The sequence below is a fragment of the Stenotrophomonas sp. CFBP8980 genome (assembly GCF_034046095.1).
Classification (GTDB): Bacteria; Pseudomonadota; Gammaproteobacteria; order Xanthomonadales; family Xanthomonadaceae; genus Stenotrophomonas; species Stenotrophomonas lacuserhaii.
On record NZ_JAXCXF010000001.1, the window covers coordinates 1,089,778 to 1,143,937 of the forward strand.

General features: G+C 67.0%; 58 protein-coding genes and 1 pseudogene (1 of these 59 cut by a window edge). 17 read left to right on the plus strand and 42 right to left on the minus strand.

The window, feature by feature from the left end; genetic code table 11:
• Positions 1 to 148 precede the first annotated feature (148 nt).
• From rapZ to SOM47_RS04825, 10 genes are all read right to left on the minus strand, one after another.
• A complete protein-coding gene (gene rapZ / locus SOM47_RS04780; RefSeq protein ID WP_042614637.1) occupies positions 149 to 1,030 on the minus strand; it encodes an RNase adapter RapZ in 882 nt (293 codons plus the stop codon).
• Between the two features lie 93 nt (positions 1,031 to 1,123).
• Entirely contained in the window at positions 1,124 to 2,074 is a 951-nt protein-coding gene (gene hprK / locus SOM47_RS04785; RefSeq protein ID WP_042614638.1) for an HPr(Ser) kinase/phosphatase, read from the minus strand.
• Entirely contained in the window at positions 2,071 to 2,523 is a 453-nt protein-coding gene (locus SOM47_RS04790) for a PTS sugar transporter subunit IIA (protein ID WP_042614639.1), read from the minus strand. Before SOM47_RS04790 ends, hprK begins: the two co-directional genes overlap by 4 nt.
• Before the next feature lie 21 nt (positions 2,524 to 2,544).
• Positions 2,545 to 2,877 (minus strand): ribosome hibernation-promoting factor, HPF/YfiA family, encoded by a 333-nt coding sequence (gene hpf, locus SOM47_RS04795; RefSeq protein ID WP_042614640.1) that lies wholly within the window; start codon positions 2,875 to 2,877, stop codon positions 2,545 to 2,547.
• A 54-nt stretch (positions 2,878 to 2,931) separates the two neighbouring features.
• Positions 2,932 to 4,377 carry an RNA polymerase factor sigma-54 gene (locus SOM47_RS04800; RefSeq protein WP_320504911.1) on the minus strand — a complete coding sequence of 482 codons (1,446 nt, stop codon included), beginning with the start codon at positions 4,375 to 4,377 and terminating at the stop codon, positions 2,932 to 2,934.
• A 40-nt stretch (positions 4,378 to 4,417) separates the two neighbouring features.
• Positions 4,418 to 5,137, minus strand: a complete 720-nt coding sequence (gene lptB / locus SOM47_RS04805; protein ID WP_042614642.1) for an LPS export ABC transporter ATP-binding protein — start codon at positions 5,135 to 5,137, stop codon at positions 4,418 to 4,420.
• Positions 5,137 to 5,646, minus strand: a complete 510-nt coding sequence (lptA, locus tag SOM47_RS04810) for a lipopolysaccharide transport periplasmic protein LptA (protein ID WP_042614643.1) — start codon at positions 5,644 to 5,646, stop codon at positions 5,137 to 5,139. The genes lptB and lptA overlap by 1 nt, the downstream gene beginning before the upstream one ends.
• Positions 5,647 to 5,714: 68 nt before the next feature.
• The gene (gene lptC, locus SOM47_RS04815) at positions 5,715 to 6,275 is read right to left on the minus strand and encodes an LPS export ABC transporter periplasmic protein LptC (protein ID WP_042614644.1); all 561 of its coding nucleotides are present in this window, start codon (positions 6,273 to 6,275) and stop codon (positions 5,715 to 5,717) included.
• A complete protein-coding gene (locus SOM47_RS04820) occupies positions 6,272 to 6,820 on the minus strand; it encodes a KdsC family phosphatase (RefSeq protein ID WP_042614645.1) in 549 nt (182 codons plus the stop codon). Before SOM47_RS04820 ends, lptC begins: the two co-directional genes overlap by 4 nt.
• Positions 6,821 to 6,881: 61 nt before the next feature.
• Positions 6,882 to 7,907, minus strand: a complete 1,026-nt coding sequence (locus SOM47_RS04825) for a KpsF/GutQ family sugar-phosphate isomerase (protein WP_320504912.1) — start codon at positions 7,905 to 7,907, stop codon at positions 6,882 to 6,884.
• Positions 7,908 to 7,960: 53 nt separating this feature from the next.
• Between SOM47_RS04825 and SOM47_RS04830 the strand changes: the two genes are divergently transcribed.
• From SOM47_RS04830 to SOM47_RS04840, 3 genes are read left to right on the plus strand one after another with little or no spacing between them, the layout of a single operon-like run.
• Positions 7,961 to 8,191 (plus strand): BolA family protein, encoded by a 231-nt coding sequence (locus SOM47_RS04830; protein WP_005408396.1) that lies wholly within the window; start codon positions 7,961 to 7,963, stop codon positions 8,189 to 8,191.
• Between the two features lie 21 nt (positions 8,192 to 8,212).
• A complete protein-coding gene (murA, locus tag SOM47_RS04835; RefSeq protein ID WP_320504913.1) occupies positions 8,213 to 9,484 on the plus strand; it encodes a UDP-N-acetylglucosamine 1-carboxyvinyltransferase in 1,272 nt (423 codons plus the stop codon).
• Positions 9,481 to 9,780 (plus strand): hypothetical protein, encoded by a 300-nt coding sequence (locus SOM47_RS04840; RefSeq protein ID WP_042614648.1) that lies wholly within the window; start codon positions 9,481 to 9,483, stop codon positions 9,778 to 9,780. The genes murA and SOM47_RS04840 overlap by 4 nt, the downstream gene beginning before the upstream one ends.
• 152 nt (positions 9,781 to 9,932) lie before the next feature.
• Here SOM47_RS04840 and SOM47_RS04845 read toward each other — a convergent pair whose 3' ends face one another.
• The 5 genes from SOM47_RS04845 to purM all read right to left on the minus strand — a co-directional run bounded on the left by SOM47_RS04845 (position 9,933) and on the right by purM (position 13,779).
• A complete protein-coding gene (locus SOM47_RS04845) occupies positions 9,933 to 10,616 on the minus strand; it encodes a DUF3108 domain-containing protein (RefSeq protein WP_042614649.1) in 684 nt (227 codons plus the stop codon).
• A 2-nt stretch (positions 10,617 to 10,618) separates the two neighbouring features.
• Complete coding sequence (locus SOM47_RS04850; protein WP_042614661.1) at positions 10,619 to 11,416, minus strand: DUF3108 domain-containing protein; 798 nt, start codon at positions 11,414 to 11,416, stop codon at positions 10,619 to 10,621.
• A gap of 66 nt (positions 11,417 to 11,482) precedes the next feature.
• Positions 11,483 to 12,145 carry a phosphoribosylglycinamide formyltransferase gene (gene purN / locus SOM47_RS04855; RefSeq protein ID WP_042614650.1) on the minus strand — a complete coding sequence of 221 codons (663 nt, stop codon included), beginning with the start codon at positions 12,143 to 12,145 and terminating at the stop codon, positions 11,483 to 11,485.
• A complete protein-coding gene (locus SOM47_RS04860; RefSeq protein WP_152620682.1) occupies positions 12,142 to 12,579 on the minus strand; it encodes a hypothetical protein in 438 nt (145 codons plus the stop codon). The genes purN and SOM47_RS04860 overlap by 4 nt, the downstream gene beginning before the upstream one ends.
• Positions 12,580 to 12,717: 138 nt before the next feature.
• The gene (purM, locus tag SOM47_RS04865) at positions 12,718 to 13,779 is read right to left on the minus strand and encodes a phosphoribosylformylglycinamidine cyclo-ligase (RefSeq protein WP_042614651.1); all 1,062 of its coding nucleotides are present in this window, start codon (positions 13,777 to 13,779) and stop codon (positions 12,718 to 12,720) included.
• Between the two features lie 98 nt (positions 13,780 to 13,877).
• Between purM and SOM47_RS04870 the strand changes: the two genes are divergently transcribed.
• The 3 genes from SOM47_RS04870 to hda are packed head-to-tail and all read left to right on the plus strand — an operon-like array spanning position 13,878 to position 16,890.
• Positions 13,878 to 15,014: a DUF2066 domain-containing protein gene (locus SOM47_RS04870; protein ID WP_192083063.1), complete on the plus strand. Its 1,137-nt coding sequence runs from the start codon at positions 13,878 to 13,880 to the stop codon at positions 15,012 to 15,014.
• A complete protein-coding gene (locus SOM47_RS04875; RefSeq protein WP_042614653.1) occupies positions 15,011 to 16,183 on the plus strand; it encodes an AI-2E family transporter in 1,173 nt (390 codons plus the stop codon). Before SOM47_RS04870 ends, SOM47_RS04875 begins: the two co-directional genes overlap by 4 nt.
• A complete protein-coding gene (gene hda / locus SOM47_RS04880) occupies positions 16,180 to 16,890 on the plus strand; it encodes a DnaA regulatory inactivator Hda (RefSeq protein ID WP_042614654.1) in 711 nt (236 codons plus the stop codon). Before SOM47_RS04875 ends, hda begins: the two co-directional genes overlap by 4 nt.
• Positions 16,891 to 17,294: 404 nt before the next feature.
• Here hda and murU read toward each other — a convergent pair whose 3' ends face one another.
• From murU to SOM47_RS04900, 4 genes are all read right to left on the minus strand, one after another.
• Positions 17,295 to 18,008, minus strand: coding sequence for an N-acetylmuramate alpha-1-phosphate uridylyltransferase MurU (gene murU, locus SOM47_RS04885; RefSeq protein ID WP_192083064.1), 714 nt, complete (start codon positions 18,006 to 18,008; stop codon positions 17,295 to 17,297).
• On the minus strand, positions 18,005 to 19,027 hold the full coding sequence (locus SOM47_RS04890) for an aminoglycoside phosphotransferase family protein (RefSeq protein ID WP_320504914.1): 1,023 nt from the start codon (positions 19,025 to 19,027) through the stop codon (positions 18,005 to 18,007). Before SOM47_RS04890 ends, murU begins: the two co-directional genes overlap by 4 nt.
• A gap of 51 nt (positions 19,028 to 19,078) precedes the next feature.
• Entirely contained in the window at positions 19,079 to 19,351 is a 273-nt protein-coding gene (locus tag SOM47_RS04895; RefSeq protein ID WP_042615132.1) for a GlsB/YeaQ/YmgE family stress response membrane protein, read from the minus strand.
• A 69-nt stretch (positions 19,352 to 19,420) separates the two neighbouring features.
• A complete protein-coding gene (locus SOM47_RS04900) occupies positions 19,421 to 20,914 on the minus strand; it encodes a M20 family metallopeptidase (protein ID WP_101100809.1) in 1,494 nt (497 codons plus the stop codon).
• Between the two features lie 262 nt (positions 20,915 to 21,176).
• Here SOM47_RS04900 and SOM47_RS04905 point away from each other — a divergent pair, with 262 nt between their 5' ends.
• The 4 genes from SOM47_RS04905 to SOM47_RS04920 all read left to right on the plus strand — a co-directional run bounded on the left by SOM47_RS04905 (position 21,177) and on the right by SOM47_RS04920 (position 24,303).
• On the plus strand, positions 21,177 to 21,503 hold the full coding sequence (locus SOM47_RS04905) for a ComEA family DNA-binding protein (RefSeq protein ID WP_414715754.1): 327 nt from the start codon (positions 21,177 to 21,179) through the stop codon (positions 21,501 to 21,503).
• Positions 21,504 to 21,829: 326 nt separating this feature from the next.
• Positions 21,830 to 22,903: a L,D-transpeptidase gene (locus SOM47_RS04910; protein WP_320504915.1), complete on the plus strand. Its 1,074-nt coding sequence runs from the start codon at positions 21,830 to 21,832 to the stop codon at positions 22,901 to 22,903.
• A 30-nt stretch (positions 22,904 to 22,933) separates the two neighbouring features.
• Complete coding sequence (locus tag SOM47_RS04915; protein ID WP_320504916.1) at positions 22,934 to 23,647, plus strand: murein L,D-transpeptidase catalytic domain family protein; 714 nt, start codon at positions 22,934 to 22,936, stop codon at positions 23,645 to 23,647.
• Between the two features lie 47 nt (positions 23,648 to 23,694).
• Positions 23,695 to 24,303 (plus strand): HutD/Ves family protein, encoded by a 609-nt coding sequence (locus tag SOM47_RS04920; RefSeq protein ID WP_320504917.1) that lies wholly within the window; start codon positions 23,695 to 23,697, stop codon positions 24,301 to 24,303.
• A gap of 8 nt (positions 24,304 to 24,311) precedes the next feature.
• On the opposite strand, the gene SOM47_RS04925 is transcribed toward SOM47_RS04920, so the two are convergent.
• The 10 genes from SOM47_RS04925 to SOM47_RS04970 form a co-directional block, all read right to left on the minus strand.
• Positions 24,312 to 25,925 carry a sulfite reductase subunit alpha gene (locus SOM47_RS04925; RefSeq protein WP_320504918.1) on the minus strand — a complete coding sequence of 538 codons (1,614 nt, stop codon included), beginning with the start codon at positions 25,923 to 25,925 and terminating at the stop codon, positions 24,312 to 24,314.
• A complete protein-coding gene (locus SOM47_RS04930) occupies positions 25,922 to 26,881 on the minus strand; it encodes an FAD:protein FMN transferase (protein ID WP_042615126.1) in 960 nt (319 codons plus the stop codon). The genes SOM47_RS04925 and SOM47_RS04930 overlap by 4 nt, the downstream gene beginning before the upstream one ends.
• 56 nt (positions 26,882 to 26,937) lie before the next feature.
• Positions 26,938 to 27,741 carry a DUF4198 domain-containing protein gene (locus tag SOM47_RS04935; protein WP_320504919.1) on the minus strand — a complete coding sequence of 268 codons (804 nt, stop codon included), beginning with the start codon at positions 27,739 to 27,741 and terminating at the stop codon, positions 26,938 to 26,940.
• Between the two features lie 49 nt (positions 27,742 to 27,790).
• On the minus strand, positions 27,791 to 28,309 hold the full coding sequence (locus SOM47_RS04940; RefSeq protein ID WP_192083071.1) for a DUF2271 domain-containing protein: 519 nt from the start codon (positions 28,307 to 28,309) through the stop codon (positions 27,791 to 27,793).
• Between the two features lie 29 nt (positions 28,310 to 28,338).
• On the minus strand, positions 28,339 to 28,953 hold the full coding sequence (locus tag SOM47_RS04945) for a PepSY-associated TM helix domain-containing protein (protein ID WP_414715755.1): 615 nt from the start codon (positions 28,951 to 28,953) through the stop codon (positions 28,339 to 28,341).
• Between the two features lie 158 nt (positions 28,954 to 29,111).
• Positions 29,112 to 31,493, minus strand: a complete 2,382-nt coding sequence (locus tag SOM47_RS04950) for a TonB-dependent receptor domain-containing protein (RefSeq protein WP_320504920.1) — start codon at positions 31,491 to 31,493, stop codon at positions 29,112 to 29,114.
• 149 nt (positions 31,494 to 31,642) lie between these two features.
• The gene (locus tag SOM47_RS04955; protein WP_320504921.1) at positions 31,643 to 32,089 is read right to left on the minus strand and encodes a hypothetical protein; all 447 of its coding nucleotides are present in this window, start codon (positions 32,087 to 32,089) and stop codon (positions 31,643 to 31,645) included.
• A 126-nt stretch (positions 32,090 to 32,215) separates the two neighbouring features.
• Positions 32,216 to 32,893, minus strand: a complete 678-nt coding sequence (locus tag SOM47_RS04960) for a Fe2+-dependent dioxygenase (RefSeq protein WP_042615120.1) — start codon at positions 32,891 to 32,893, stop codon at positions 32,216 to 32,218.
• A 58-nt stretch (positions 32,894 to 32,951) separates the two neighbouring features.
• Complete coding sequence (locus SOM47_RS04965; RefSeq protein ID WP_042615119.1) at positions 32,952 to 35,276, minus strand: catecholate siderophore receptor Fiu; 2,325 nt, start codon at positions 35,274 to 35,276, stop codon at positions 32,952 to 32,954.
• Between the two features lie 115 nt (positions 35,277 to 35,391).
• The gene (locus tag SOM47_RS04970) at positions 35,392 to 35,574 is read right to left on the minus strand and encodes a hypothetical protein (protein ID WP_320504922.1); all 183 of its coding nucleotides are present in this window, start codon (positions 35,572 to 35,574) and stop codon (positions 35,392 to 35,394) included.
• Between the two features lie 517 nt (positions 35,575 to 36,091).
• Between SOM47_RS04970 and SOM47_RS04975 the strand changes: the two genes are divergently transcribed.
• A complete protein-coding gene (locus SOM47_RS04975) occupies positions 36,092 to 37,090 on the plus strand; it encodes a hypothetical protein (RefSeq protein ID WP_320504923.1) in 999 nt (332 codons plus the stop codon).
• Here SOM47_RS04975 and SOM47_RS04980 read toward each other — a convergent pair.
• Positions 37,087 to 37,419, minus strand: a complete 333-nt coding sequence (locus SOM47_RS04980; protein ID WP_042615118.1) for a non-heme iron oxygenase ferredoxin subunit — start codon at positions 37,417 to 37,419, stop codon at positions 37,087 to 37,089. The two genes, SOM47_RS04975 and SOM47_RS04980, sit on opposite strands and share 4 nt — an antisense overlap.
• The gene (locus SOM47_RS04985) at positions 37,416 to 37,955 is read right to left on the minus strand and encodes a GNAT family N-acetyltransferase (RefSeq protein ID WP_320504924.1); all 540 of its coding nucleotides are present in this window, start codon (positions 37,953 to 37,955) and stop codon (positions 37,416 to 37,418) included. The genes SOM47_RS04980 and SOM47_RS04985 overlap by 4 nt, the downstream gene beginning before the upstream one ends.
• A 188-nt stretch (positions 37,956 to 38,143) precedes the next feature.
• On the opposite strand from SOM47_RS04985, the pseudogene SOM47_RS04990 reads away from it, so the two are divergent.
• Positions 38,144 to 38,497, plus strand: a pseudogene (locus tag SOM47_RS04990) (transposase); the annotation flags it as partial.
• A gap of 348 nt (positions 38,498 to 38,845) precedes the next feature.
• Here SOM47_RS04990 and SOM47_RS04995 read toward each other — a convergent pair.
• The 5 genes from SOM47_RS04995 to SOM47_RS05015 form a co-directional block, all read right to left on the minus strand.
• Positions 38,846 to 40,102 (minus strand): cysteine desulfurase, encoded by a 1,257-nt coding sequence (locus SOM47_RS04995; protein WP_320504925.1) that lies wholly within the window; start codon positions 40,100 to 40,102, stop codon positions 38,846 to 38,848.
• Positions 40,099 to 41,361 carry a Fe-S cluster assembly protein SufD gene (sufD, locus tag SOM47_RS05000; protein WP_320504926.1) on the minus strand — a complete coding sequence of 421 codons (1,263 nt, stop codon included), beginning with the start codon at positions 41,359 to 41,361 and terminating at the stop codon, positions 40,099 to 40,101. Before sufD ends, SOM47_RS04995 begins: the two co-directional genes overlap by 4 nt.
• The gene (sufC, locus tag SOM47_RS05005; protein ID WP_192083080.1) at positions 41,361 to 42,125 is read right to left on the minus strand and encodes a Fe-S cluster assembly ATPase SufC; all 765 of its coding nucleotides are present in this window, start codon (positions 42,123 to 42,125) and stop codon (positions 41,361 to 41,363) included. The genes sufD and sufC overlap by 1 nt, the downstream gene beginning before the upstream one ends.
• A gap of 82 nt (positions 42,126 to 42,207) precedes the next feature.
• On the minus strand, positions 42,208 to 43,683 hold the full coding sequence (sufB, locus tag SOM47_RS05010) for a Fe-S cluster assembly protein SufB (protein ID WP_042615234.1): 1,476 nt from the start codon (positions 43,681 to 43,683) through the stop codon (positions 42,208 to 42,210).
• A 15-nt stretch (positions 43,684 to 43,698) separates the two neighbouring features.
• A complete protein-coding gene (locus SOM47_RS05015) occupies positions 43,699 to 44,154 on the minus strand; it encodes an SUF system Fe-S cluster assembly regulator (protein ID WP_042615235.1) in 456 nt (151 codons plus the stop codon).
• 195 nt (positions 44,155 to 44,349) lie between these two features.
• On the opposite strand from SOM47_RS05015, the gene SOM47_RS05020 reads away from it, so the two are divergent.
• Both SOM47_RS05020 and SOM47_RS05025 read left to right on the plus strand, forming a co-directional pair.
• Positions 44,350 to 44,817, plus strand: a complete 468-nt coding sequence (locus tag SOM47_RS05020; RefSeq protein ID WP_320504927.1) for an SET domain-containing protein — start codon at positions 44,350 to 44,352, stop codon at positions 44,815 to 44,817.
• A gap of 87 nt (positions 44,818 to 44,904) precedes the next feature.
• Complete coding sequence (locus tag SOM47_RS05025; RefSeq protein ID WP_042615237.1) at positions 44,905 to 45,447, plus strand: type 1 glutamine amidotransferase domain-containing protein; 543 nt, start codon at positions 44,905 to 44,907, stop codon at positions 45,445 to 45,447.
• Between the two features lie 64 nt (positions 45,448 to 45,511).
• Here the strand turns inward: SOM47_RS05025 and SOM47_RS05030 are convergent, their stop codons facing one another.
• From SOM47_RS05030 to SOM47_RS05045, 4 genes are all read right to left on the minus strand, one after another.
• Positions 45,512 to 46,108, minus strand: a complete 597-nt coding sequence (locus tag SOM47_RS05030) for a YceB family lipoprotein (protein ID WP_042615238.1) — start codon at positions 46,106 to 46,108, stop codon at positions 45,512 to 45,514.
• A gap of 77 nt (positions 46,109 to 46,185) precedes the next feature.
• Positions 46,186 to 46,713 (minus strand): hypothetical protein, encoded by a 528-nt coding sequence (locus tag SOM47_RS05035; protein WP_042615239.1) that lies wholly within the window; start codon positions 46,711 to 46,713, stop codon positions 46,186 to 46,188.
• A 286-nt stretch (positions 46,714 to 46,999) separates the two neighbouring features.
• Entirely contained in the window at positions 47,000 to 47,308 is a 309-nt protein-coding gene (locus SOM47_RS05040; protein ID WP_042612717.1) for a DUF3861 family protein, read from the minus strand.
• Between the two features lie 265 nt (positions 47,309 to 47,573).
• Entirely contained in the window at positions 47,574 to 47,972 is a 399-nt protein-coding gene (locus SOM47_RS05045; protein ID WP_042612716.1) for an HU family DNA-binding protein, read from the minus strand.
• A gap of 350 nt (positions 47,973 to 48,322) precedes the next feature.
• On the opposite strand from SOM47_RS05045, the gene SOM47_RS05050 reads away from it, so the two are divergent.
• Entirely contained in the window at positions 48,323 to 48,754 is a 432-nt protein-coding gene (locus SOM47_RS05050; protein ID WP_042612715.1) for an OsmC family protein, read from the plus strand.
• Between the two features lie 45 nt (positions 48,755 to 48,799).
• Here SOM47_RS05050 and SOM47_RS05055 read toward each other — a convergent pair whose 3' ends face one another.
• Positions 48,800 to 49,675: a PhzF family protein gene (locus tag SOM47_RS05055; protein ID WP_042612714.1), complete on the minus strand. Its 876-nt coding sequence runs from the start codon at positions 49,673 to 49,675 to the stop codon at positions 48,800 to 48,802.
• A 29-nt stretch (positions 49,676 to 49,704) separates the two neighbouring features.
• Complete coding sequence (locus SOM47_RS05060; protein WP_042612713.1) at positions 49,705 to 50,577, minus strand: PhzF family protein; 873 nt, start codon at positions 50,575 to 50,577, stop codon at positions 49,705 to 49,707.
• A 75-nt stretch (positions 50,578 to 50,652) separates the two neighbouring features.
• Between SOM47_RS05060 and SOM47_RS05065 the strand changes: the two genes are divergently transcribed.
• A complete protein-coding gene (locus tag SOM47_RS05065; RefSeq protein WP_042612712.1) occupies positions 50,653 to 53,247 on the plus strand; it encodes a bifunctional aspartate kinase/diaminopimelate decarboxylase in 2,595 nt (864 codons plus the stop codon).
• A 98-nt stretch (positions 53,248 to 53,345) separates the two neighbouring features.
• Positions 53,346 to 54,160: the 5' portion of a UDP-N-acetyl-alpha-D-muramoyl-L-alanyl-L-glutamate epimerase gene (gene murL / locus SOM47_RS05070; protein ID WP_042612711.1), read on the plus strand. It continues 538 nt past the right edge of the window; the window shows 815 of its 1,353 coding nt (coding positions 1–815); it begins with the start codon at positions 53,346 to 53,348; its stop codon lies off the right edge, out of view.

Consider the following 54,160-nt stretch of genomic DNA (forward strand, 5'->3'; position numbering starts at 1 on the left):
AACAGGTCGGCATGACGCTGCGATAGCGGGCGCAGAGCCCTTCAGTGTTCCGTATTCATAAAAAAGGGGACGGAGGGGATTAAGTCGTTATTGGCGTGCAGTAGCCAATAACGACTTAATCCCCTCCGTCCCCTTTTTTCCCCTTTTTTCAGTCGAGTTCGCGGTGGTAGGTCGCGACGTCCTTCCAGCCCTGTTCGCGGGCATGCCGGGCCAGGCGTTCGGCCAGGAAGACCGAGCGGTGCTTGCCGCCGGTGCAGCCGAACGCCACGGTGACGTAGCTGCGGGTGTCGTTGCCCAGCTTGGGCAGCCAGGTATCCAGGAAATCGGTCAGCTGGCCGACGTAGCGCTGCACCTCCGGCTGCGCTTCCAGGTAATCGCGCACGCCGCCTTCGCGGCCGCTCAGCGGGCGCAGTTCCGGGTCCCAGTGCGGGTTGGGCAGCACCCGGGCGTCGAACACGAAGTCGGCCTCGGCCGGTACGCCGCGCTTGTAGGCGAACGATTCGAACAGCAGCGACAGCGGCGTGGTGTGGCCCAGCGTGTACTCGGTGACGATGCGGCGGCGCAGCTGGTGCACGTTCAACGTACTGGTATCGATGATCGCATCGGCCGCGCGGCGCAGCGGTGCGGTCAGTTCGCGCTCCCGGGCGATCGCTTCGGGAAGGGACAGGCCGAGCTGGCTCAGCGGGTGGCGTCGGCGGGTATCGGCATAGCGCTTGAGCACCGTTTCGTCGCTCGCTTCGAAGAACAGCAGCTGCGCGCGCACCCCCGCTTCATCGGCCAGTTGCCGCCATTGTTCGAGCTGGCCCAGGTCGCTCTGGCCGCGCACGTCGATGCCCACCGCCAGCCGCCGCGGGGCACTGCCGGGTGCGCCCAGCACGCCGCGTACGAACGCCGGCAGCAGGTCGATCGGCAGGTTGTCCGAGCAGTAGTAGTCCTGGTCCTCGAAGGTCTTCAAGGCCACGGACTTTCCGGAGCCGGACAGGCCACTGATGATGATCAGGGTCGGGGCGGACGGGGCAGGGCGGTTCATGGCGGACTCTTTGTTGGGGGCTGGTGGTTGACGGCCAGCGGCCGTCACTACCTGATGCTGGTGGTTGACGGCCAGCGGCCGTCACTACCGGGCTTACGGGGTGCGGCGTTCGAGCAGGTTGCTGTGGCGGGCGATGAACATGGCGGCCGGATCGATTCCCTTGGTGCGCAGGATATGCAGGCGGGTAGCCGCTTCGGTCAGCACCGAGAGGTTGCGGCCGGGCATCACCGGCAGGGTGATCAGCGGCACGTCCAGGTCCAGTACGTGGCGGGTGCCGGAGTCGCCGGTCAGGCGTTCGTATCCGTAAGCGCTGGGTTCGGTCATCGGCTTGGTCAGGTGGACGATCAGCCGAAGGTACTTGTTCTTCTTTACCGCTGTGTCACCGAACATCTCGCGCACGTTCAATACGCCCAGGCCGCGCACTTCCAGCAGGTCCTGCAGCAGCTCCGGGCAGGTGCCATCGAGCACGTCCGGGGCGATCTGGGTGAACTCCGGTGCATCGTCGGCGACCAGCCGATGGCCGCGGCTGAGCAGTTCCAGCGCCAGTTCGCTCTTGCCCGAACCGGCTTCGCCGGTGATCAGCACGCCGATGGAGTAGATCTCCATGAACACGCCATGCAGGATCACCCGCGGCGCCAGCGTGCGCGCCAGGTGGTAGGACAGGTGGTTGAGCAGTTCGTGGCCGCGCTTGGGCGAAAGCCACAGCGGCGTGTTCGACTCATCAGCGGCCGCGCGCAGGTCTTCGGGGCAGGGCTGGTTGCGGGTGATGACCAGCGCCAGCGGGTGCGACTGCATGATCTTTTCGATGGTTTCCCATCGGTGGCGGGAATCCAGCGAATCCAGCCAGGTCAGTTCCTCGGTGCCGAGTATCTGTACTTTGTTGGGGTAGATGGCGTTGAGGTAACCGGCCAGCGAAGGACGCCGGGATACCGTATTGCCGGCTTCAAGTTCGCGTTTTTCGCCTTTCTGCCCGGCCACCCAGCGCAGGGCGAGGCGGTCGCGTTGCTGGTCGAACAGCTCGCGTGCGGTGATGCTGGTATTCATGCGGCACTCGCCGGTGGCGGAAGATCGATGATGGCGCGCAGCGCGGCGGCATCGGGTGCATCGCGCAACGCCTGGCGGATGCCCGGCTCGGAGAACAGCTCGGCCAGTTCGGACAGCAGCATCAGGTGCTGGTGGGTGTAATGGGACGGCACGGCAATGGCGAACACCAGATCGACCGGCTCGTCCCCACCGAAGTCCACTGGTTGGAGCAGTTTCAGCAGGGCGCCGCGCGGACGTTCGAGCGCCGGTGCGCGGCCGTGCGGGATGGCGATGCCGTGACCGATGGCGGTACTGCCGAGTGCTTCGCGCTCGCACAGGTTGCGGTGAATCTGTTCGGTGTTGGCCTGGCGGCAGGCCAGCAGCTGGGCCGCTGCCAGCAGCACACTCTCGCGGTCGGCAGCCGCGCAGACCTGGGTCTGCACGGCGGCCATCAGATCGGTCAGGGGCATATCAGGGGGAACGTGAAGTCATCAGACTTCATTGTCGCTCAACGGCAGGGGGACGTGCTGCTGTTTCTTCTGCTGCTTCTTTTCCTTCTCCGAAGTCAGCAGCCGGTCGACCTTGTCGGCCAGGATGTCGATCGCCGCGTACATGGTCTGGCCACTGGCCTCGGCATGCAGGGTCTGGCCGGGGATGTTCACGGTGGCATCGACGTGGTGTTCGTTCTTCTGCAGCTTCAGCGTGACCCGAGTTTCGCAGTGTTCGCCGACGAAGTGCTTACCGGGCCGGGCGAGCTTGTCCGCCACGTACTTTTCCAGGGCCGGGGTGACTTCGACGTCTTTGCCAAACGTTTCAATGCGCATCGGGTTTCTCCTTTTGGATTTGCCAATGAACCTCTCCGCCGGGCGCGGTGTGCGTCAGGCGATCCGGACTCTTTCGTGCGAGGCGGAAATGTTCATGGCTTCACGATACTTCGCCACGGTCCGGCGCGCTACCGGTATGCCCGATGTCTTGAGCAGGTCAGCCAGCTTGGCGTCAGAAAGCGGCTTGCGCGGATTTTCGTCGTCGATCAGCCGGCGGATCATCGACTGGATGGCGGTGCTGGAGGCTTCGCCGCCGCCTTCGGTGTCGATGCCCGAGGCGAAGAAGGCGCGCAGCGGGATGGTGCCGCGCGGGGTGCGCACGTGCTTGCGGGCGATGGCGCGCGACACCGTGGACTCGTGCAGGCCCAGCTCGCCGGCAATCTCACGCAGGGTCAGCGGACGCAGCGCCTGCGCGCCGAACTCCAGGAACCCAGCCTGCTGCTGCAGCAGGCTGTTCACCACCCGCAGCAGGGTTTCACCGCGTGCTTCCAGGCCTTTCAACAGCCAGCGCGCTTCCTGCAGCTGGGTCTTCAGGTAGCCCGCATCGGCTTCGCCGCAGCGGCGGATCATGCTTTCGTAGCCGCGGTGGATGATCACCTTCGGCCCGGCGTGGCCAGCCAGCGCGGCCCGCCAGACGCCGGCCTGGCGCCAGATCACCACGTCCGGTACCACGTAGGTGTCCTGGCTGACCGGGGCGATCTGGGTGCCGGGGCGAGGGTCCAGCGACCGCAGCAGGGCCACGGCCGCTTCCACGTCGGCGACCGGGTGCTTGAGCTCCTGGGCGATGCCGGCCACGCCACTGCGTGGCAGCCGCTCCAGCGGGCCGTCGGTGATCTGCCGGGCCAGCGCCAGCGCCGGGGTGTCGGCCGGAAGCACGTCCAGCTGCAGGCGCAGGCATTCACCCAGATCGCGTGCGCCCACGCCGACCGGGTCGAAGCGCTGGATCTGGTGCAGCACGGTCAGGATTTCATCGTCGCCGGCGTGGATGGCCGGCAGCAGTGTTTCGGCAATGCCGGAGAGGGGCTCGCGCAGGTAGCCGTCGTCTTCGATCGCATCGATCAACGCGGCGCCGATGTTGCGGTCACGCGATGACAGATGCGACAGATGCAGTTGCCACAGCAGGTGGTCGGCCAGGGTCTCGGTCTCGGCGACGCGCTCGGCGGCGCTGCCCAGGTCGTCATCGTCGAAGGAGCCGCCGCTGCCGGCACCGCCACTCCAGTCCACTTCGGCCGGGGCCCAGTCATCATCGCCGGCGCTGGTGCCGGCCGGCGCGTCGCTGTCGCGCACCTGCTGGTCGGGGGAGGGCTGTTCGGTGGGCTGGTCGCTGCCGGGCACCGGTTCGGCGTTCTCCGCCCAGTCCAGCAGTGGGTTGGTTTCCACCGCCTCGGCGATTTCCACGTCCAGTTCGGTGGTGGACATCTGCAGCAGCCGGATGGCCTGGCGCAGCTGTGGCGTCATGACCAGGTGCTGCCCCAGCGATGTCTGCAACCGCGTCTTCATGCCACCGCCCAACGTAAAAGGAAGGGTCCGGCGGCCGCCTTCACAGCTTGAAGGAATCTCCCAGGTAGACACGACGGACGTCTGCGTTTTCCAGCAGGTCCGCAGGCGCGCCCTGGGCCAGCACCGTACCTTCAGCGAGGATATACGCCCGGTCGCAGATTCCCAAGGTTTCGCGCACGTTGTGGTCGGTGATCAACACGCCGATGCCGCGCTGCTTGAGGTGGGTGACGATGCGCTGGATCTCGCCGACCGAGATCGGATCGACGCCGGCGAACGGTTCGTCGAGCAGGATCAGGCGCGGCCGTGCAGCAAGCGCACGGGCGATTTCGCAGCGGCGACGCTCGCCACCGGACAGGCTGGCGCCCTGCTGTTCGGCGACATGGCCCAGCTGCAGTTCGTCCAGCAGGCCGGCCAGTTCGCGCTCGCGGCCGGCACGGTCCAGATCATCACGCAGTTCCAGCACCAGCCGGATGTTGTCGGCCACGGTGAGCTTGCGGAACACCGACGGTTCCTGCGGCAGGTAGCCCACGCCCTGCTTGGCGCGGGTGTACATCGGGTCGCTGGTGATGTCCTTGCCGTCCAGCACGATGCTGCCGGCATCGGCGGCCACCAGGCCGACGATCATGTAGAAACAGGTGGTCTTGCCGGCACCGTTCGGGCCCAGCAGGCCGACCACTTCACCGGCCTCCAGGGTCAGGCCGAAGTCCTTGACCACTTCGCGCTGCTTGTAACTTTTGCGCAGGCCCTTGGCGATGAGCATTACTTGCTGCTCCCGGCGGCCGGCGCCTTGTTCTTGGGCTGGATGACGGTGCGCACGCGGCTGCCGTCGCCACCACTGTTCATTTCACCGCTGCGGGTGTTGTAGACCATGCGCTGGCCTGCGTTGGTACCGCGCGCGCTGGTGACCTTGTAATTGCCGGTCAGGGTGATGATCTCGCTGGTGATGTCGTAGTCGATGCGGTCGGCGGTGGCATCCATCCAGGTGCCATCGTCCATCTGCTGGCGCATGGTGGCCTGCTTGCCGGTGAAGATCGCCCGCACCGCTTCGCCGCCCTTGATCTGGATCTCGGCATTGGCTGCACGTAGGTCCAGCGAACCCTGGGTGATGACCACGCCGCCGGACATCAGCGTCTTGCCGTCACCGGTGAGGGTGCCGGTCTGCGCGCCGGCATCGATGTTCATCGGTTCGTTGCGGTCGGTGGATTTCGCGCTGGCCAGCAGCGGCAACATCAGGCTGAGCGCACAAAGGGCTGCAAGGTGGATTTTCATCGTGTCCGTTTCTGCCGGAGGGTGGCCTGGTCACGCCAGGCGGAAAAGGGAAGCAGCATGCCGCAGGGTCATCGCCGGGGCAGGTAGCGGCCCTTGGACTGGCTGAGGAAATGATACGTGTTGTTCTCGGAATCCAGCTCGAACCCGACGCCGCTCTGTTCCATGCCCGGGCGGGTCATGGTCACCAGCGCATCGGTACGGGCCCGGTTTTCCTTGGGGAAAACATTCAGATGGGTGGTTCGGAACGTGGTCGGCGGGGTGTTGCCCACGGTCGGGCTGTCACCGGCGACGTTGCCGCGCAGGCGCATTTCATCTCCCTTGGCACTGACCCAGCCGGTTTCCGAACGCATCGTCCAGTGGTTGCCGTCCTGCCCGGGCATCTCAAACACCGGGGTGGCGATGGTGAGGGTCTGGTCGGCACGCAGGCGCTCCAGCCGCGGCGCGCGCAACGTGGTCGATTCCTTGCCTTCATCGTCCAGCATGACAATCTGGAAGTCGTGCAGCACGTAGTCCACGCTGCCATCGTCGACGATGGCCTGCGGCCCCTTGTCGCGGTTACGCAGCAGCGACCAGCCGCTGAGGATTGCCACAACCAGCAGGGTCGCGCCAATGGCGGTGCGCCAGTTCATGCGCCGAACCCTGCAAGCACGGCGTCGACGCGGCCCTGCGCGGCCAGCAGGACGTCGCAAAGCTCGCGCGCGGCACCGCGGCCACCCTCGGCGCGGGTCTGCCAGTGCACGCGTTCGGCGATCCACGGATGCGCGTTGGCCGGGGCCACGGCCAATCCCACATGGCACAGCGGGCCCAGGTCGGGCAGGTCATCGCCCATGAACGCCACCTGGTCCAGGGTGATGCCGTGCTGCACGCACAGGGCCTGCACGCTGGCCAGCTTGTCGCCGACCGCGATCTGGGTGTCGATTCCCAGGTCCGCGCCGCGCTTCAACGCCGACTGGCTGTTGCGCGCGGTGATGAGCACGGGGTGGATGCCGTGCTTCTGCAGCAGTTTCAATCCCAGGCCGTCCTGCACGAAATATGCCTTGCTCTCGTTGCCTTCACGGTCGTAGTAAAGCTGACCATCGGTGAGCGTGCCGTCCACGTCGAAACACGCCAGGCGGATGCGCGCCGCGGCGGCATGCAGGTGGGCAGGGAAGGCAGGCAGGGGGGACCAGGGCATTGGGTTGCAGGTATCCGGGTTGTCGTGCGGTAAGGGATGAATGGGGACGGGGTGGGTTCGGTTAAACCACCCGCGCCCGCAACAGGTCATGAATGTTCAGCGCGCCGACCGCGCGTCCGGCGTCGTCGACCACCACCAGGCCATTGATTTTATGGGTTTCCATCAGCCTCGCCGCTTCCACGGCGAGCTGGTCGGCGCCGATGGTACGCGGGCTGCGGGTCATCACCTCGGCGATCTTCGCGCTGCGTACGTCCAGTTCGCTGTCCAGCGCCCGGCGCAGGTCACCATCGGTGAACAGGCCGATCAGCACCCCGTCGGCGTTGACCACGGCGGTCATGCCGAGGCGCTTGCGGCTCATCTCCACCAGGGCTTCGCTGAGGCTGGCGCCGGCATCCACGCGCGGCAGGTCATCGCCGCTGTGCATGACATCGGTGATGTGCAGCAGCAGGCGGCGGCCGAGGCTGCCGGCCGGGTGCGAGCGGGCGAAGTCGTCGGCGGTGAAGCCGCGTGCATCCAGCAACGCCACCGCCAGCGCATCGCCCATCGCCAGCGAGGCGGTGGTGCTGGAGGTCGGCGCCAGCGCCAGCGGGCAGGCTTCGGCGGGCACGCTGACGTCCAGGTGGACATCGGCGGCGCGGGCCAGGCTGGACTGCGGCTTGCCGGTCATGGAAATCAGCAGGTTGCCCTGGCGCTTGAGCACCGGCAGCAGCATCAGCAGCTCGTCGGACTCACCGGAGTAGGACAGCGCCAGCACCACGTCGGCTTCGGTGATCATGCCCAGGTCACCGTGGCCGGCCTCGCCCGGGTGCACGTAGAACGCCGGGGTGCCGGTGGAGGCCAGGGTCGCGGCGATCTTGCGCGCGATGTGCCCGGACTTGCCCATCCCGGTGGCCACCACCCGCCCGCGGCTGGACAGGATGTGCTGGCATGCCTGCTGGAACGCTTCGCCCAGCCCGGCAGCGACCGCGTCCAGGGCTTCGCGTTCAATCTGGAACACGCGCTTGCCGCTGGCCACCAGCGCGGCCGGGTCGGCGGAAAGGCGGGCCGGCAGGCCGGCAGCAGGGAAGGGCAGGGTGGGATCAGCCATGCGAGCGCCACGCAGCAGAGTAGAATGTGCGGACATTTTATTAGGAAAGCCCGTTGGACGCCGACACCATCCGCAATCTGATCGAAACCGGCCTGCCGGGCGCCCGCGCCGACGTGCAGGGCGACGATGGCGTGCACTTCGAAGCGACCGTGGTCTGCGAAGCCTTCGCCGGCAAGATGCCGCTGGCCCGCCACCGCATGGTGTATGCCACCCTCGGCGATCTGATGGGCGGCGCTATCCATGCGCTGGCGCTGAAGACCGTGACCCCGGCCGAAGCCGGCTGAACCTGGAAAAGACCCTGATACATGGCCAAGATCGTTGTGACCGGCGGCAATGCGCTGCACGGTGAAGTAAGCATCTCCGGCGCCAAGAACGCCGTCCTGCCCATCCTGTGCGCGACCCTGCTGGCCGATGCGCCGGTGGAAATCACCAACGTGCCGCACCTGCACGACGTGGTCACCACGGTGAAGCTGCTGGGCGAACTGGGTGCCAAGGTGACCATCGACCAGGGCACGCTGTCGCGCGGCAGCGCGATCGTGGTCGACCCGCGTCCGGTCAACCAGCACGTTGCGCCCTACGAACTGGTGCGCACCATGCGCGCGTCCATCCTGGTGCTGGGCCCGCTGCTGGCCCGCTTCGGCGAAGCCGAAGTGTCGCTGCCCGGCGGCTGCGCGATCGGTTCGCGCCCGGTGGACCAGCACATCAAGGGCCTGCAGGCGCTGGGTGCCGAGATCGTCGTGGAGAACGGCTTCATCAAGGCCAGCGCCAAGCGCCTGAAGGGCGGTCACTTCACCTTCGACATGGTCAGCGTGACCGGCACCGAGAACGTGCTGATGGCCGCCGTGCTGGCTGAGGGCACCACCGTGCTGGACAACTGCGCGATGGAACCGGAAGTCACCGACCTGGCGCATTGCCTGATCGCGCTGGGCGCGAAGATCGAAGGCCTGGGCACCGCCCGGCTGGTGGTCGAAGGCGTGCCGCGGCTCGGCGGCGGCCGTCATGAAGTGCTGCCGGACCGCATCGAAACCGGCACCTTCCTGGTCGCTGCGGCGATGACCGGTGGCAGCGTCACGGTGAACCGAGCGCGCCCGGACACCATGGAAGCGGTGCTGTCCAAGCTGATCGAGGCCGGTGCGAGCATCAGCACCACCGCAGACACCATCACCCTGGACATGCACGGCAAGCGGCCGAAGGCGGTCAACCTGACCACCGCGCCGTACCCGGCGTTCCCGACCGACATGCAGGCGCAGTTCATGGCGCTCAACTGCGTGGCCGATGGCGTGGGCGTGATCAACGAAACGATCTTCGAGAACCGTTTCATGCACGTCAACGAACTGCTGCGCGTGGGCGCGGACATCCAGGTGGAAGGCCACACGGCCATCGTGCGCGGTGCCGAACGCCTGAGCGGCGCGCCGGTGATGGCGACCGACCTGCGTGCGTCGGCGTCGCTGATCCTGGCTGGCCTGATGGCCGATGGCGATACCACCATCGACCGCATCTACCACCTGGACCGTGGCTACGAGAACATCGAAGAAAAGCTGTCCGCGCTCGGTGCCACCATCAGGCGCGTGCAATGATCCTGCGCGGGAAGTTCACCCGCCGCCGCAAGGCGCTGCTGGCGCTGGTGCTGCTGATGCTGGCGTACCTGGGCTATGCCTGGTTCGCCGACATCGCCATCACCAAGGGCGTGGAACAGAAGGACATGGACTGGAACGGCGATGGCACGGTCACCCGTGACGAGATCATCCAGGCCTTCCACGCGGTGGGCGCGACCGATACCAAGGATGGCAACCGCGAGTGCCGCACCTTCGTGTGGCGCAGCACCGGCGAGCAGATCCGCGTGGACTGCCGCACGGTGTTCCAGGCCGAATAAGGTAGTGACGGCCGCTGGCCGTCAGCGCGGTGAAGGACGGCCAGCGGCCGTCCCTACCGATGCGTCAGCCACCTGGCAGGACGGCCAGCGGCCGTCCCTACCGATGCGTCAACCACCTGGCAGGACGGCCAGCGACCGTCCCTACCGTTACCTCAGTTCAAGCCCTTGATGGTCAGGTCCAGCGCGTCCTTGCCGCTTTCGCGCTGCAGCAGGCGCGCCGGCACCGGGAACTCCGGCACGATCCAGGCGATCAGTTCCTTGTTGCCATCCACGCGCGACACCTTGGTCGCTTCGTAGCTCTTGCCGGCCACCGTCACCGCTTCCTTGCCGACCACGCGGTAGCTCATCGGCTTGATGCGGCCTTCGTCCACCATGCGGTAGTTCAGCGGCCTGCCGGCGGCCAGGTCGCGCGCGATCGCCAGGTTGATCAGCAGCGCATCCATGTCGCCGGCTTTCAGCGCCACCGGTCCTGCACGGTCCGGCTTGATGTCGCCGGTCCAGGTGGCCTGGTTGCTGGTCCAGTTGTAGTTGGCCTGCACGTTGCGCTTCTTGACCAGCAGAACGGAGCTGTCCTGGCTGCTCAGCGGACGCAGGCGGCCGTTGGCTTCCTCGAACACGGTGCTCTGGCTCAGGTCGGCCAGCTGGTTTTTCACCTTCAGGCTGTAACGCCATTTGCCGGTGCCTTCGCTGGCCAGGGTCATCGTGCCGTTGGCCTGCATGCCCATGTAGCTGGCGAGGTAATCGGCCTTGAACGGCTGCAGTGCCATCGCTGGCAGGCTGGCTACCGACAGGGCGGCAGCGGCGATCCAGGTCAGCGGGCGTTGGAACGTGGTCATGCTCAGACTCCTTGGTATTCGATGAGGCGCAGGTCGATGTAGTCCTGGCCATCTTTGCGTTGCAGGATACGCACCGGCGTTGGTACGCCGTTGGCGATCCACAGGATGGTTTCGTCGTTGCCACCATTTGTGCGCGCCACGCGCAGCGCGTCGTAGGACAGCTCGCCCACCTGCACGCTTTCGGTGGCGCTGGCGGACTGGTAATCGTGCTGGCGCACGCGGCCCACGTCGACATACCGGTAATGCATCGCGCTGCCGGGACGGGCGTCGCGCATGATCGCCAGGTTCAACAGCAGCGCACTCTGGTCACCGGCCTGCAGCGGAATCGGCTGCGTGCGTTCTTTCTTCAGATCGCCGGTCCAGCGTGCGGTACCGGCCTGCCAGTCATAGGTGCCGGTAACTTTCTTGCCGAGGAACAGGCCCTTGCGCACGGTGCTCTGGCTCAACGGCACGTACTGGCCGCCATGGTTCTCGAAGACAGTGCTCTGTTCCAGGTTCAGGCCCAGCACGCTGGCGAAGCCGCGGCGGCCGACCACCTGCATGTCCACCCGCCACTGCGTGCCACCGGCATGGGTGACGCGCATGGTGGCGTCGCCTGCTTCCTTACCCTTGTAAAAGGCCTGGTAGGTGGCGGTGAACGGTTCCAGGGCGGGCGGTTCCCAGGCCAGCGCGGGCAGCGCGGGCACGGCCGGCGCGGCGGGTGCGGGCTCCGGTGCCTGCTGCGCAGCCGAAGGCAGCGCCGCCAGGCAGAACAGGGCGGACAGCAACAGCGCGGGACGGAGCAGCGTCGTGTTCTTCATACCAGCCAGCAACGTAAGAGAAGGGAAGCATGCCAGCGCTTGGGTCAGCAGCGCGTGTTCAGCAACTCAGGCAGGTTGCAGCATGCGCGCCGAATCTAGGACCAGCGGGCTGAAAAGGGGGTGACCGTCGAGCTGGAGCTGAGCGTTCTGTTCAGTTACGCGGCCGCTGGCCAGCAGCTGCAGGCTTGCGATCAGCAGCGGATGCTCCACGGCCAGTACCCGCGCGGCCAGCGTTTCCGGCGAATCACCGGGGAGTACGTCAACGCGCGCCTGCGCCAGCACGGTGCCGGCATCCAGCTCGGGCACCACGAAGTGGACGCTGGCCCCGTGCTGCGTATCTCCGGCTTCCAGCGCCCGCGCATGCGTGTGCAGGCCCTTGTACAGGGGCAGCAGGGAAGGGTGGATGTTGACCAGCTTGCCATCGAAGCGGGCCACGAACGCCTCGCCCAGGATGCGCATGTAGCCGGCGCAGACGATCCAGTCGGGCGCGCTGGCGGCGATCGCGTCGCCCAGCGCGGCCTCGTAGGCGGCACGGTCGGCAAAGTCGCGCGGCGCTGCTGCCCAGCGCTGCGCAGCCGGTACGCGCTGTAGGGCCTGCGCCTCGCGGCGGTCGGAAAACACCCCCACCACCTCGGCCTGCAATTCTCCCTGCGCGATGGCATCCAGGATCGCCTGCAGGTTGCTGCCGCGCCCGGAGGCAAGCACCGCGATGCGTGTGCTTGCGGTCATGCCGTGACCTTGCGCGCGCCGTCCGGGAAGCTGGCGACGACTTCCGGGCGCAGCAGCGCCCACAGCGCGTAGACGGTCAGCGCGATGCCCAGGGCACCGGTCAGGCAGGCCAGCCCCGCCACGACCAGGCACAGCCGGTGCTGGCGACGCGCTCCCAGGCAGCGGGCGGCCTGCAGGCTCAATCCGCCCAGCACGACGTACACCCCCGAAGCGATGCCCATCACGATGAACAGCAGCCACGGGGCGGCGTCAGGACCACTGCCGGGCGGCTCGCTGACATAGCCGGCCAAGGTGACCAGCAGCAGGAAAGCGGCGAGGAGGAGTTCGAACCCCCCCAGCACATAGAACAGGATCTTCAGCGTGTGCAGGTGCGAATCGACCTGCATCGAGGTCCAACCGCGCGGGGCGTGCAGGGGGGGAGGCGTGGCGGACATGGAGGTCTCGTTGATGGCCTTGCAGGCGCCGGGTAACACCCGGCATCGGTAGCGCCGAGCCATGCTCGGCGGAATGTCTGGACGCTCCCGCTGCGCTCGCCGAGCATGGCTCGGCGCTACCGGCGCGGAATCCGGGGATCAGCCGATGTGGACGCGCTCGGCGCCTTCCGCGGCCGGCACGACCTTGCCGATGGTCCAGTGCTGCAGGCCCTGTGCGCCGGCGGCCTCGGCCACGGCGGCGACCTGGTCGGCGGCGACGATCAGCACGAAGCCGATGCCGCAGTTGAAGGTGCGCCACATTTCGGCATCGGCCACCGCGCCTTCGCGCTGCAGCCACTGGAACACCGGCGGCAGGGTCCAGCTGCGGGCGTCGATGTCCAGGCCCAGGCCGTCGGGCACCACGCGGATGATGTTTTCCGTCAGGCCACCGCCGGTGACGTGGGCCATGCCGTGGATCGCCTCGCCGTGGGTCTTGAGCAGGGCCAGGATCGGCTTCACGTACAGGCGGGTCGGCGCCATCAGCGCATCGACCAGCTTCACGCCGTCGTCTAGCAGCAGATCGGCCGGCTGCCCAGCGCGGTCGTAGATGCGGCGCACCAGCGAATAGCCGTTCGAATGCGGGCCGGAGGAGGCGATGCCGATCAGCACGTCGCCTTCGGCAACGCTGGCGCCATCCTTCAGTTCGCTTTTTTCCACGCCGGCCACGGTGAAGCCGGCCAGGTCGTACTCCCCCGGGGCATACATGTCGGGCATTTCAGCGGTCTCACCGCCGATCAGCGCGCAGCCGGCCTCGGTGCAGCCGTTGGCGATGCCGCCCACGACCGCCGCGGCGGTGTCGATGTCCAGCTTGCCGGTGGCGAAATAATCCAGGAAGAACAGCGGCTCGGCGCCCTGGACCAGCACGTCGTTCACGCACATGGCGACCAGGTCGATGCCGATGGTGTCGTGGCGGCCCAGCTGCTGGGCCAGTTTCAGCTTGGTGCCGACGCCGTCGGTACCGGACACCAGCACCGGCTCGCGGTACTTGTTGGACAGGTCGAACAGGGCACCGAAGCCGCCCAGTCCGCCCATTACCTCAGGGCGGAAGCTGCGCTTGACCAGCGGCTTGATGCGCTCGACCAGTTCGTTGCCGGCATCGATGTCGACACCCGCGTCACGGTAGGTGAGGGGCGTAGGGGCGGAGGACGGGCTGTTGGTCACGGGCGTCGGCGCTGGCAAGGGTGAGACGGCGATTTTAACAGGCCACGTTGGCGCAAAGACCCTATTCGGGCAACAATCTCCCCGGATACGTCGAGCCAATGGAAGTCCAGATGCCCCGCAGCCCCCTCAGGACCACGTTCCTCATCATGCTCCTCGCGGCGTGCCTGCCCTTTGCCGCCCTGGCCCAGAGCGGCCCGCGCACCGAAGGGGACGTGGCCACCGCCAGCGGCGCCTACGAGGCCGAGGTCCCGGTCCGGGGCCAGAGCGACGCCGATCGCAACGGCGGCTTGTCGCGCGCGCTGGCCGAGGTGCTGGGCAAATTGTCCGGCGACCGCAACATCACCGCCCGTCCGGGCGTGGTGCAGGCCTTGCGCAATGCGAAGGATTACGTGCAGAGCTACGACTACAAGCAGGACCAGAGCACCAGCGCCAGTGGTGCGCCGAACTTCCGCACCCTGTTGGTCGCCCGTTTCCGCGAAGACGACGTGGATGCGATGGTCGCCGCGCTGGGCCTGCCGGTGTGGCCGCAGCCGCGCCCGAAGCCGGTGCTGTGGCTGGCCATCGACGATGGCAGCGGCCCGCGGCTGGTGACCGTGCAGCAGGCCAACGCGGTGCGCCCGGTACTGGCGCGGGCGGTGGAACGCGGCTTCAAGCTGGGCCTGCCGACCGGCAGTACCGCCGAACAGGCGCTGGTAGGTGCGATCTGGCGCCAGGACACCGCTGCGGTGGCGCGGGCGTCGGCCCGTTACGCCCCGCCGATGCAGCTGATCGGCAAGCTCTCGCGCGCGGATGGCGGCTGGACGGCGGACTGGGTGTTCGTCGACAACGGCCGCGAACTGAACAAATGGACCACCAAGGATGCCAACGCCATGCGCGCGATGGCCGGCGGTGCCGACGGCGCGGCCGACGCGCTGGTGCGCCGTTATGCCAAGCCCGGCGCGGCAACCGGCCAGGCCGGCACCTACCGCATCGTGGTGACCGGGATCGACAGCGCCGACGACTACATGCGCCTGGCCGCCGGCCTGCGCGAGGTGCCGGTGGTGCGCAACATCATCCCGCTGCGCGCAGTGGGCAACCGGCTGGAACTGAGCCTTGAAATGACCACCGGCCTTGCCGGGTTGAACCGCATGCTGGGCGAGGACGGCGTGCTGGTGCCGGTCGCGCCGGTGGCGATCACCCTAGACGGTGATGAACAGAATCCGGCCCCGGCCAGCAACGAGTATCGCCTGCGATGATCCACACTCCAGAGGCGGAAATCGCCCTGTTCCTGCGCCGCGTCAAGTTCGTCGCGGTCGCGCTGCTGATCGGCTGGGTGGTCTGGCTGCTGGCGCCCATCCTGACCCCGTTTGTGCTGGCGCTGGCGCTGGCCTGGCTGGGCGATCCGCTGGTGGACCGGATCGAGGCGACCGGGCGTTCGCGCAACACCGGCGTGATCCTAGTGTTCGTGGCGATGGTGCTGGTGATCACCGCGCTGCTGTTGATCCTGGTGCCGATGATCGAGCGCCAGATCAGTACTTTGATCGCTTCCGCGCCGCAGGCCCAGGCCTGGCTGATGGAGAAGGGCATTCCCTGGTTCGAACAGAAGACCGGCCTGGAAGTGATGCAGTGGCTGGATTCGGACCGGGTGATGGAGTACATCCGCAGCCACTGGCAGCAGGCCGGCGGGGTGGCCAAGCAGTTCTTCGGCTATGTGCAGCGTTCCGGCTTTGCGATGGTGACCTGGGTGGTCAACCTGCTGCTGCTGCCGATCCTGGCGTTCTACTTCCTGCGTGACTGGGACCTGCTGGTGGAGCGCGTGCGTTCGGTCATCCCGCGCAACCACGTGGGCACCATCACCCAGCTGGCGCGCGAGTCCAACGATGTGCTCGGCGCGTTCATCCGTGGCCAGTTCCTGGTGATGATCGCGCTGGGCGTGATCTACGCCGGTGGCCTGACGATGGTCGGCCTGAACCTGGGCCTGTTGATCGGCATCATCGCCGGGCTGATCAGTTTCATTCCCTACCTGGGTGCCACCACCGGCATCCTGATGGCGGTGATCGCTGCACTGGTGCAGTCGCAGGGCTTCGACCTGAAGCTGCTGCTGCTGGTCGGCGTGGTGTTCACCGTGGGCCAGCTGCTGGAAAGCTACGTGCTGACCCCGCGCATCGTCGGCGACAAGATCGGCCTGCATCCGGTGGCGGTGATCTTCGCGGTGATGGCCGGTGGCCAGCTGTTCGGTTTCCTCGGCATGCTGCTGGCGTTGCCGGTGGCGGCAGTCAGCAACGTGCTGCTGCGCTATGCCCACCAGCGCTACCGCGAAAGCGAGCTGTATGCCGGTGAGAAACCGTCGATCGTGCTCGATTCGTACATCGACAAGCAGGTCATCATCGTCGACGGCGCGCCGAAGGGGCCGGAACCGAAGTGAGCGCAGTACCGCAGCTGCCGCTGGCCCTGCATTACCCGCAGGACGAGCGACTGGAAACCTTCATCGGCGCACCGGATGGTGCGCTGGCGCAGCTGCGTGCGATTGCCGTGGGCGCCAGCCCGGACTGGGTGTACCTGGAAGGCGCGGCCGGCACCGGCAAGACCCACCAGGCCCTTGCGATGTGTTCCAACGCCGAACAGGCCGGGCGCACCCCGACCTATGTGCCGCTGAGCGCGGTGGTGGGGCGGGTGCGTGCGGTGCTGGAAGGGCTGGAGCAGCGCGATCTGGTGGTGCTGGATGGGCTGGACGCGGTGGCCGGTGGGCGCGATGACGAGGTAGCGCTGTTCGATTTCCACAATCGTGCGCGCGCTGCCGGTACGGCGGTGATGTACACCGCGCAGGCGGCGCCGGCGGAGCTGGGCCTGGTGTTGCCGGACCTGCGTTCACGGTTGGGGCAGTGCGTGCGCGTGGTGCTGCAGGCGCTGGACGAAGAGGGGCGTGCGGCGGTGCTGCGTGACCGCGCGTTGCGCCGTGGTCTGTCCATCGACGAAGCCTCCATCGAATGGCTGCTGTCCCACTCCGGCCGCGAGCTGGGTGGGCTGATCACGCTGATGGACTGGCTGGACCGCGAATCGCTGGCGGCCAAGCGGCGGATCACCGTGCCGTTCCTGCGCCAGGTACTGGAAGACGGCCGACCGCGTTATTGAGTGGTGGTGGGTGCCGGGCTTGCAGCCCGGCGGCCCGCTTTGAAGCAAAGGCAACAGCCTGCAGGGCTGTGTGTTGGCGGGGCGGGGTGGCTGTGCAGGACACGCCGTGAATCCGTCCATGGAGGCTCGCTTTTCGCATCCATGCGAAAAGACGGTCCTGCACAGCCACCCCGCCCCACCTTCGACAGGTCCACGGTAGCCATGGCGCTACCGCTTTTCATTTTTCATTACGCGGGTGGCGGCCACCGGAACCTGTCAGGGGGCGGGCGGGGAGGCTGTGCGGGGCCTTGAGCGGCAGGAGCCGCGAAGAGCTACATGGACGTACTTGCGCGTGCCCCGCACAGCCTCCCCGCCCGACCCGCTCAACGCTGTGGCTTCAAACAGCAGCCACCCGCGAGGGGGTCTCAACCGTTCGACCGACCCAGCTCCAGGTCCAGCAATCGCAGCCGATCCACCGTCCCCACATCGGTCCAACGTCCGCGATGATGCTGCCCCGTGACCGATCCCTGCGCCATGAAGTGCTTCTGCAGCGGCACCACGCTGAACCGTGGCGGCGTGCGTTCGCTTCCCGCTGCGGTGCCGATCACCTGCCGCCAGTTGGCGACGATCGAGGGCCGGTACACGCCGATGCCCGCATAGGTCAGGCAGGCCCCTGCGCGGTCGTGGTGCAGCAGGCCTGCGGCATCCAGGCGGTAATCGCCCTGCGGGTGCTGGGCCGGGTTGTCCACCATCACCAGGTGCGCCTGCCCGGCCGGCTCGCGCGGCAAGGTGGCGAAATCGAAGTCCGTCCAGATATCGCCGTTGACCACCAGGAACGGGGCATCACCGAGCACGGGCAGGGCATTGAGGATGCCGCCGCCGGTTTCCAGCGGGGTGTCGCCTTCGTTGACGAAATGCAGCTGCACGCCCCACTGGCGGCCATCGCCCAGGGTCGGTGCGAAGGCTTCGGCGAGCCAGGAAATATTGACCACCACATCGCGCACGCCAAGCGCGGCCAGCCGCTCCAGGTGCGACACGATCAACGGTTTGCCGGCCACAGGCAGCAACGGTTTGGGGGTGTGCAGGGTGAGCGGGCGCATCCGCTCGCCGAGGCCGGCGGCGAAGATCAGCGCCTTCATCGGGCCAGCACCGGTTCGCCCTGGGCGGCCATCGCCGGCTTGATCCGCGCATCAAGCAGGTGCCGCAGCCCGGCCAGCTCCGGATAGCGCGGCAGTACTTCATCCAGGTAGGCGATGAAGCGCGGCGCATCGTCCAGGTAATGGCCCTTGCCATCGCGGTAGCGCAGGCGGCTGAAGATGCCCAGGCACTTCAGGTGGCGCTGGATGCCCAGCCAGTCGGCATCGCGCAGGAAAACCGCAAGCACCGGCACCGGCAGGCCGGCCGCCAGCGCGCGCTGGTGGTAGCGCGCCAGCCAGCCATCCACGCGCGCCAACGGCCAGCTGAGGAATGCGTCCTTGAACAGGCTGACCGGGTCGTACGCAATGGGGCCGCGCACAAGATCCTGGAAGTCCAGAACCGCCGGGCCATCGGCCACCGGCATCAGGTTGCGCGGCATGAAATCGCGATGGGTCATCACCTGGGCCTGGCCCAGTGCGTTGTCCATCAGCAACTGCTGCGCGGCCTGCAGGCGCAGGCGGTCGTCGTCGTCCAGGGTGATGCCGAGATGGCGCTGCAGGAACCAGTCGTCGAACAGCCCCGCATCGCGTTGCAGCAGCGCCTCGCCGAAGCGGCCGAAGTCGTCCGGCACCGGCATCTGCTGCAGGCTGAGCAGCTGGTCCATCGCGCGCTCGAACCACGCGTCGGCGCTGTCGGTGTCGATGACCTTGGCCAGGGTCGGCCCGCCCAGGTCTTCCAGCAGAAGGAGTCCGGTCTCGATGTCTTCGGCCAGCACGGTCGGTACGCGCAGACCATGCGCCTGCAGCAGCGCGCGCATGCGCAACCACGGCCGCACGTCTTCCAGGCCGGGCGGGGAGTCCATCACGATGTGGCTGCCACCCCGGCTGGTGGCGCGCCAGTAACTGCGCATGCCCGCATCCACCGACGCGCGGTCCAGCATTGCCTGGTCATCGCCCAACTGCGCGCGTGCCCACTGCAGGCGCTGCGCGGCGCGTTCGGGGTGGGAAGCGGGATCGTTCATGCAGGCAGCATCCGGGCGCCCGCAGGCGCCGACATCAGGGGAAGAAAAGAATCAGCGACGGCCGCCGCTGACCAGGCGGAGCAGGGCCAGGATCGCGACCGCGCCCAGTACCGCGCCGAGGAAACCCGCCGGTTCGCCGGCGGCGTACCAGCCCATGTACTGCCCGAACCAGCCGGCCAGCAGCGCGCCGACGATGCCGAGCACGATGGTCAGCAGGCAGCCCATGCGGTTGTTGCCGGGCATGACGAAGCGGCCGAGCAGGCCCACCACGAAGCCGACCAGGATGATGTAGAGCCAGCTGGTGCTGCCGAACAGACCATTCATGGACAGGGAATCCTTTGCAATGAGGGACGCCGCCGGACCGGGCCGGCGGCGTCGCTCACTTTACCCAGTTCAGCAGCAGCCGTGGCCGCCGTGGCGGGTTCCGCTGTCGGCGGCGACCGGCGAACCGCTGGTCTCCCCGCGCAGGCTGGCGGCGTGGTGTTCGCTGATCACCTTGGACACACAGGCGGTCACCTTCTTGCCCATCGGGATGTGCAGGAACTCATTCGGACCGTGTGCATTGGAATGCGGGCCGAGCACGCCGGTGATCATGAACTGTGCGCCGGGGAACTTCTCGCCGAGCATGCCCATGAACGGAATGGAGCCACCTTCGCCCATGTACATGGCCGGCTTGTCGAAGAACATCCGGCTGGCATCGTCGATCGCCTGGGTCAGCCACGGCGACATCGCCGGTGCATTCCAGCCGCTGGAGGCCTTCTCCAGGTCCAGCGTCACTTCGGCACCGTTCGGCGGGTCGCGCAGCAGGGCTTCCTTCAGCAGTTCGCCGCAGGCCTTGCCATCGGCGGTGGGCGGCAGGCGCAGCGACAGCTTCACCGCGGTATGCGGGCGCAGCACGTTGCCGGCCGATTCCAGCGACGGCATGCCGCCGATGCCGGTCACCGACAGGGCAGGGCGCCAGGTGCGGTTGAGCACCAGTTCGGTCAGGTCTTCGCTCATCGGCACCAGGCCGTCCACCAGCGGGAACTTGTCGAAGATGGCGGTATCGACGACTTCGGCGGCGCGCTTGGCCTGCTCGAGGCGTTCGGCGGGAATCTCCACCTGCATGCCGTCGATCAGGATGCGGCCGGTGTCCTGGTCCTCGATGCGCGACAGCAACTGGCGCAGCAGGCGGAAGCTGGACGGCACCACGCCGGACGCGTCACCGGAGTGCACGCCTTCGTTGAGCACCTTGACCGAGAAGTTGCCGCCGGTCAGGCCGCGCAGCGAGGTGGTGCACCACAGCTGGTCGTAGTTGGCGCAGCCCGAATCCAGGCACACCACCAGCGACGGCTTGCCGATGCGGTCGGCCAGGTGGTCGACATAGGCGGGCAGGTCGTAGCTGCCGGATTCTTCGCAGGCTTCGATCAGGATCACGCAGCGGGCATGCGGCAGGCCCTGGGCCTGCAGCGCCAGCACCGCGGCCAGCGAGCCGAAGATGGCATAACCGTCATCGGCGCCGCCGCGGCCGTACAGCTTGTCATCGCGCAGCACCGGGATCCACGGGCCCAGGTCATCATCCCAGCCGGTCATTTCCGGCTGCTTGTCCAGATGGCCATACAGCAGCACGGTGTCGTCGCCGGTCTCGCTGCCACTTGCCGGGATCTCCAGGAAAATCAGCGGGGTGCGGCCTTCAAGGCGGACCACGTCGACCTTCAGGCCGGGGATATCCTGGGCTTTGGCCCAGGTTTCCATCAGGACAACGGCCTGCTCCATGTAGCCGTTCTGCACCCAGTTGGCGTCGAACATCGGCGACTTGTTGGGGATGCGGATGTAATCGACCAGCTGCGGGACGATTTCCTCGTCCCATTTCTGGTTGACATAGTGGCCGAGCTTGGCGCTGTCCATCTGGAACTCCGAATTGGAATGACTGATCTGCCCATTCTACGCGTGCGGGAAACGGCCGACTGTGCGCCATAGGGGCGACTGACGGAGTCGGCCAGTCTTTTCATCGCAGCGGGGGTAGGGAATTTCCTACACGGCGTCGGGTATTTAGCTGGCTGTTAGAAATGTCACGGACCGATAGTCTGTGTACATGTGGTGACGGACAGTGTCTCTACCGACGGGAATGCCGGTCGGGACAGGTTCGGATCACAAGGAGAACGACGTCGTGCCTTGGTGGATCGTGTTGCGGGCACTGCTTCTGGCGATGGGGATCACGCAGGCCTTTGCGGCCGCGCCGGTCGACATCAACCGGGCAGATGCTTCTGCACTGCAGCAGGGATTGACGATGGTGGGGCCCAGCCGGGCGGCCGCGATCGTCGAGCACAGGCAGCAGCACGGGCCCTTCAAACGCGTCGAGGACTTGACGCAGGTGAAGGGCATAGGGAAAGCCATCGTCGAACGGAATCGACAGCGGATGACGACCGGGGACACGATGTCCCGGGTGGATCCGGTACCCGGACCGGTACCGGTGCGTTCCGTGCCAAGGCGCTGATACAGGGGAATTGTCGCGGTTCGCAGGAAGCGGACCCGGGCCGGCCACGGGACGTGGCGGCAGCGACCGGCGCAGGGAGGCGTCAACCACACCAGGACGGTGGCATCACAGACCTGTGGAAGGGGCTGGGATAAACAACCACGGATGATCGCGGCCTCCGTGCACGGAGCACGCTGCCCCCATCGCAGGATGCGCGGGGCGGCGGGAGGCCGACAAGGACGTTGTCAGGGCCCGGTACGACACATGGCTGTGTCGCCGGGCCTTCTTTTGTTTGCGCCGCCGACACGTTAGCGTGGTGGCTTGCCACGGACTGGATGACCGCGCTGATGCGACTGCTGCAGTGTTCCCTGATGATCGCCACGGCGCTTGCGCTTATCGCTCCCCTGCCGCTGCGGGCGCAGCTGCCCACCCCGGCAGCTGCCGCCAAAGCATCGGCCGAACCGGCCGTGCGCGGACCCACCGACCTCAAGCCTGGTGAATACCTCTGGCACCCGGAGATATCTCCGTCGGGCCCCATCGTGCTGGTGGTCAGCCTGGAAGAGCAGCGCGCCTATGTATATCGCAACGGCATCGCCATCGGCCTGAGCACCATCAGTTCGGGAAAGGCGGGCCATGAGACGCCGACCGGGGTGTTCACCATCCTGCAGAAGGACAAGGACCATCGGTCCAACCTCTACAACAGCGCGCCGATGCCCTACATGCAGCGGCTGACCTGGGATGGGATCGCCCTGCATGGCGGCGCACTGCCCGGGCACCCGGCCTCGCACGGCTGCGTGCGGCTGCCGCAGGCGTTCGCGCAGAAGCTGTTCAGTGCCACCCAGCGCGGCGATACGGTGGTGGTGGCCGATGCCAAGAGCTCGCCGATGACCCTGGCCTACCCGGCGGTGCTGGCCCCGGTCACCAGCCGCGGCCAATCCCTGCCGGAAGTCCCGGCCAGCGCGGAAACGGCGGCCTACTGGAACGAACAGGATGCCCCGGCGGGGCAGGTGGGCGTGCTGGTGAGCCTGCATGACCAGCGGGTCTACGTGCTGCGCGATGGCGTGTTGATCGGCGAATCCCCGCTGGTGGCTTCGGCCCTGCCCGACTTCGATGGCACCACGTTGTTCGTGATGGGCGAAGGTTACACCGACCAGCCCAGCCCGCTGGATGTGCACCAGCGGCTGCACCGCTGGACCGCCTACCCGTTGCTGGGGCAGGCCGAAGGACAATCCACCCCGGACCTGCTGGCCACGCCTTCGCTGCCGATGGCGCTGCCGCCGGATTTCGCCCGCAAGCTGTACGCCGCGCTGGTGCCGGGCACTACCCTGCTGGTGACCTCGCTGCCGGCGGTACGCCCAAGTGCAGCTGAACCGGGCATGCAGCCGGTGTTGGAATCCGAGCCGGCCGGGTCCACCCTGTAGGGTCTGAATGGACCTGTTGAACCCGCCCAGATGAAACCGCCACGCTCCCGTTGGCTGGCTGCCGTCGGCCTGTTTACCGCCTGCAGCCTGCCCGCCAGTGCGCAGCCGCCGGCTGCGGTGTCCGGCCGTGACCTTGGCGCGATCCTGGCCCGGGTTGCGCCCAACGCGGACCGCAAGGTGCTGCAACTTGCAGCCAGTGCGATGCGCTGCGCGCTGCGCCGACCCGAACTGGGCGTGGCGCCGGACCGGCTGGGCGTCATTGACTATTCGCGACCCTCCACACAGCAGCGCCTGTGGGTATTCGACCTGCGCCGCCAGCGACTGCTGTTTGAAGAGTGGGTTGCGCATGGGCGCAACAGCGGCGCGGACCGCACCGAGCATTTCTCCAATCGCGAGGGCAGCTTCATGTCCAGCATCGGGGCCTTCACCGCGCAGGAAACCTACGTCGGCGGCAACGGGTATTCGTTGCGCCTGGACGGGCTGGAGCCGGGGTTCAACGACCACGCGCGGGAGCGGGCGATCGTGATCCACGGCGCGCCCTATGTGAATCCTTCCGCCGCACGCCTGCAGGGCCGGCTGGGCCGCAGCCTCGGCTGCCCCGCCGTGCGGCTGACCGTTGCCAAGCCGCTGATCGATGCCCTGAGCGGTGGCACGATGGTATTTGCGTACTACCCCGACCAGGACTGGCTGAAGCGCTCCCAGCTGCTGGACGCCGACTGCGGTGGCAGCCTGGCCAAGCGCTGACCGCACGACGCGTCGTCAACGCGAGGACGGCGCGGCACAATGGGCGCATGAACGCGACCGACATCCTGCAGCACCCCAGCCAGGTGATTCCGACCGTCGACTACCTTCGCGAACGCTGGCGCAATGGCCTGGGCTGGACCCGCGAAATCCTGCGCCTGCCGAGCGACGGCGAAGACTGGGCCGTGCGTCTCTCAATCGCCGAAATTGAATCAGACGCGGCATTTTCCAGCTTCCCGGGCGTGGATCGCGAGCTGGTGCTGCTGCACGGAAACGGGGTGCGCCTGCGCTTTGATGATGGCCGTCTTGAAGAGGTGCTGCCGCCGCATGGCCGGGTCCGCTTCGCCGGTGAGCAGTCCCTGCACGGCGAACTCGTGGATGGCACCACCCACGATTTCAACCTGATGTGGCGTCGCGACACGCTGGCCGCGCAGGTGCTGCACCGGCCCATCGTAGGGCCGATGTATTTCTTCACCGAACCGGACGTGGCCTGGGCCATCCATCTGCTGGCCGGGCAGGCCCGGTTCGACGCCGACGCCGGCCTGCCGCCAATGGAGCAGGGTGACACCGCCTGGCTGGCGGCAGGCGAGCGTCGTCGGCATGCACTGCACGGCGGCGGTGAACTGCTGGCGATCCGGCTGGGTCCGGCGGTGCCGTAGCGCGTGCTTCAGTACACGTCGCGGCGGTAGCGTCCGGCCAGCATCAGCGCCTCTTTTCCTTCGGCGCCCAGCACCTGTTCGATCACCGCGTCCACTGCCGGCGCCATGCCCTGCAGGCTGCCGCAGACCAGGATCGCGGCGCCTTCGTCGACCCACTGGCGCAGCCGCCCGGCTTCTGCCAACAGGCGATCCTGCACGTAACGGTGGGCGCCGCCGTCGCGGCTGAACACCGCATCCAGGTGCTCCAGCATGCCGCGCTGCTGCATCTGCACCAGTTCGTCGCCGAAGTGGAAATCGTGCGCGGCATTGCGCTCGCCGAACAGCAGCCAGTTGCGGCTGGCTCCGGCCGCTTCGCGTTCGTGCAGGTGCGCGCGCAGCCCGGCGATGCCGGTACCGTTGCCGATCAGGATCAACGGCCGCGTGCTGTCCACGCCGTGGAAATTGGGGTTGCGGCGCAAGCGCAGATCGATCGGGCCGCCGACCGGTGCGACGTCGCACAGCCAACCGCTGCCAATGCCCGGCGTGCCGTCGGCGCGCAGTTGCCGCCGCAGCAGGAGTTCCACCGCGCCGTCGTGCAGGGCCGAGGCAACGGAATATTCGCGATGCGGCAGCGGCTGCAGCATCGACAGCAGGGTCTGCAGGTCGCCACCCGCGGTGACCCCGGGCAAGTGCGAACGTGACAGCCGCGCCTGCAGGGTCTGCCCATCGGCCAGCAGCGTGTCGCCCTGCAGCCGGTGCCGCTGCAGCCATGCCTGCACCACGCCGGGGGCGTGCTGCGGGCCGATCTCGGCGATGTCGCCGGCCTGCCATCGCACCTCGCTGCCAGCTTCCGTTGCTGGCGGTTGCAACCGCAGCCAGTGCACCGGGCCGCCTGCACTGCCGGGATTGAGGTGTTCGCGCTGCAGCAGCGTCCACGCCTGGTAGTCCACCGGACTCCAGTCCGGCTGGTCGCTGGCATCGCCACCCAGTTGGCCCAGCAGTTGCTGCCAGTGGCGCAGGCTGGCCGGGTCGGCGTTGTCCACTTCCACCGTGTCGAACAGCGCGTGCGCGCCATGCCGGCGCAGCCAGTCGTCCAGCTGGTGGCCGAACGCACAGTAGTGCGCGTAGCTGTGGTCGCCCAGCGCCAGCACGCCGTAATGCAGGTGGCCCAACGATGGCGTTGCGGTCATCAGCCGGCGCAGGAAGGGCGCGGCGTGGTCGGGCGGATCGCCTTCGCCCGTAGTGCTGGCGATGAACAGCGCGCGTTCGCTGTCTGCCAGCAGGGCGGCATCCAGCTGCTCGATGCTGCGCAAGCGCACTGCCAGGCCGGCACCGCGCAGGGCATCGGCACTGCGTTCGGCCAACTGCGCGGCAAAGCCGGTCTGGCTGGCCCACACCAGCAGGATCGGTCGCTGCGCCGGATCGGTCCGCTCGCGGCGTGGCCGGGTCTGCCACCACAGCAGTGCACACAGCGCGCCGTAACCGCCGACGGCGGCGATCGCGGTCCACAGCGCGGCGCGGCGCGGGGCAAGCTCCCACCCGCTTTCGCCCAGGTGCAGGCGCAGCAGCAGCCAGGCCACGATGGCCAAGGCCAACATCACCAGCAGGTTGCCGAGCAGCGCGCGTGACGGGCGCAGGGTCATGGCAGCAACGCCTGGAAGGCAGGGCTGAGCGTTTCCAATGGACCCTCGCTGCTGCGTTCCAGGAAGCGCGCCGCCAACTGCAGGCGGGTCGCCAGTTCCAGCCCGGCATCGCGGCCTAGCACGGTCAGCGCGGTCGCCCATGCATCGGCGTGCATGGCATCGTCGGCGACCACGGTCACCGCCGCGGCCGCGCGCTGTACCGGCAGGCCGCTGCGCGGATCCACGCTGTGGCTGATCGGTTCGCCGTCCTGCTGATAGTGGTGCCAGCGGTCGCCGGAGGTGGCGATCGCCTTGCCGTCCAGTTCCAGCACGCGCGGCGGGGTCGGCGTACGCGCGTCTTCTTCCGGGGCCGATTCCACCAGCACGCGCCATGGCTGGCCATCGGGCTTGCGGCCGTACCCGTGCAGTTCGCCGCCTACTTCCACCAACGCGGCGCTCACGTGCTGGTCCTGCAGCCAGCGCACCACTTCGTCCACGCCGAAGCCCTTGGCAATCGCCGACAGATCCAGTTCCAGCGCGCCGGGCTGCAGCAGTGCATCGCCTTGCCACTGCAGCTTCTGCCAGCCGCAACGGGCGCGGGTCGCTGCGAGTACCTGCGGGTCCGGGCGGGCCCGCGCGGCGGCATGCGCACCGAAACCCCACAGCGCCACCAAGGGGCCGAGCGTGGGATCGAAAGCGCCGTCGCTGGCTGCCGCAACGTCCTGCGCAGCCGCCAGCACCTGGCGGGTCTGCAGCGGCAGTGGATGCCAACTGCCTGCGGCGGCCCGGTTGTAGCGGCTCAGGTTCGACGTCGGTTCCCAGGTGCTCATCTGCGCCACGACACGGTCCAGCTGGGCCTGGATGCCGGCATGCAGCGGATGCAGGTCGCGGCTGCGCGGCACCGCCAATGAAACCGACCAGGACGTGCCCATGGTGGTGCCGCCGAGGCGTGCGATATCGAGTAGCGGGTTGGTCATCAGCGAGCGCGTAAGGGTGCCAGTGGAGCCGGGCCAGGCCCGGCTCCGGGGATCAATCACTGCGGCAGCACTTCCAGCGTCGCCACGTAGCTCAGCCTACGCTTTTCAGCCTGCTTGACCGAGGTCTTGTTGTCTTCGGTCCCGGTTTCCAGCCAGTACATGCCGGCTTCCGGCCAGCTCACCTTGATCTCGCCCTTGGCATCGCTGGTGACCTTGATCTCTTCCTGCGCGTTGCGGTAACGCGTGGCGCCACGCACGATCTCGAACTCCAGCCCAGCGGTCGGCTTGCCGTCCACCAGCACGTGGAAAGTCGCTTCTTCGCCGGCGAACAGATCGTTCGGGTGGCCCACCGCGATCAGTTCGATGCCCTTGTTGGTCGGCTTGAGCGCGGTGGCATTCGGCGCGCCATTGGTGACGAAGGTTTCCACCCGGCCGACCGATTCGGATACCTGCACGTTCTTCGCGTCCTTCGGCAGTTCGCCGAAGCTGGCCGCGGTGCCGCGCCAGCGCTTGCGCTCGCCGTTCAACTCATAGGTGGCGAACAGGCCGTCGTTGACCGAGGCGATGCGGTAGGTACCGGCCTGCTTCAGCTCGATGTCGAACACGCTGCGGAACTTGCCGGTGGCACTGTTCTGCGGCTGCACGCTGCTGCCGTCCGGTGCGGTGACCACCACCGATTCCAGGCGCAGCGGCACGTGGTTGAAGTAGAACAGATCGTTGGATACGGCACCGTCCACGGTGATCCACGGGTTGGTACCGGCGATCACGGTCTGCGACGGCAGCAGCCAGGCCTTGTGAGCCAAGGCGGAGAAGGGAAGGGCAGCAGCCAGGGCGGCGGCGAGGACGAGCGTGCGCTTCATCGGGGTATGACTCCAGGAGAAAGAAGGTACGGACCCATGCTGGAACAGCTCAGGGTTTGATGGCGAGGGTGACCTTGCCCAGTTCGGTGCTGCCTTGTGCCGAACCGTTCTGCGCGGACTTTGCCGGCCAGCTGAAAGGCAGCTTGACCAGTTCGCGGCCGCCGACTTCGCGCACCGCTTCCACCACCAGGGTGTAGTTGCCCGGCGCGAGGTCCTTCAGCGCGCGCTGGCGGTCGTTGAATGACAGCGCATGGGTGCCGACCGGGCGGGTCGGGCCGGTCACCCCGTCCACCGGCACCTCCAGCGTACGGCCGCTCTTGCGCCACCACTGGCGCAGGTCCGGCAGCCACTTGGTGCCATGGCCCTCGCTGTTGCCGGTCTGCTGGTACCAGACCGACAGGTTGGCGGCGACCTTCTGGTCGGCCCCTTCCAGCCACACCGCCACGTAGGGGCGGTGGTACTCGGCGACGTTGAGCTTGGGCACTTCGACGTTGATGTCCAGCGTGGTCGCATAGGCCGGCGAGGTGGCCAGCAGGCCGCTGAGGGCGATGGTGAGGGTGACGCGCATGGGCGGCTCCAGCAGGAAAGGTGGGAAGGTCAGTGGATCAACAGCAGGGCGATCAGCAGCGGAATCATCAGGCCCAGGCCGACCAGCGGCCAGGTCATGCGCCGCTGCCGCGCATGCAGGTGCAACAGGAACAGGCCGGTGATGCAGAACACCAGGCAGGCCACGGCGAACACATCCAGGAACCAGCCCCACGCCGGACCGGCATTGCGCCCTTTGTGCAGGTCGTTGAGGTAGGACACCGCCCCGCGCGAAGTGGATTCGAACTCCACCGCGCCGCTTGCGCGGTCGATGCTCAGCCAGGCATCACCGCCGGGACGTGGCAGCGACAGGTAGATCTCTTCCGGCGACCACTCCGCGGCGCGGCCACCGATGGAAATGTCCAGCGCCTCGTCCAGCCACTGGCGCGCGGCACGTGGCAGCGGCGCGTTGCCGTCTTCGCGCGTGCCCAGTTGGTCCAGCACCGCGGCGGGCAGCTCCAGCTGGCGGTTCTGCACCTGTGGGCTCGCTTCGATCTTCGCTGCATGGTTCAGCGTGATGCCGGTAACGGCGAACAGCAGCATGCCGATCAGGCAGACCGCCGAGCTGATCCAGTGCCATTGATGCAGCGTGCGCAGCCAGAAACCGCGGCTTTGCTGTTGCTTCACGGAGGTAGAGACGGATCGGCTCACGCGGCACGGTAGGGTTCGAGGAGACGGGGCATTACAGCATTGATGAGAATAGTTCGCAATTAGGGCGGTAGTGACGGCCGCTGGCCGTCAATCCTTTCGCCAATGACGGCCAGCGGCCGTCACTACCCAGCCCGTCAGAACGTGAAGTTCAGGCTGACCCAGACGCTGCGGGCTTTGTCCTTGTTGTTATAGTCATCCTCGAACAGCACTTCGTTGGTGCCATCGGCATAGGCGCCGTTGCCGTCCAGGTCGGTGAAGGTCGCCTGGTAGGTGGTGAAGTCGCGGTCGAGCAGATTGTTGATGCGCGCGTTCACCGTCAGCCATTCGGTGGCCTCGTACGAGGCACCCAGGTGCAGCACGGTGTAATCCTTGTAGTACAGCGGCTGGCTGGTGATGGCGCTGACCCCGCGGTAGCGCTTGGATCGCATCTCACCGGTCAGGAACACGTTGAAGCGCTCGCTGGCCTGCCAGTCGAAGGTGGCGTTGGCCATGTGCTTGGCGCTGTTGCCCAGCGGCAAGCCCTTCTCCGCGCCGCTCTTCTGTTCGCTGTCGGTATAGGTGTAGTTGGCGCGCAGTGCGAAGCGTTCGCTGATCTTCCAGCGGCCGGCCACTTCCGCGCCCTGGATCACCACCTCGTCGATGTTCACCGTGCGCGAGCTGCTGGCATAGCCCAGTTCGGCGTATTCGCCGCTGCTGGTGCAGGCCTGCGCGAACCCGGGGCCGCACGGCTGTGAGGCGATCTTGTCGTCGAATCTGTTGTGGAACACGGTGGCATTGGCGCTGCGGCCCTGCGGGTGCTGCCAGTACACCGCCAGCTCGGTGCTGGTGCTGGTTTCCGGCTGCAGGTCCGGGTTGCCGTACATCGGCGAAGTGCCCTGGCCGCCGAAGCCGGTCACCCCGTCATACAGCTGGGTGGTCTTGGGGGTCTTGAAGCCGGTGCTGACACCGCCCTTGACGGTCCACGCATCGTTGAACGTGTACACGCCATACAGGCGCGGACTCAGGTGGTTGCCGAACACCTCATGGTCGTCGAAACGCAGGCCGTAGGTGAGCGCGAACGGTGCGGTGATGTTCCAGGTGTCTTCGGCGAACACCGAATACATGTTGTGGTCCTGCACCTGCCCCGGATTGCCGCTTTCCATGCCGAATACACCGTCGGTCAGCTCACCGCGGATGATCTGCGCACCCACCACCGCGATATGTTCGCCCGCGGCCTGGAACGGAATATCCAGCTTGGCATCCAGCGTGTACTGGGCGCTTTCCAGCGTGCGCTTGGGGCGCGGCAGGAAGGCGGCTTCGGCGGCAGCGCGACGCTGGGCTTCGGTCTGGCCGACGTAGGCGCCGGTGCCGTTGAGCATCTGCAGCAGCTGGCGGCGTTCGTCCACGGTGAACGGCATGGTGCGGCCGTCGTTGTTGGTGGCCACGTGGGCCAGCGACACCAGGCTGCGGCCGAAGCTCCAGTCGCCTTCATGGGTCAGCGCCCACGCATCGCGGGTGAACTCCTGGCTGGCGCTGTAGCCGACGCGTGGATCGGCGCGCGTGCAGTTGCGGCGAGTGATGCAGGTGGTGGTGTTACCGCGCCAGATCGAGGCGATGCCATCGACGGTGCCGACCGGGTATTCCTCCACGCCGGCGTCGTTGATCTTGATCGAGTTGTCGTATTCCTGACGCGAGGTGTCGAAGTCCAGGGTGATGCGCTGGGCATCGGTGGCATTCCATTCCAGGCTGACACCGCCGGATTTATTGGTGTTGTCCACGGTCTTGCCGCCGGCACCGAAGCCGAGCGGGCGGGTGTGCTCCACCCCGGCTGGATCGGTGGATGGCGAGTACACCGGATTGGAGGCCTTGCGGTCATACCAGCTGGCACGCGCGCTGAGGTTCAACACGCCAGGCACCAGCGGCCCGGTGATGTAGGCATCGACGGTGCTGTCATCGCCGAACTGGTCATCGGTTTCGAAGGTGCGGCCGACGGTGGCCGAGCCGTGCCAGCTGTCCAGCGCGCGCTTGGTGATCACGTTGATCACACCGCCCATCGCGTCGGCACCGTACAGCGTGGATGCCGGGCCGCGGATCACTTCGATGCGTTCGATCGCATCCAGCGGCGGGATGTGGTTGAACTGGTTGCCGCCGAAGTTGTTCGGGTAGATGTCGCCATGGTTGTTCTGGCGGCGGCCGTTGATCAGCAGCAGCGTGTAGTCCGAGCCCATGCCACGCATCGACACCGAGCCCTGCCCGGTCTTGTCGCGGGTCTCGCCGACGTCCACGCCTTCCAGGTCACGCACCGCATCCAGCAGGGTCATGTACGGGCGCTTGGCCAGCTCCTCGCGGGTGATGACCGAGATGCTGGCCGGTGCATCGGTGATCTTCTGTTCGAAGCCGGACGCGGTGACCACCACCTGGTCCAGGGTGCGCGGCGCGGCGACTTCGGCGAAGGCCGGTGCAGCCAGGGCGCACAGCAGGGCGCTGGACAGGACAGTACGGGAAACGGACGAACGCAGACGATGGCGCTGGGCCATGGCAGTAACTCCAAAGGGTGCTGGAAAGCGCCGCAGCCAACGCCGGTGGCACGCTGCAGGACGGTAGGGCCCGGTCCGGGCCACAGGTGACGGATGCGAATAAAGCGATCAACGTGCGCGCCCGGAAGCGGGCGAACGCGGAAGGTGGATCAGGCCAGCGGGGGCGCCTGGCCGCGTTGCTGGCGGCGTCCGGGCGCATCGGCGCGCGGCGGCCGTGCGCTGGCATGGCGCCAGTCGCGGGAAACATCAGCGCTTTCGCTCGGGGCGTGCGCCAACCGCATCCAGCCAAGCAGGGCGAAGGTGTAGGCCGTGTTCGGCGTGGCGTGCGTAGTCGGGGCGTCCTCGCCCAGCGATACCCGGCGCAGCTTGGCCGGTGCCTGTTCGTGCAGCGGCAGTTCGCCGCCGCCACGTTCTTCCACCGGCAGCGGGGCCTGCAGCACGGCCGACGGCGCATGCCGATCGGCGCTCAGTGTGAGCAGCGGCAGCGAGCCCAGCAGCAACGCCAGCATCGCCACCCACGCCAGCAGGCTGGCCAGCGCGGGACGCTGGCCGCGCATGGCGGCGCCGAGCTGATGATGGCGGTGCGGATGACGCAAGGATGGGCCCCGGGTAGTGGCCGCCAGCGGAGCGCGGCGTGCACGGGGCGTGATTGTAGTGAGAGTCGTTTGCCGTTGCAAATGAGAACGGTTTGCGACATCTTCAATAAGGGGGCGGGCGGCGGGTCAGACCTCGCTCCAGCGTCGCAGAAGGTTGTGGTACACCCCGCTCAGCTGCAGCACGGCGGCGGCATCGGCCTGGCTCTGTCGCAGCCGTTCGATGGAGGTGTCCATCTCCCACAGCAGGCGCCGCTGGGCGTCATCGCGGACCATGCTCTGCACCCAGAAAAACGAGGCGATGCGCGTCCCGAGGGTGACCGGATTCACCTGATGCAGGCTGCTGGAGGGATACAGGATCAGGTCCCCGGCGGGCAGTTTCACTTCATGCTCGCCGTAGGTATCGCTGATGACCAGCTCGCCCCCGTCGTAGGCCTCCGGCGCTGAAAGGAACAGGGTGCACGACACGTCCGAACGCAGGTGTCCCTGCGCGCCATGGGCCATCACCGCGCCATCGACATGGAACCCGTAGGTGCCGCCGCCCTGGTAACGGTTGAAGCGCGGCGGCAGGATCTTCAATGGCAATGCAGCGGCAAAGAACAGCGGGTTGCGCTGCAGGGCCGCCAGCACCTTCTCGCCCAACTGCGCTTTCAGCGGCGATCCATCGGGCAGCTGCTGGTTGCGCTTGACCTGTGCGCCCTGGCGGCCCACGGTCTCGCGGCCGTCGGTCCACTCGGCCTGATCCAGCGGCCCCTGCAGCTGGCCGAGTTCCTGAGCGGTGAGCACGTTGGGAATATGCAGCAGCATGATGTTCGTCCGATAAGGGAAAGGGCGCGGGAAGCACTGGGCTTCCCGCGCCGTCGGCTCAGAAGCGGAAGTCCGCGCTGAGCAGGAACGTACGCGGGGTGCCCGGGGTGTAACGGTAGCCGCTCTTGTTGATCGCAGCCACGTACTGCTTGTCGAACACGTTGTACGCGTTCAAGCGCAGCACCAGCGCCTCGTTCACCGCATACGAAAGCACCGCGTCATACACCGTGTACGACTTGGTGAACGAGGGCGTGCCGACCGCGCCATCGGTGCCACGGTGCATGGCACTGCTGAAGCGCACGCCGCCGCCCAGCGTCAGCCCGAACGGCAGCTCATACGTGCTCCATGCAGTGAAGGCGTCGTCGGGGGTGTAGGTCAGGTTGCTGGTACCGTCGGCGGCCACGTTGGCGCCTTCCTTGACCTCGGTGTCCAGGTGGCTGTAACCGGCCGACAGCGACCAGTTGTCGGTGATGCGGCCCACGGCGGACAGCTCCACGCCCTTGACCCGCTTGCTGCCGGTCTGGGTCGGGTTGCCGGCGTCATCCAGCACCTGGGTGTTGATCTCGTTCTCCACGTCGGTCTGGAAGATCGCCACGTTCAGTGCCAGCGCATCATCGAGGAAGGCCCACTTGCTGCCGACTTCGAAGGTCTTCGCTTCCTGCGGATCCAGGCGCGGGTTGTCCAGGCTGCTGGCCGAACTGCTGAGCGCGAAATTGCTGCCGCCCGGCGGCTGCTGCGACAGCGCGTAGTTGGCATAGATGCTGGCCGTATCGCCGGCCTTGTAGAGCACGCCGAGCTTCCAGTTGAGCAGCGTGTCCGATGCTTCCAGCGTTGGCGTGTCCAGTACCGTGCCGACCGGGTTGGTGCCACAGACCGGACCCGCACGGCCGCCGCACACCACCGAACTGGCATACCGGGTGTCGTAGTGGTCGGCGCGCACGCCGGCGGTCAGCAGCAGGCTTTCGCCCAGGTGCAGGGTGTCGAATAGGTAGGCCGACCAGGTGGTGGTCCGCCCATGCGCATCGGCGCCGTTGTGCGCCCAGGCCAGGCCGCCGGCGTTCCAGTCCGGGGTGTACAGGTTCGCGGCCGGCCAGCTGCTGCCGCCGGTGACGGCCTGGCCGAAGCTGTCCATCTCTTCGCGGGTGAACTCCAGCCCGGTGCTCAGGTTGTGCGCGATGGCGCCGGTGGCGAAGTCGGCGCGCAGGTTGAGCTGGTCGGTCAGCAGGGTATTGCGCTGGTCCTTCAGCGTGGGCAGGCTGCGCGCGATGGTGTACGTGGACAGGTCATTGCGGTCGGTGTAACGGATGTTGCCCGTCGGTGCGCCGTTGGCGGCGCGGGTGCCGGTGCCCATGAACGCAGTCAGCAGGTAGTCCTGTTCGGTGCGGCCCCAGCGCGCGGTGTTGGTCAGGCGCACCGCATCGTTGAAATCATGTTCGATGCGGAAGGTGGCCATCTTCGCGGTGACATCGTCATGGTCGGCGCGCGTACCGTAGAAGTTCTGCGGATCCACCGGATGGCCGGCCAGCGCTTCCAGGGTGGGCTGCGGGATCCAGCCGGGCAGGCCGAGGGTGGGCACGCCGCCATCGGGCACGTTGTCCTGGTCCACGTACAGCAGGTTGAGCACATAGCGGGTGTCGGTGCCCAGGCCGAACGCCAGCGACGGCGCGATGCCCCAACGCGAATTATTGACGTGGTCGCGGCCGGGCTGGTCGCTGTCCTGCCACATGGCATTCAGGCGCAGCGCGCTGGTGGCCCCCAGGGCCTGGTTCCAGTCAGCCGTGGCGCGGCGCTGCTGGTCGCTGCCCAGGCTGGCCGTGCCGGACACTTCATCGTGCAACGTGGCCTGCTTGCTGACCATGTTGATCGCACCGGTGGGTGCCGAGCGTCCGTTGTCGGTGCCGGCAGGGCCCTTGGTGATTTCCACCTGTTCGGTGTTGAACACATCGCGCGAGATGGAGCCCAGGTCGCGCACGCCATCCACGAACAGGCTGCTGGAGGTGTCGAAGCCGCGCATGTACAGCGCATCACCGCTGGCGGTGTTGCCGTTCTCGCCGACGAAGAAGGTGCCCACGCCCGGGCTGTTGCGCAGCGCTTCGGTGAGGGTAGTGGCGCCCTGCTGGTTGAACAGGTCGGCCGTGATCACTTGGATGGTCTGCGGGGTGTCCTGCAGCGACTGGGTGAACTTCGGCGAGGCGACTTTGTCGGCCTTGTAGCCGCGGGTGGCATGCACGTCCACCTTGTCCAGCGTGCGTGCGCCGTCGTCGGTTTCGGCGAAGGCCAGCGAGGGCAGGGCGGCCAGGCCGAGGCCCGCAGCGAGGCTGGCGGTGGCCAGCGGCAGGGGACGGAACGCGGAGGCGTGCTTGCGGCTTTTGATCGGATTCATGGCAGGACTTCAGTAATGGCGGGTAGCGACCCGCCAGGCGACGACTGGGCAACGCGTGGCCATCGGCCGGCGGCGTGCGAAAGAAAGCATGGGCGGCGCCGCAGGGCGACGGCCGTCAGGTCAGGGGCGGAGGCGCCTGGCCCAGCGGGCGACGTGGCGGTTGCGCATGGAAGGCCAGCGCCTCATCGGGCGCCTGCGCGTTCTGTGGCGGGCTTCGCAGCAGGCCGGTAGCCGCGTTCGGATTGCCGCCAGACGGCTTGCTGCGCCCGGGCTCGGATTCCACTTCGGCGGTTGTCACAGCCTGTTCGAAAGGCAATCCCTGATGTGGCACCGGGCTGTCGGAACGTAGCGTGGCCCTGTGCCCACCGGCGTGCACCGGGGAGGGGCCGGAGCTGGCGGGTTGCCAAAGCAGCAGCACCATCAACACCGCCCACGCCATCCATTTCCCCTGACCGAGAAGGGCGGAGGAGGGCGCAGGTGGTGGCAGGCCAGCATTCACGCAGCGTGGATCCAGTTACACAGTGTTACAAATCGTAGCAGTAACGCGAACCATTCGCATGTGCCGTTGCAGTCAGCGGAGCATCGGGTCACGGCTCCGGTCAGGAAAACCTTGAAACACCGTACTGATACGGCGCATCCCGGCAGCACAGGGCATCCCGTCAAAGAATCTGCAGGGCGAGGGCATCTAGCCTCTCCCACGCCAATTCCGGCTTTAATGGTCAATTCGCATGCAGTTTCCACTTGACAGAGGGGACATCTCGACAGTCCCTGAATCCGCCAGCGCTGCCGTCCTGGATCCCCGCGCCATCGGCAGGTTGGCCCGTCGTGCTATGGCCGACATGGGCGAAGGCATCGCTTACGGCGACAAGGTGGTGTTGCAGCCTCACGATGACGAACTGGGGATGCTGCTGGGTCGGTCCGCTGCTGAATCCTGTCCGGGCAACCAGCGGCTGAACTGGAAATTGAATGCCTTGGTGAGTGCGAATGCCAGGTACTGCGCGGTCAAGATCGTCGGCTCCAATGCCTGCAACCACGCCTTGGGCCTGCCGCGTTCGCAGTCGCAACTGATCCTGTACGACAAACTGACCATGACCCCGCTGGCCCAGTTCGACGGCACGGCCGTGTCCGCCCGAAGAACGGGAGCTTACGCCTCGATCGCGGTCGACCTGCTGCTCGCCCACAGGGAGCGGTTGTCCATCTGCCTGTACGGCGCGGGGCCGATCGCCGATTGCGTAGTCGATGATCTCCACGCTCACCACGCCCACCGGGTCAACCGGATTCATGTGTGCAGCCGCCGTCCGCCGAGCGCACAGGCTTTCGCTGCCGCAGCAGCTGCGCGCACCGGGCTGGATGTCCGTAGCGGCGACGATGATCCGGGGCACGTCGATCTGGTAATCACCGCCACCAACGCCGGAAGTCCCATCGTACCCGTCGACAGGTTGCACCCAGGCGTAGCCGTGCTGCACCTTGGCGGTGACGAGCTGCCGGTGTCCTTCATCGAAGAAGTGCTGGCGCGAGGCACGGTGATCTGCGACGACGTGGCCAGCGTGTGCCATCGCAACTCGCAGAGCCTGCCGCTCTACTTCTCGCGGCAGAACCTGCGCCTGTCCGATCTAGGCGGCTTGTTCAGGATACGCAGCCTGCACGACCGCACGCTCCGCCACGGCACCGCGTTGGCGCGGCCCGCATTGATGACGTGCGTAGGGCTGCCCGTGCTGGATCTCTACCTGGCCCAGTGGTTGTACGAGCAGGGTACCGCCTGCGCGGGTACGGCACCCACCATGGCGCCGCCGCTGCCCTCCGGCCGTGTCTAATCGCGGTCGTCCCGCGTCCACACTGCGTCGTGCTCGCGCTTCACCGGGAATTTCGGCGCAGGGCTGTAGGCGGGTGCGCACAGGGCGCGCCCGTCGCGCACATCGAAGCGGGCACCATGCAGGACGCATTCGATGCTGCCCTCTGCGGTATTGAACTCACCGGAGGACAGTTCGAACTCTTCATGGGTGCACTGGTCTTCCAGCGCATACAGCTCGCCGTCCAGGTTGAACACTACGATCGGCGTACCGGTGACCTCGTCGAACACGCTTTTCATCTCGCCGGGCAGCAGGTCGGTGCTGGCGCAGACGAAGGTCCAGGCAGCACTCATCGCGCCGGCTCCTGCAGGTGCTTTTCCAGGATCTCGAACTGCAGGTCATCGCGCTTGGGAATGCCAAACCGCTCGTCACCATACGGGAAAGGCTTCTTGATGCCGGTGCGGCGATAGCCACGGCGCTCGTAGAAGGCGATCAGCTCCTCGCGAATGTCGATCACGGTCATCAGCATGCTGGCCAAGCCCCATTCGCGCACGCCATGCGCCTCTGCTTCGGCAATGACCTGCTTGCCCAGGCCACTGCCCTGCTCGGTGGGCGCCACGGCGAACATGCCGAAGTAGCCGTGCTCACCGCCGTCGGCGACGTGGGCGCAGGCCACCAGCTGGCCAGCGCGTTCGGCGAGCAGGATGGTGGAGCGCTGGCGCGCGATGTCGGCCTGCAGCCCTTCGGCGTCGATGCGTGCGCCATCCAGCATGTCGGCTTCGGTGGTCCACCCGGCGCGGCTGGCATCGCCGCGGTAGGCCGAAGTGACAAGTTCGATGAGGGCAGGAATGTCGGCCGGCGTGGCGGCACGGAAGGTCAGCGTGGTCATGTCGCCATTCTAGCGAGGCCGTGCGGACTGCAGCAAAAAGATGGGGTCAGAGTCAGGGGTCAGAGTCAGGGGTCAGAGTCCTTTTGCGGCGAGAGAAGGAATCTGACCCCTGACTCTGACCCCTATCCTACGCATGTCACTGGCAGGCCGGATAGCCAGCCTTGGCTGCTTGCTGGGATGCTTCAGCCATGCCTCGCAGACCCCGAGTATCCGCGCCTGGACTACCGCTGCACCTCGTGCAGCGAGGTAATGACCGCCAGTGTTGTTTCAGGAGCGACGCGGATTGTTTCCGGTATCTTTCGATGCTGCGCCGTGCGGCATCGTTGACTGGATGCGTTCTACACGCCTATGTCCTGATGTCCAATCACGTGCACCTATTGCTGACGCCACAGACCGCGGGTGCCGCGTCACGGCTCATGCAGCACCTCGGTCGCCGCTACGTGCGGTACTTCAACGATGCGCATGTCCGATCCGGGACCCTTTGGGAAGGCAGGTTTCACGCGTCGCTGGTGGGCGATGATGCCTACGTCCTCGCCTGCTATCGGTACATCGAACTCAATCCGGTCCGGGCGGGAATGGTGGATCATCCCGCGCGCTACAGGTGGTCCAGCTATGCCTGCAATGCGCTGGGTATGCGCGCGGGAGAAGTCGTACCGCACGCGACCTATATCGCCTTGGGCCCAGACGCGAGCGCGCGGCAACAGCGGTATGTGTCTTTCGTGGAATCGACGATGCCGGAGGGGCAGATCGGGGAAATTCGCCGTTCGCTGCAGCGTCAGCGGCCCCTCACCAAAGCAAAAAAAGGGGTCAAAAAAGGGGTCAGAGTCAGGGGTCAGAGTCCTTTTGCCGTCAGCAAAAGGACTCTGACCCCTGACTCTGACCCCTTCTTCTCAACCCAGCAGCCTGCGGACCTTGTTCAAGGCCACGACGAAGCGTTCGATTTCTTCGTGCGTGTTGTAGAACGCCAGCGAGGCGCGGCAGGTCGCGGCGACGCCGTAGTACTGCAGCAGCGGATGCGCGCAATGCTGGCCCGAACGGATCGCCACGCCTTCCAGGTCCAGCAGGGTGGCCAGGTCGTGGGCGTGTGCGCCATCGATCAGGAAAGACACCACGGCCGCTTTTTCCGGCGCCGTGCCGAAGATGCGCAGGCCGTCGATCTTCTGCAGTTCTTCGGTGAAATGCGCCAGCAGTTCGGCCTCGCGTGCTTCCACGTGGGCCAGGCCCAGCGATTCCAGGTAATCCACCGCCACGCCCAGGCCGATGAAGCCGGCGATGTTCGGCGTGCCGGCTTCGAACTTGTGCGGGGCATCGTTGAACACGGTGCCGTCGAAGCTGACTTCCTTGATCATTTCGCCACCGCCGAGGAACGGCGGCATGGCATCCAGGTGCTCGCGGCGTGCCCACAGCGCGCCGGTGCCTGTCGGGCCGCACATCTTGTGGCCGGTGATGGCATAGAAATCACAGCCGATCGCCGCCACGTCCACCTTGCGGTGCGGCACCGCCTGCGAGCCGTCGACCACGGTGACGATGCCGCGCTTGCGGGCTTCACGGCAGATCTCGCGCACCGGATTGACCGTGCCCAGCACGTTGGAGACGTGCGCCACGGCCAGCAGCTTGACCTCGGTGGTCATGGCGCGGCGCAGGGCGTCCAGGTCCAGCGAGCCATCCGGGCTGATCTCGGCCACGCGGACGGTGGCGCCGGTGCGTTCGGCCACCAGCTGCCACGGCACGATGTTGGCGTGGTGTTCCATGCGCGACACCAGGATGACGTCGCCGGCCTTCAGCCGCGGCAGCGCCCACGAATAGGCCACCAGGTTCAGCGCGAAGGTGGTGCCGCTGCACAGCACCAGCTCGCTGGCGCGCACGTTGAGGAAGCGGGCAAGCTTGTTGCGTGCACCTTCGTAGGCATCGGTGGCTTCGGTGCCGAGTGCATGCACCGCACGGCTGACATTGGCGTTGTAGCGGCGGTAGAACTCATCCACCGCACCGATCACCTGCACCGGCTTCTGGCCGGTGTTGGCGTTGTCGAAGTAGACCAGCGGCTTGCCGTGCACCTCGCGCATCAGCAGCGGGAAGTCCTGCCGCACGCGGTCCCAGTCCGGGGCGGCGCCGGTTTCGGCCTGCGGGCGCGGCGTGGACAGGTTCATGCCACGCCTGCCTCGGACAGGGCGCGGTCCAGCCGGCGACCCAGCTGCTCGCGCAACGCGTCCGGGAGGATCTTCAGCGGCTCGTGGCAGAACGCCGCGCTCAACAGGGCTTGTGCCTGCTCCTGCGGCAACCCGCGCGAACGCAGGTAGAACAGCGCATTGGCATCGAGCTGGCCGACGGTGGCGCCGTGCGCGGCCTTGACCTCTTCGGCGTCGATCACCAGCGTTGGCTGGGTATCGATCTCGGCGTCGGCCGACAGCAGCAGGTTCTTGTTGGACAGGTTGGCGTCGGTGCCGTCGGCCCCTTCGCGGATGTGGATGCCACCGTGGAAGACCACGCGGCTGCGGTTGGCGGCCACGCCGCGCCACAGCAGCTCGCAGCGGGTGTCACGCGCGATGTGCTCGATGCCCAGGCGAGTGTCCACGTGGCGGCGGCCGGTGCCCAGCAGCACGCCATTGGCGGTCAGCTGTGCGTTGTCGCCTTCCAGCCGTACGTTGAGCTCATGGCGGCTCAGCGCGGCGCCCAGTTCCAGGTCCACGCGGTGGTACTGCGCATCGCGTGCCAGCACCGCATCGGTGCGCAGGAAGCTGGTCTGGCGGGTGCTGCCGGCCTGCAGGCGGGCGTGCTTGAGCACGGCCTCGCGGGCAAGGTGGACATGCACCACGCTGTTGTCAAGGTGGGCGCCATCGCCGGCCTGCAGGTGGTGTTCGACGATGCCCAGGCTGGCCCCGGCACGGAGCTCGATCAGCGATCGATGGTGCCAGGCCAGGTCGCTGCCGGTGGCCACGCTGGCGAAGACCAGCTGCAGCGGCACGTCCACCTGCACGCCTTCGTCCACGCGCAGCACCACGCCTTCATCGGCCAGTGCGGCGTTGAGGCGGGCGAAGATCTCATCGCTGCGCTCATAGCGGCGGGCCAGCACGCGCGCGCCTGCTTCGTCGGCGGCCAACGCGGCCGACAGCGGTTCCAGCTGCACGCCGGCCGGCAGGCCGTGGGTGTCGCTCAGGCCATCGTGCAGGCGACCGTTGACGAACACCAGGCGCGGGGCGGGAATGTCATCGAGAAGGGCGACATCCAGCGCCGGCGGGGCCAGCGGAGCGGCGGCGAAGCTGCGACGTTCCAGTTGGCGCAGCGAGGTGTACTTCCACGCTTCGCTGCGTGGGCCCGGCAGGCCGTCGCGCAGCGCGGCGTCCAGCACGTCGCGGCGCGTGTCGCTGCCGCAGAACGTGGCGGCCAATGAATCCAGCAATGCGCTCATCAGACCGCTGCCTCCGGCACCACGCGGTTTTTCAGGAAGTCATAACCATGCTCTTCCAGCTGCAGCGCCAGCTCCGGTCCACCGGACTGCACGATGCGGCCGTCGGCCAGCACGTGCACGAAATCCGGCTTGATGTAGTCCAGCAGGCGCTGGTAATGGGTGATGACCAGGAACGAGCGTTCCGGGCTGCGCAGTGCGTTGACGCCGTCGGCGACGCTCTTCAGCGCATCGATGTCCAGGCCGGAATCGGTCTCGTCCAGGATCGCCAGCTTGGGTTCCAGCACGGCCAGCTGGAAGATCTCGTTGCGCTTCTTCTCACCGCCGGAGAACCCTTCGTTGACGCCACGATGCAGCAGTTCGTCCTTCAGGTGCAGCACGGCCAGCTTCTGCCGCACCAGCTTCAGGAACTGCATCGAATCCAGTTCCTCCTGGCCGCGCGCCCGGCGCTGGGCGTTCAGCGCGGCACGCAGGAAATAGGTGTTGTTGACGCCGGGGATTTCCACCGGGTACTGGAAGGCCAGGAACAGGCCGGCGGCCGCGCGTTCTTCCGGCGACAACTGCAGCAGGTCGGCGTCTTCGAACTGCACGCTGCCTTCGCTCACGTCGTAGCCTTCACGGCCGGACAGCACGTTGCCCAGCGTGGACTTGCCGGCACCGTTGGGGCCCATGATGGCGTGCACCTGGCCGGGCTTCACGTCCAGCGACAGGCCCTTGAGGATTTCCTTGTCGCCGATGCGTGCGTGGAGGTTGTCGATCTTCAGCATGGTGGGGGGGTTCCGTGGTGCGGGCCCGGGGCCCGCCAATGATGTTTTGGTTCGAATGCAGTACGCGGGGGCAGGGCGGGCGTCAGCCCACCGAGCCTTCCAGCGAGACGTCGAGCAGCTTCTTGGCTTCCACCGCGAATTCCATCGGCAGTTCGCGGAAGACCTGCTTGCAGAAGCCGTCCACGATCAACGACACCGCGTCTTCCTGGCTGATGCCGCGTGCGCGGCAGTAGAACAGCTGGTCGTCGGAGATCTTCGAGGTGGTGGCCTCGTGTTCGACCGTCGCCCCGGGGTTCTTGACCTCGATGTAGGGGAAGGTGTGCGCACCGCACTTCTTGCCGATCAGCAGCGAATCGCACTGGGTGTAGTTGCGCGCGCCTTCGGCGCCGCGCTCGATCTTCACCAGGCCACGGTAGGTGTTCTGGCCGCGGCCGGCGCTGATGCCCTTGCTGATGATCTTGCTCTTGGTGCGCTTGCCGACGTGGATCATCTTGGTGCCGGTGTCGGCCTGCTGGCGGTGATGGGTCAGTGCCACCGAATGGAACTCGCCCACCGAGTCATCGCCCAGCAGCACGCAGGACGGGTACTTCCAGGTGATCGCCGAACCGGTCTCCACCTGGGTCCAGGTGACCTTGCTGCGTGCGCCACGGCATTCGGCCCGCTTGGTGACGAAGTTGTAGATGCCACCGACGCCGTTCTCATCGCCCGGGTACCAGTTCTGCACCGTGGAATACTTGATCTCCGCATCTTCCAGCGTGACCAGTTCCACTACCGCCGCATGCAGCTGGTTCTCATCGCGCATCGGCGCGGTGCAGCCTTCCAGGTAGGACACGTACGCCTTGTCTTCGCAGATGATCAGCGTGCGTTCGAACTGCCCGGTATGGCCGGCGTTGATGCGGAAATACGTGCTCAGTTCCATCGGGCAGCGCACGCCCTTGGGGATGAACACGAAGCTGCCATCGGAGAACACCGCCGAATTGAGCGCGGCGAAGTAGTTGTCGCCTACCGGCACCACGGTGCCCAGGTACTGCTTGACCAGTTCCGGGTGCTCCTTGATGGCTTCGGACATGGAGCAGAAAATCACGCCCTTTTCGGCCAGTTCCTTGCGGAAGGTGGTGCCGACGGACACCGAATCGAACACCGCATCCACGGCCACGCCGGCCAGCTTGGCGCGCTCGTGCAGCGGCACGCCCAGCTTGTCGTAGGTATCCAGCAGTTCCTTGGGCACGTCGTCCAGCGAGGCGTACTTCGGGCCCTTCGGCGCGGAGTAGTAGCTCAGGCCCTGCAGGTCGATCGGCGCGATCTTGAGCTTGGCCCAGTCCGGCATCGCCATGGTCAGGAAATGGCGGTACGCCTGCAGGCGCCACTCGGTCATCCACTCGGGCTCGTCCTTCTTCGCCGACAGGGCGCGGATGGTGTCCTCGTCCAGGCCCGGCGGCAGGGAGTCCGATTCGATGTCCGTGATGAAGCCGGCCGAATACTTGCGGCCAAGCTGCTCGTGGATCTCGCGGTTGGGGGTGTCGTCGGTGACGACGGTATCGATGATGTCGGTGGCCATGGGGCTGCCTGTGGATCAGGAGACGACAGCGGCCGCAATGGCGCGGCGCTGGGAGTCGTCAACAAGGGGAAGGGGGGAGAGGATCTGGGCGAGGGTGACCGCACGCAGTGCCTCGGACACCACGTCGTTGATCAGCCGCCAGCTGCTGCGTGCGCCGCACTTGGGCGCCATGTTGCACTGGTGATTGTCGTGGCTGCATTCGGTCAGCGCCAGCGGACCTTCCATGGCCTCGACCACCTCGAACAGCGAGATCTCGCCGGGCGCGCGGGTCAGCCGGTAGCCGCCGCGGACGCCGCGCAGGCCTTCGACCAGGCCGGCCTGGGCCAGCGGCTTGAGCACCTTGCTGACGGTGGGCGGTTCCAGGCCGGTGAACTCGGCCAGCTCGGTCGCACTGAGCACCTCGGCCGGACGAGCGGCGAGCACGGTCAGTACCACGGTGGCGTAATCGGTGAGCTTGGTGACGCGGAGCATGGGGGTCTGCAGCTGGATTGCAAAGCGGACCGAAATTGTACGCTTTTATGCGCCCGCGTCCAAGCCGGACGTTTTGGCGCTGTGGGGCCCGTGCTACCCCGGCGGCGGCGCAATGGTGCGGTCTGGCCATGATTTTGGCAATCACGAAGATTAAGGGAGAATCAACGCTCCTCTTTCCAGAACGCCCCTGCGCCCATGCCGAAGAAGATCAAAGCCCGCAAATCCGCCATCCACGGCAACGGCGTGTTCGCCGTCGCACCCCTGAAGAAGGGTGAGCGGGTGATCCAGTACAAGGGCCTGCTGCGCAGCCACGCCGACGTCGACGCCGATGACAGCGGCGACGTGGAAAGTGGCCACACCTTCCTGTTCACGCTGAACGACGACTACGTGATCGATGCCAATTACAAGGGCAACGAAGCGCGCTGGATGAACCACAGCTGCGAGCCCAACTGCGAGGCGCTGATCGAAGAAAACGAGGACGGCAACCCGCGCGAGGACAAGGTGTTCATTGAAACCCTGCGCGATATCGCGCCCGGCGAAGAGCTGGTCTACAACTACGGCATCACCCTGGCCGAGCGCCACACCGCGCGTCTGAAGAAGGTGTGGGAGTGCCGCTGCGGTTCGAAGAAATGCAGCGGTACCATGCTGCAGCCCAAGCGCTGAGTTGCACGCGCTGTCCACATCGGTATCACCGCCGGAACATGGGCCGGCGGTGATGCTGGGGGCTCCTTTACCAATCGGAGCATTCCCATGGCACAGCGTCTTGAAGGCAAGAAGATCGCCATCCTTGCCACCCACGGTTTCGAGCAATCCGAACTGACAGATCCGAAGAAACTGCTCGAAGGCTGGGGCGCGACCACCCGTGTGGTCTCCCCGGCGAAGGAAGGCAGCATCAAGGGCTGGAAGGAGAAAGACTGGGGCGACGAAGTAACCGTCGACCAGCCGCTGGCGGACGCCAACCCGGATGATTTCGATGCGCTGTTGCTGCCCGGCGGGCAGATGAACCCCGATACCCTGCGCATCGATGCATCGGCGCTGGCCTTCATCGAAGCCTTCGGCAAGGCCGGCAAGCCGGTCGCGGCGATCTGCCACGGCCCGTGGCTGTTGATCGATACGGGCCTGGCCAAGGGCCGGCAGGTAACGTCCTGGCCGTCGGTGCGCCGGGATCTTGAAAACGCCGGTGCGCAGTGGCGCGATGAGGAAGCGGTGGTTGACGGCACCCTCATCACCAGTCGCAAGCCCGACGACATCCCGGCCTTCAGCGAAGCACTGGCAAAGGCCCTCGAAGCCTGACGCTCACGGGTAGCGCCGAGCCATGCTCGGCGTCACCCCAACCGCAGGCGGAAACCCGCCCGCATCAATTGCCCAACAACCCGGCCGGCACCATCGTGCCGAGATCCTGGTTGAAGGTGACCTGCAGGCGGCCGTTCTTCACCTGCGCCGACTGCACCTGCAAGGTGCCCAGCAGGCCCGCAACGGCCGGGTCGATGCGGTAGATTGGCTCGCGCTGCGCGTAATCGCCCAGCCATGCATTGAGCAACGACTTGGTGCGCGAATCCAGGCGTGCTCCCTGCTGCGCCGGCACGAAGTCTTCCATCGTTGGCTGCTGCAGGTGGAAGCCCTGGGTCTGCTGGTCGTAGCGCAGGCCACTGCTCAGCTTCACCGTGCCCAGCTTCGCCGGCGCGCCACCGGCGGTCGCCAGGGCGATATCCATCCCCAGGTTGAGACGTTCGCCAGCCGGCAGGGTCAGCTGCGGGTGGCTCATGGTCAGGGCGATCAATCCGCCCAGTGCATCCTGGGTGCGTGGGAAGCTGCCCTCCAGGTACTGCTGCACGTCGCCGGCACCCACCGACAGCTGGCGACCCTCGATGGAGGGGGCGGCCTGTGCGCCAATGGCGGCGGCCACCAGTACCGTAGCGGTGCCCAATCGGGTGAAGAACGGACGAAGACGCATGGTCGTGACCATCTGAAGTAAGGACATGCAGAAGATAGCCGGTTGCACTGAACCGCGCGTGCATGGCGGTGGGCAGGTCAGTCCAGCACCGGCTGCAGGTTGGCTGACTGGATCAGCCAGGCACTGCGCTGCGGATTGGGTACCAGCCGGTACCAGCCCTTGTAGCGCAGCGTGGTGCTGGGGGTAGTGACGCGTATCCGCACAGGCACTTCGATGAGATGGGTCGGCTGCTGCCGGTCACGCGGCACGGGCGCATCGGTGTTGATCTTCAGATCGCGCACCTCGCGCAGTCCGCGCAGTGCGGCATCGTCGGCACGGCCCGGCGGCGGGGCGATCATCCAGTTGGCATCGGCCTTGTCGAACTCGCGGCGCAGCAGGTGGACGGCATAGGTGCGCACCACTGCACCCGGATCCGGCGCGTCTGCGGTGACTGCCGCCAGCAGCGGCAGCGCGTCGGCGCCATCGAGAGTGGAATTGGCCACACGCGTTGGGGCGGCTGCAGGTGGCTTGGCCGCCGCAACATCTGCTGCGGGCGGGACATCCGGCGCGCGCTGGCACGCACCCAGCAGCATCAGCATCGGCAACAGCCAGCAGGCAACGCGCATCAGGCGCACTCGTCAGGACGGAAGCAGTGAGTGTAGCCAAGGCATGGAGGTGGACACCATCAGGCCCCCTCCCAAACGCCGCCGACCATGGGTCGGCGCTACCAGATGGCCACCATGGACCTGTCGGAGGTGGGGCGGGGTGGGTTGGCGGGGGCGTTGAGCGCCATGGATGGCGTGAAACGAGGCCCGCAGGATGCGGTTGTTGCCGTCCCCCGCCAACCCACCCCGCCCCGCCAACAAGCTGTCCTGGAGCTTCTGACGTTGCAGTTGCCGTTGCCGGAACACCTCACGCAGCGCCGTGCAGGCTGTCCAAGGCGTCCAGCGCCGTGTCGAGCTTCACCGCGTGGGCGGCCAGCGGATGGTTGGGTTCGTCGGCGTGGCGCTGCACGACGTCGCGCAGGATCTGCGCGGCGATCAACACCGCCGCACGCTCGTCGCCACTGAAGCCAGCCAGCCGCGGAGCAGCTTCGAGCAGGCGCATCCAGTCACGCTGTGCGCGATGCTCCACTTCGATGGTGCAGCGGCCGCTGCACGGCAAGCCGTCTTTTTCGATCGGCGTGACGGTGAGGCGGTAGCGGGTGGAAGGGCTGGCCATGGCGGGCGTCCATTGGGGGATGTATCCACCATAGGGCCGCCACGCAGGGACTACGACCGGGCCGGCTGCACGCAGTGTTCCATTGTCCCGCAGGTGGTTCGCTGCAACCGGCTGCGGCGCGTTGCAGGGCAGCGCCTGACGTCCGGCTGCGCGGAATCGGCGGGCAACGGCACACTGTGTTGCGGCCCGCGCACAAACCCTGGAAAAGGAACGGGACGGCAATGAGCCGTCCCGTTCGCGATCAAAACCCGGTATGCCTACGCGATCAGAGCGCGGCGTCCTTGAGCTTCTTCAGCGGGCGCACCTTGAGCTTGGTGGTAGCCGGCTTGGCGGCGAACCACTGCTCTTCCTTGGTGAAGGGGTTGATGCCCTTGCGCTTCGGCTTGGCGGCAACGCTGACGGTGGTGATCTTCAGCAGGCCCGGCAGGGTGAAGCTGCCCGCGCCCTTCTTGTGTACCGAAGAGGCAACGGCGGTTTCCAGCGAGGCCAGCACCGCACGCACGTCCTTGGCGACCACGCCGGACGCTTCAGCGATGTGGGCAACCAAGCCGGACTTGGTCAGCACGTCCTTGATCGGCTTCGGCGCGGCCGGCTTGGCGGCTGCCTTGGTAGCGACTTTCTTTACTGCCTTCTTCGGGGCAGCCTTCTTAGCGGTCTTTGCCATGGTTTCCTGTTCCGTGAACGGTTGGTTGTTTGGTCATGCCGACCCCGTCGGCAAACGCAATGTAGGGCAACTACACCGCCCCGCCAATAGGTTATACGCGGAAAAGCCTGCTTTTTTCGCTCCCACTCGACCTTTGTCGGAGGCGTGGCGGCCAGCTCAGCCACGCCCGTCGTACTGAAGCCGTGGAATTGGAAGGGAAAAATCCGCTTTTCCGCCCGCGCCGGGGAATGCGCGACCGGAGGCCGGCCGTTCGTCGGGACGACCAGCGCCATCGCGTCGCAGCAGAGCGACGCGACGCTAACGCGGGCCTGCGTACGGTAAGTCCCGAACTCAACCGAAGGAGCTGCACAATGGGTATTTCACGCCGCGCCACCGCGCACTGGGAAGGTGACCTGAAGACCGGCAAGGGACAGTTGAGCACGCCGCAGAGCGGCCTGCTGGACAACACCCGCTACGCCTTCAGCAGCCGCTTCGGGGATGAGAAGGGCACCAACCCGGAAGAACTGATCGCCGCCGCGCACGCCGGCTGCTTCACCATGGCGCTGTCGGCCAAGCTGACCGAAGCCGGCTTCCCGCCGGAGGCGTTGGACACCGAGGCGCAGGTGGACCTGTCGATGGAAGGCGGCCCGCAGCTTTCGCAGATCACGCTGAAGGTCAAGGCCAAGGTGCCGGGAATCGAGGCGGAGAAGTTCCGCGCCATCGCCGATGACGCCAAGCAGAACTGCCCGGTGTCCAAGGCACTCAGCGCGGTACCGGTGACACTGGAAGCCACCCTGCTCTGACGTAGCGGACGCGGTAGGGACGGCCGCTGGCCGTCCTGTTTCCGCCTACCAATCGATCATGCCGCGGATGACGGTCTGTACCTGGCCACCGGACCACACTTCGCCTTGTGCATCCACATGCAGGTGCAGGCGCGCATCGTGGCCGACCTCGCGGCCTTGGCTGACCACATAGTCACGACGTCCGCCGGGAAGTCCTCCGCGCTCGTCCAGCCATGCCGCCAGCACCGCGTTGGCCGCACCGGAGGCGGCGTCCTCGAAGCGCCTGCCGTTACCGACGAAGGCACGCACGGCCAGATCCCAGGGCTGATCGCTGCAGCGCGCATAGGCGAACACGCCCATGCTGTCAGTGGACTCCGCCAGTGCCGCAACCGCGTTCCAGTCGGGCTGCAGCGCGCGCAGCGTTGTCTCGTCCGTCAGCTCGACCACCCACCAGCTGCGCCCGCCCTGCATGCGGGCGGGCGGGAGGGTGCCCAGTGGCCACCCCTGCAGGACGCTGGTCAGTCGCGGATCAGTGGGCTCGACGACCTCGGCGACCGAAGCGCGCGGAGTACGGATGGCGATCGTGCGTTGCAGGCCATCGCCTTCCACGCGCAGCGGCAGCATCCCGGCGATCCCGTCCTGCACCAGCAGCCCGTCGACCGGCACGGCCAGTGCCGCTTCCAGCACTGCATGCGCGGTGCCGATGCTGGGGTGGCCGGCGAACGGGACTTCCTTCTGCGGGCTGAACATCCGCAGGCGATAACTGCTCGCTGCATCCTGCGGTGGAAACACGAAGGTGGTCTCCGGCAGCCGGGTCCAGCGGGCGATGGCCTGCATGCTCGCGTCGTCCAGGCCCTCGGCATCCAGCACCACGGCAAGCGGATTGCCGGCACCCGGCGAAGGCGAAAATACGTCCAGCTGCAGGAAACGGCGGGTGGTCATCGGCGGGCTCCGTAACGGGGTGGCGCAGCTTACCAGTGCACCGTGCCATCGATGACCGGCTGCACCTGCCCACCGATCCAGGCCACCCCGGCGTCGTCCACGTACAGGTGCACGCGGCCGTCGCGGCCAACCTCGCGGCCCTGGCTGGCGATGCAGTGGCCATCGCGGCCGGGCAGCTGGTGGCGTTGGGCCAGTACGCTGGCAATCAGTGCATTGGCGCTGCCGGTCACCGGGTCTTCAGGCACGTTCACGGCATCGCCAGGACAGAACGCGCGCACCACCAGGTCGTGGCCGTCAGCGTGCTCCGGCGCGTAGATCGCCACGCCGGTGGCCTCGGTGGCGTTGGTCCAGTCGCGCAGCTCGCCCATGTCCGGCCGCAGGCCACGCACGGCAGCGGCATCGCGCGCAGCCAGCAGCCACCAGCGCGGGCCGTTGTCCCACAGTTCCGCAGTCTGCGCCGGTCCGCCCAGGGCGTGCAGGCTGGCCGGCAGCGCGCCGGGGTCCACCTCGCAGCGGCGGGCGGTGGGGCTGGCCAGGTGGATGGTCGGCGCCGTGTGCGGCCCCTCCACCCGCACCGGCAGCAGGCCGGCCGCGCACTGCTGCAGCAGCGCGCCATTGCGAGGAACCGCCAGGCCGCCGGTCACCGCCGCCCAGGCCGCACCCACGCTGGGATGGCCGGCGAAGGGCAGCTCGCTGGTCGGGGTGAAGATGCGGATGTGGTAATCCGCACCCGGCGCGGTGGGGGCCACGAAAAACACCGTCTCGGACAGGTTCAGCCAAGCGGCGAGGGCCTGCATGGCCCCGGGGGACAGAGCGTCGGCGTCGAACACCACCCCCAGCGGGTTGCCGGTGCCGGGGCGGGGGGCGAAGACATCAAGCTGAAGGTAGCGGTGAGCGGTCATGGGCGGCGTCTTGGGCTTAGAATCGGGGGTTCCGCTCCTTGCGGGCGGCCTCCCCACCATAACCAGAATACTTACATGCCAGTTTCTTCCCCTGTCGATCGCTGGATCGTCCTCAAGTTCGGCGGCACTTCGGTGTCGCGTCGCCATCGCTGGGACACGATCGGGAAACTGGCGAAAAAACGTGCGGAAGAGACCGGCTCGCGCGTGCTGGTGGTGGTCTCGGCGCTGTCCGGGGTGACCAACGAACTGACCGCCATCGCCGATGGCGCGGCCGACAGCCGTGAGCGCGTGGCCGCGCTGGTCGAACGCCACCAGGCCTTCCTGGACGAACTGGAGCTGCCGCCGTCGGTGCTGGCCGAGCGCCTGGCGGCGCTGCAGGCGCTGCTGGATGATGCGCGCTGCGCTGCGCGCACGCTGGACTGGCAGGCCGAAGTGCTGGGCCAGGGCGAGCTGCTGTCGTCCAGCATCGGTGCCGCCTACCTGCACCAGAACGGCCTGGACATGGGCTGGATGGATGCGCGGCAGTGGCTGGATGCGCTGCCCCCGCTGCCCAACCAGAGCCCGTGGTCGCAGCGCCTTTCGGTGAACTGCCAGTGGAAATCCGATGACGCGTGGGCGCAGCGCTTCCGCGCGCAGCCGACCCGCCTGCTGATCACCCAGGGCTTCATCGCGCGCCACGCCGACGGCGGCACCGCGATCCTGGGCCGGGGCGGTTCGGACACCTCGGCGGCGTACTTCGGTGCGCTGCTCGGCGCCAGCCGCGTGGAGATCTGGACCGACGTCCCCGGCATGTTCAGCGCCAATCCGAAGGATGTTCCCGACGCCCGCCTGCTCACCCGGCTGGACTATTACGAAGCGCAGGAAATCGCCACCACCGGCGCCAAGGTACTGCATCCGCGCTCGATCAAGCCGTGCCGCGATGCCGGCGTGCCGATGGCCATCCTGGATACCGAGCGCCCTGAACTGCCGGGTACCAGCATCGACGGCAGCGCCGCGCCGGTGCCGGGGGTGAAGGCGATCAGCCGCCGCAACGGCATCGTGCTGGTGTCGATGGAGGGCATCGGCATGTGGCAGCAGGTCGGCTTCCTGGCCGATGTGTTCGGCCTGTTCAAGAAGCATGGGCTGTCAGTGGACCTGATCGGTTCGGCCGAAACCAACGTGACGGTGTCGCTGGATCCGTCGGAAAACCTGGTCAATACCGATGTGTTGTCAGCGCTGTCGGCGGACCTGTCGCAGATCTGCAAGGTCAAGATCATCGTGCCCTGCGCGGCGATCACCCTGGTCGGCCGCGGCATGCGCTCGCTGCTGCACAAGCTGTCCGATGTCTGGGCGACGTTCGGGCGCGAGCGCGTGCACATGATTTCGCAGTCGTCCAACGACCTCAACCTGACCTTCGTCATCGATGAGGCCGACGCCGACGGCCTGCTGCCGATCCTGCACGCCGAGCTGATCGACAGCGGTGCGATGCCGGTGGAAGAAACCGCGGTGTTCGGTCCGCGCTGGCGCGAAATCGCCGGCACCGTGCGCCCGCGCGGCACGCCCTGGTGGCGGGGCCATCGTGCGCACCTGCTGCAGCTGGCCGAAGCCGGTACACCGCGCTATGTCTACCATCTGCCGACGGTGCGCGCCCGCGCCCGCGCACTGGCCGCGATCACCCCGATCGACCAGCGCTACTACGCGATCAAGGCCAACAGCCATCCGGCCATCCTGGAGACGCTGGAAGCGGAAGGCTTCGGCCTGGAGTGCGTATCCCACGGTGAGCTGAAGCATGTGTTCAACGTGCTGCCGGGACTGTCGCCCCGGCGCGTGCTGTTCACCCCCAGCTTCTGCCCGCGCGAGGAATTCGAAGCGGCGTTCGCGCTCGGCGTCACCGTTACCGTGGACAACGTGGAAGCCCTGCAGCGCTGGCCGGACCTGTTCCGCAACCGTGAACTGTGGCTGCGCGTGGACCTGGGTCGTGGCGAAGGCCACCACGCCAAGGTGCGCACTGGCGGCAAGGAATCCAAGTTCGGCCTGCCGATGGCACGCGTGGATGAGTTCGTGCGCGTGGCCACCGAGCTGGGCACCACCATCGTCGGCTTGCACGCTCACCTGGGCAGCGGCGTGGAAACCGCGCAGCACTGGCGCCTGATGTGCGATGAACTGGCCGGTTTCGCCCGCCGCATCGGCACCGTGCAGACCATCGACATCGGCGGCGGCATGCCGATCCCCTACACCGAGGAAGACGAACCGTTCGATCTGGAGGCGTGGGCCGAAGGCTTGGCCGAGGTCAAGGCGGTGCATCCGGCGTTCCGCCTGGCGATCGAACCGGGCCGTTATCTTGTGGCCGAATCGGGCGTGCTGCTGACCCGCTGCACCCAGGTGGTGGAGAAGGAAGGCGTGCGCCGTGTCGGCCTGGATGCCGGCATGAACACGCTGATCCGTCCGGCGCTGTACGACGCCTGGCATGACATCGAAAACCTGAGCCGGCAGGGCGGCTACGCCGAAGCCGCCTTCGACGTGGTGGGGCCGATCTGCGAGTCCAGCGATGTGTTCGGCAAGCGCCGCAAGCTGCCGGCGTCCACCGCGCCGGACGATGTGATGGTGGTGGCAGATGCCGGTGCCTACGGCTACGTGATGGCCAGTACCTACAACCAGCGGGCGATGCCGCGCGAGGACATCCTGGAATGAGGTCCGCTTTCTCCGCGCTGGCACACAGCGCCTTGCATCACCCGACTGCCAACGCCGCCTGCGTGCCTGCACGCAAACGTGCCTGATCCGGATACCCCATGACTGCTTTCGATAAACACCAGGTTGCCTGCTTCCGCTTCGTCCGCTGCGATTTCGCTGCAGACACCGGCGTGGCGCGCCTGGTTTACGCCTTCGACCACGGCCCGGAGATGGTGGAAACCATCACCGTGCCCGGCGCCCCGTTCACTCTGTCGCCGGAACGCGCCGCGGCCGTGCAACGCGCGCTGCAGCTGCTGCACCTGATCGCCGGCGTGAGTTACTACAAGGCGGGCGTGCCGGATACGGTGGCCATCGAGGGCTACGCGATCGACGCGGAAACCGCCGGGCTGGTGGAAAGCATCTACCTGCACGGTCTGGGCGAGTTCGCCTACCGCAACGGCCTGAACCTGCGCGGGCGCTTCCGCCTGCCGGTGGCCGGCGCGGTCTCACCGGCGCCGACGTTGGGCCTGCAGTCCCATGCGCTGGTGGCCATCGGCGGCGGCAAGGATTCGCTGGTCAGCATCGAAGCGCTGCGCCGTGCCGGCGTGGACGAGACGGTCACCTGGATCGGCGGCTCACAGTTGATCCGCGCCTGCGCCGAACGTACCGGCCTGCCGACCCTCAACCTCGGCCGCGCGCTGGCACCGGAACTGTTCGAGCTCAACCGCCAGGGTGCCTGGAACGGGCACATCCCGGTGACTGCGGTGAACTCGGCCATCATGGTGCTGGCCGCGCTGCTGCAGGGCGTGGACCAGGTGGTGTTTTCCAATGAACGTTCGGCCAGCTATGGCAGCCAGATCCCGGGCACCGGCGAGGTCAACCATCAGTGGTCCAAGGGCTGGGCATTCGAGCAGGCCTTCGGCAACCACGTGCA

Bases quoted from the DNA above. Each gene is read 5' to 3' on its own strand.
- SOM47_RS04895 (WP_042615132.1), bottom strand. From the start codon at position 19,351: ATGAATGGTCTGTTCGGCAGCACCAGCTGGCTCTACATCATCCTGGTC.
- SOM47_RS04890 (WP_320504914.1), bottom strand. From the start codon at position 19,027: ATGAACGATCCCGCTTCCCACCCCGAACGCGCCGCGCAGCGCCTGCAG.
- SOM47_RS05065 (WP_042612712.1), top strand. From the start codon at position 50,653: ATGCCAGTTTCTTCCCCTGTCGATCGCTGGATCGTCCTCAAGTTCGGC.
- SOM47_RS04870 (WP_192083063.1), top strand. From the start codon at position 13,878: ATGGAAGTCCAGATGCCCCGCAGCCCCCTCAGGACCACGTTCCTCATC.
- SOM47_RS04960 (WP_042615120.1), bottom strand. From the start codon at position 32,893: ATGCTGCTGCATATTCCCAACGTGCTCACCGCTCAGGAACTCGGCCAG.
- SOM47_RS05020 (WP_320504927.1), top strand. From the start codon at position 44,350: ATGCCGAAGAAGATCAAAGCCCGCAAATCCGCCATCCACGGCAACGGC.
- SOM47_RS04980 (WP_042615118.1), bottom strand. From the start codon at position 37,419: ATGAGTGCTGCCTGGACCTTCGTCTGCGCCAGCACCGACCTGCTGCCC.
- SOM47_RS04800 (WP_320504911.1), bottom strand. From the start codon at position 4,377: ATGAAGACGCGGTTGCAGACATCGCTGGGGCAGCACCTGGTCATGACG.
- SOM47_RS04825 (WP_320504912.1), bottom strand. From the start codon at position 7,907: ATGGCTGATCCCACCCTGCCCTTCCCTGCTGCCGGCCTGCCGGCCCGC.
- SOM47_RS04910 (WP_320504915.1), top strand. From the start codon at position 21,830: ATGCGACTGCTGCAGTGTTCCCTGATGATCGCCACGGCGCTTGCGCTT.
- SOM47_RS05060 (WP_042612713.1), bottom strand. From the start codon at position 50,577: ATGACCGCTCACCGCTACCTTCAGCTTGATGTCTTCGCCCCCCGCCCC.
- SOM47_RS04985 (WP_320504924.1), bottom strand. From the start codon at position 37,955: ATGACCACGCTGACCTTCCGTGCCGCCACGCCGGCCGACATTCCTGCC.
- SOM47_RS04820 (WP_042614645.1), bottom strand. From the start codon at position 6,820: ATGCCCTGGTCCCCCCTGCCTGCCTTCCCTGCCCACCTGCATGCCGCC.
- SOM47_RS04845 (WP_042614649.1), bottom strand. From the start codon at position 10,616: ATGACCACGTTCCAACGCCCGCTGACCTGGATCGCCGCTGCCGCCCTG.
- purN (WP_042614650.1), bottom strand. From the start codon at position 12,145: ATGACCGCAAGCACACGCATCGCGGTGCTTGCCTCCGGGCGCGGCAGC.
- murU (WP_192083064.1), bottom strand. From the start codon at position 18,008: ATGAAGGCGCTGATCTTCGCCGCCGGCCTCGGCGAGCGGATGCGCCCG.
- SOM47_RS04935 (WP_320504919.1), bottom strand. From the start codon at position 27,741: ATGAAGCGCACGCTCGTCCTCGCCGCCGCCCTGGCTGCTGCCCTTCCC.
- SOM47_RS04900 (WP_101100809.1), bottom strand. From the start codon at position 20,914: ATGGACAGCGCCAAGCTCGGCCACTATGTCAACCAGAAATGGGACGAG.
- SOM47_RS05045 (WP_042612716.1), bottom strand. From the start codon at position 47,972: ATGGCAAAGACCGCTAAGAAGGCTGCCCCGAAGAAGGCAGTAAAGAAA.
- SOM47_RS04860 (WP_152620682.1), bottom strand. From the start codon at position 12,579: ATGTCCGCCACGCCTCCCCCCCTGCACGCCCCGCGCGGTTGGACCTCG.
- sufB (WP_042615234.1), bottom strand. From the start codon at position 43,683: ATGGCCACCGACATCATCGATACCGTCGTCACCGACGACACCCCCAAC.
- sufD (WP_320504926.1), bottom strand. From the start codon at position 41,361: ATGAGCGCATTGCTGGATTCATTGGCCGCCACGTTCTGCGGCAGCGAC.
- SOM47_RS05025 (WP_042615237.1), top strand. From the start codon at position 44,905: ATGGCACAGCGTCTTGAAGGCAAGAAGATCGCCATCCTTGCCACCCAC.
- SOM47_RS04850 (WP_042614661.1), bottom strand. From the start codon at position 11,416: ATGAAGAACACGACGCTGCTCCGTCCCGCGCTGTTGCTGTCCGCCCTG.
- sufC (WP_192083080.1), bottom strand. From the start codon at position 42,125: ATGCTGAAGATCGACAACCTCCACGCACGCATCGGCGACAAGGAAATC.
- SOM47_RS04915 (WP_320504916.1), top strand. From the start codon at position 22,934: ATGAAACCGCCACGCTCCCGTTGGCTGGCTGCCGTCGGCCTGTTTACC.
- SOM47_RS05030 (WP_042615238.1), bottom strand. From the start codon at position 46,108: ATGCGTCTTCGTCCGTTCTTCACCCGATTGGGCACCGCTACGGTACTG.
- rapZ (WP_042614637.1), bottom strand. From the start codon at position 1,030: ATGAACCGCCCTGCCCCGTCCGCCCCGACCCTGATCATCATCAGTGGC.
- SOM47_RS04925 (WP_320504918.1), bottom strand. From the start codon at position 25,925: ATGACCCTGCGCCCGTCACGCGCGCTGCTCGGCAACCTGCTGGTGATG.
- SOM47_RS04840 (WP_042614648.1), top strand. From the start codon at position 9,481: ATGATCCTGCGCGGGAAGTTCACCCGCCGCCGCAAGGCGCTGCTGGCG.
- SOM47_RS04930 (WP_042615126.1), bottom strand. From the start codon at position 26,881: ATGACCAACCCGCTACTCGATATCGCACGCCTCGGCGGCACCACCATG.
- SOM47_RS04790 (WP_042614639.1), bottom strand. From the start codon at position 2,523: ATGCCCCTGACCGATCTGATGGCCGCCGTGCAGACCCAGGTCTGCGCG.
- SOM47_RS05035 (WP_042615239.1), bottom strand. From the start codon at position 46,713: ATGCGCGTTGCCTGCTGGCTGTTGCCGATGCTGATGCTGCTGGGTGCG.
- SOM47_RS04940 (WP_192083071.1), bottom strand. From the start codon at position 28,309: ATGCGCGTCACCCTCACCATCGCCCTCAGCGGCCTGCTGGCCACCTCG.
- hpf (WP_042614640.1), bottom strand. From the start codon at position 2,877: ATGCGCATTGAAACGTTTGGCAAAGACGTCGAAGTCACCCCGGCCCTG.
- murA (WP_320504913.1), top strand. From the start codon at position 8,213: ATGGCCAAGATCGTTGTGACCGGCGGCAATGCGCTGCACGGTGAAGTA.
- hprK (WP_042614638.1), bottom strand. From the start codon at position 2,074: ATGAATACCAGCATCACCGCACGCGAGCTGTTCGACCAGCAACGCGAC.
- SOM47_RS04995 (WP_320504925.1), bottom strand. From the start codon at position 40,102: ATGAACCTGTCCACGCCGCGCCCGCAGGCCGAAACCGGCGCCGCCCCG.
- SOM47_RS04920 (WP_320504917.1), top strand. From the start codon at position 23,695: ATGAACGCGACCGACATCCTGCAGCACCCCAGCCAGGTGATTCCGACC.
- lptA (WP_042614643.1), bottom strand. From the start codon at position 5,646: ATGAAAATCCACCTTGCAGCCCTTTGTGCGCTCAGCCTGATGTTGCCG.
- lptB (WP_042614642.1), bottom strand. From the start codon at position 5,137: ATGCTCATCGCCAAGGGCCTGCGCAAAAGTTACAAGCAGCGCGAAGTG.
- SOM47_RS04965 (WP_042615119.1), bottom strand. From the start codon at position 35,276: ATGAATCCGATCAAAAGCCGCAAGCACGCCTCCGCGTTCCGTCCCCTG.
- SOM47_RS05040 (WP_042612717.1), bottom strand. From the start codon at position 47,308: ATGGCCAGCCCTTCCACCCGCTACCGCCTCACCGTCACGCCGATCGAA.
- SOM47_RS05015 (WP_042615235.1), bottom strand. From the start codon at position 44,154: ATGCTCCGCGTCACCAAGCTCACCGATTACGCCACCGTGGTACTGACC.
- lptC (WP_042614644.1), bottom strand. From the start codon at position 6,275: ATGAACTGGCGCACCGCCATTGGCGCGACCCTGCTGGTTGTGGCAATC.
- SOM47_RS04950 (WP_320504920.1), bottom strand. From the start codon at position 31,493: ATGGCCCAGCGCCATCGTCTGCGTTCGTCCGTTTCCCGTACTGTCCTG.
- SOM47_RS04875 (WP_042614653.1), top strand. From the start codon at position 15,011: ATGATCCACACTCCAGAGGCGGAAATCGCCCTGTTCCTGCGCCGCGTC.
- SOM47_RS05055 (WP_042612714.1), bottom strand. From the start codon at position 49,675: ATGACCACCCGCCGTTTCCTGCAGCTGGACGTATTTTCGCCTTCGCCG.
- SOM47_RS05050 (WP_042612715.1), top strand. From the start codon at position 48,323: ATGGGTATTTCACGCCGCGCCACCGCGCACTGGGAAGGTGACCTGAAG.